Source organism: Alkanindiges illinoisensis DSM 15370, from assembly GCF_000619845.1.
Lineage (GTDB): Bacteria > Pseudomonadota > Gammaproteobacteria > Pseudomonadales > Moraxellaceae > Alkanindiges > Alkanindiges illinoisensis.
In genome coordinates this window covers 1-57,671 of record NZ_JHUX01000007.1, presented here as the reverse complement: position 1 = coordinate 57,671, position 57,671 = coordinate 1, and the positions used below count along the sequence as shown (strand labels likewise).

Here is a 57,671-nt window from a genome sequence, read left to right as displayed (position 1 = left end):
TTCACGCCATCCCACACGTCATCCGCAGCCAGCTTTAAATTACGCGGTAACAGGTTGCGCAGCTCGCAAAATTCGCGTAGTGCATCAGCAATGCCGGAGCGCAAGCCATTGACATGCGTACCACCTTGCGCCGTGGGAATCAGGTTGACATAGCTTTCCTGTACACTATTTTGTAAAGAGCCGCCACCCTCGGCATTCCAGCAAATGGCAAACTCACAATGTGCACGCTCCACGCTAGCCGTGGCCACAAAAGGCTCAGCGGGAATAATTTCCCGGCCATCCAGCTCATCCTTTAAATAGTCCAGCAGGCCATTTTCAAATTGCCAGACCAGGGTTTCACCACTGTCTTCATCATGAAAACTGACTTTTAAGCCAGCCGACAGCACAGCCTTGGCCTTTAACGCATGCTTGAGCGCGCGCAGCGAAAATTTGGGACTATCAAAATATTTGGTTTCCGGCCAGAAACGTACCATCGTTCCCGTCTGGCGCTTGGGCACGGCTTTTTCCTGTACCTTAAGCCCGTCCAGCGGCACACCCTGTGCAAACGCCATGCTATATAAATTGCCTTGCCGTTGCACCTGTACTTCAACCCGGGTGGATAGGGCATTGACCACTGAAATACCCACGCCATGCAAGCCACCGGAAAACTGGTAATTATCGGTAGAAAACTTGCCGCCCGCATGCAGCCGGGTCAAGATAATCTCAATGCCGCTCTGGCCATATTCCGGGTGAATGTCCACCGGCATGCCACGGCCATTGTCCTGCACGGATAGCGAACCATCCTTGTACACCACCACGGTTACTTCATTGGCATGACCCGCCAGCGCTTCATCCACCGCATTATCGATGACTTCCTGCGCCAAATGGTTGGGGCGTGAAGTATCGGTGTACATGCCGGGGCGACGGCGCACCGGATCAAGGCCGGACAATACCTCTAGCGACTGCGCAGTATATTGACTCACGTTATTCACTTCCCATTATAAAGTCATTGATTAACTGTTTTCTTTCATCCAAGGTTTTACGCTGGCTGACCATTAAAATGCTATAGCCACTGTGTGTATATTGCTTATTGACCAATCGACGCAAAGCACAGGATTCATGCAAAAACAAATGACGAAAAAAACTATTAATATCAACTAAAACATACAACATTAAATTAATAACACATCCAAAGCTCAGGCCTGCTCATGAATGCGCAAGCCGTCTTTTGGATAAATATCTGAATGAACATGAGTGCCTGTATAGCAGTTTATGCCTCAAGCAAGCTGGCGCAAATCATGACCCGTGACAAACTCTAGCACGCGGTCATGCTGACGCAGGGCCTGCATACTGCCATAGCCCCAGCTCACTGCACCAAATGCCATATTGGCCTGTGCTGCTGCCTCGGCATCGGTTTCCTGATCGCCAATATAAATGGCATGCTGGGCTGCAATGCCGGTTTTCCTTAAAATCTTTTTCAAATGCGCGGTCTTGCCAAAAATCGACATGCCGCAATGCACCTGACCAAACAGGGCAAACAGTTCAGCCCCTAAAATGACAGCCACGTTTTCCTTTGAGTTGGATGACACAATGGCCAGCCGCACACCTGAGCTGGCCAGAAACTTCAAGCTGTCGCTAATGTGTTCAAACAGTTCAATCTGGTGCGCATTGCGCCGCATACGCCGGATAAAGCCGCGCGATACCAGCGGTAGTTTCCAGGCTGCCATGTTCACATGCTGCATAATCTGGCGTGGTGTGGCATGACGCAAAGTTTCAATCTCGTGCATTTCAATTTTTTTGAAACGATACTGCTCAGCCAGCTCGTTAAACACACTGGCAAAAAATGGAAATGAATTGGCTAGCGTGCCATCAAAATCAAAAATAGCCAGTTGGTACTTTGCGCGTTGCATGCGGTGTGCAGCCTGAGAATGAATCACGCCATTAGCGATCAAACAAGAAATTAATGATGAGCGGAATTTTGCTGTCCATATCATGCATAAAATGGTCACCGCCCGGCTCTACAATCAGCGCACTCTGGGCCTCATCCTGACTGAAATAACTTTCAGCCTCACGGTAATCCAGTACTTCATCCCCCTGCTTGAGCAGCACCAGAATTCTATCTGGGCTAGCAGGTACAGGCTGATACAATGCCTTTAGGTCTTCCAGCTGGTCCGGGGTAACGACCCAGCCAGTTTCAGTATGATGCTCGGTTTCACCCTGCGCAAAGAACCGTTTGAACCGTTCAAATGGTCGCACAGATGGATTAACAAGAACAGCCCGCACCGCATGCTTTGCGACACAAGCTGTCGCATAAAAGCCACCAAGGCTGCTGCCCACCAAACCGGTGTGGGCGTCCTGAGCAATAGCCTCATCCAGCAGTTGCATAACCTGCTGTGGGGGCAGATTCAGATCGGGTCGAACCACCCTGATTTCTGGTCGGTGGGTTTTACACCAGTCTTCCAGCATTTGACCCTTGGCAGATGCCGCATTGCTGTTGAGTCCATGAATGTAAATCAGTTGCATAAAAATGGCCTATCCGGCAAACACATCAAATCGGGCCTAAATTGTACGCGTGTTAAAGTTATGCGCAAGTCTGATACGTTCTGTGTAAAGCGTATAACAAGAGGCGATACTGCCTAAGTTACACTTAAGTTATGTAACAAAATTACTTTTTGACCACTAAGTGCTTTTACTTTCAAACATTTTTTTACGTACTGCTCAACTATTTCAGGATATAGGTAGTAGTAGGCATTTTAGTGTAAAAAATCGGCAATTGGCTAAACTGCTTTGAAAATAAGCCAGAATGAGCATTTTGGCCAATTATTGTACTAAAGTAGATATTGACACCTTTAGTAATCAAGAGTAAACATCATGTAACAGCTTGTAATAGCTATGTCACCCAACTGTGACCCACTGCTTAATCGCACAGGAATAAAGTCGATTTAGCGAATAAACGGAGGATGCCGCATCATGCCTAGCTTAACCCCACTTCATGAAAACTACTGCAAGTTTGACCGTAGTCCTCCGTCACAGGCCGATTTTCTGGAAGGTCTGTCACAGCTGGCCACGTCGAGTGTGAGTGGTGTGGCCGAGCTGGTGCAAGAAATCCATCGTGAAATTTTCCTGCAATATTTTTCCTTAACCACCCGGCAAGCCAATTTTATCTGGGATAACGGCATTACCAAGCGGGTGTATAATCTTAGCCAGCGCGTCATGCAACAATATGGTAAAGGTCTTGCCATCAGCTTGCGCGGCCTGAACCGTTATTTTCCGGTATTGCATGAAAAACCCCTAACACCACTGATGCATTTTATAGCCAATGCGCTGAATGGCGTGCTGGGTGATTACATGCTTCAAAGTCACAACCCGCTGGCATTGCCCATGGTGCTGTATGACCGTTATGGCCAGTTGCAGCGCGGCGAACTTTCCGGACGGGTAATTATTCTAGTACATGGCCTGTGCATGAACCACTTAAGCTGGGCACCGGGTGAAAGCAGCGGACTGGGTGAACATATCCTCTATCACCAGCAACAAGCCAATGTGCTGTACCTGAACTACAACACTGGACGCCGTATTTCGTCCAATGGCCGTTCATTTTCCAATGTGCTGGAAGACCTGATTAAACGTAATCCGCGTATTACCACCATTGACCTGATTGGTCATAGCATGGGTGGGCTGGTGTCACGTAGTGCGCTGTTTTATGGCAAGCAAAGTGCCTATAACTGGATTAACTACGTTGAAAATCTGGTGTGCATTGGTTCACCGCATCAGGGTGCAGTATTGGAACGCCTGGGCTTTATGTTTCAGGAAAAAATCGGTAAGGTGCCGTTTGCCAGTGTACTGGCGCAGCTTGCCAATATGCGCAGTGCCGGGATTATTGACCTGCGTCATGGCAGTGTGCGTGATGACGACTGGGAACATCTGGATGCCAAGATTGGCCAGATGGACGATTGCCGCAAGCCTGCGCCGCTACCTTCCCGCGTAAATACTTATTTGATTGCCGGAACGCTGGAACGTGAATCGTCAAGCTCCAAGACCCTTGAAGCCATTGGTGACTATCTGGTGAGCGTCAAAAGTGCACTGGGAGACCATCCGCATCCGCAGTTCCGTTTAAAAGTGCCTGAAGACCATAAAGCGGTATTTTATGGCCTAAACCATTTTGAGATTCAGCATCATCCCCGTGTACGTGAGCAAATTATTGCCTGGCTGTATCCGAATGCCAGCCAGGTGCGCGATCCAAGCCAGCGCATCGAAACTATTGTGGATTAGGTGCAGACTAGGTACACGCTAGATTTTTGGTAAAAAATCACTAAAAAAGGACGCATCAGGCGTCCTTTTTTATTTCAGGGTTTACGTATTTTAGTCCGGCACCAGCGCCCGTGACTAGCGACGCACCAGTTGCCATAGGTTCAGCAGCAATAATCCGCTAAAAAACACCAGTGCCCAGGTCGGCAGCGATTGCCCCAGAAACGTCCAGTCAATGGCGGCACACTCGCCCGAACCATGCAGTACCTTTTGCACCACATCCCTTAACGGGAAGGTATCCAGCCAGTAATCAAGGCCCGGCCCGCAGGCAGGCACATCTTCCGGTGGCAGGTGCTGCAGCCACACATGCCGCGTTGCCACTGCAAACGACCAGCTAATGGATAGCGTGGCTAACAGTGCATAGCTACGGCGTACCCAGAGTTTTGCCGGATTATGAATAAAGGCAATCAGTGAAACCAGCCCCATGCCCATCAGGCCAACACGCTGGAAAATGCACAGCGGGCAAGGCTCCAGCATTTGATAGTGCTGCAAATACAGGGCAAACGCCATACCAGCCACACTGGCCAGAAACAGGATCAGACTGACCACACGGTAGGTTAACCTCATTAAACATGCTCCTTGGGCGATGTTGCTGATACTGCATGATTCTGGCGATAAGGCGCAAGATAAGTTTTAAAGTCGCCCTGATCCTGCTGTTCCAGTTGCGCCTGTGCCTGCCACGACTGCTCGGCAATCTGGCTAAAATACTGTTGCTGCTCCGGCGGCAATTGCTGCTCACCCTGCTGAGTGGCATAACGGCTGGCCAGTGCATGGCCAAAGCGCCACGATCCCCCAGCTGTGACCGTATCACTAAGCACTTGGGCGGACAGCGTATGTTCAACATGCTCCAGGCGCTTGCTCATCACCTGTAGTGCTGCCTGATAAATAGGCTGCGCCGTTGTTTCATCCAGCATGCGGGCAATGGCCTGCATGTGTTCCAGTTGCTGGCGTGCCCATGGCTTGAACAGGTATTCGCCTTCCGGGGTATTTAAGCTCAGGTTCACATTACGGCCCTGATCCACCACTTTAATCAGGTTGTGATCAATACAGTCCTGCTCGCTGTCATTAATCGCCGGACTCTCCTGCAGTAAAGCATATAACGCCACAACTTCCAGAAAACAGGCACTGGTCAAATCAATCCCAATGTCGCTATACGGGTTAATATCCACGGCGCGCAGTTCAATATAGGCTACGCCACGATTTTTGAGGGCCTGGGCTGGTGTTTCGCCAGACTGGGGAATTTGCTTGGGCCGGATTGGGCTGTAGTATTCATTTTCAATTTGCAGCACATGATCATTGATTTGCAATGGCTCACCGTTTTCATCATCCAGACCTAGCTCACTAAAGGCCTGATACGGCGTATGAATGGCCTGCTCAATGCCACGGATGTAATCCTGCATATTGTTATAGTGAATGCCCAGGCCGCGCTGTGCACTGTTCTGGTAGCCTAGCCGTCCCATGCGCAGGGCGGTGGCTTCCGGCAGGTACATGGTGCCGCTAACCAGTGGTTGCAGATGATGCTGGCGGCCTGACAAAAAGCAGGCACAAACCGAGGGACTGGCACCCAGTAAATATACCACCAGTGGCGCCAACCGCAGGAAATTACGGATCAGGCCAAAATAACGCTCACTGCGATAGTCCTGCAAACTCAGCTGCTGTAATTCAGGTGCGGTACTGCTGTGTTGCTGCCATGCCGTAAAAAGCTGATCGGGGAATGACACGTTATAATGAACCCCGGCAATGGTTTGCATGCGGCGTCCATAACGTATGCCAAGTCCACGGCGGTACAGGGTTTTAAACTGACCCAGATTCGAGGACCCGTATCTGGCCAGTGGAATATTGTTTTCATCCTTGTCCAGCATACAGGGCATGGACAATGGCCACAGGGTTTCCCCTTCCGGCAGATTTTGCTGCACCACCACATGCAGCTGGCGCAAAAAATCCAGCGCCTGTTGCGGATGACTCACAGGTGGCGTAATCAGCTCAATCAGCGCTTCTGAATAGTCGGTGGTGATATGCGGATGGGTTAATGCCGAACCCAGTGCGCGTGGATGATCGGTTTGCGACAAAAAACCATTGGCCTGCATGCGCAGCGATTCTTTTTCAATGCCGCGCTGCATGCCTGACAAGTGATCAGGTGTTAACCACGCTGGTACATTAAACTGGGTTAACAAGTCCGGGTTACGCATTCATTTTACTCACTGGGCCAGCAACATCACTTTGCATATCAATTTATTGTGCAAAGCAAGACATAGCGATTTTGCCTTTTATTGGCTTAAAACGCATGATTTTTGATGTGAAAAAAATAGCTTTTTTTCGGCTTTTTCATCATGGATACGGATTTAAGCTCGTTTTTTGCCATCTTTGTACTTTACAGTAGGGGCTTCATTGAATGAATGGGCATATTCCATGACGCCGCAGCAGGTTTTAAACTTCTGGTTTGAACAGAGCACCCCCGCTCAATGGTTTGAAAAAGATGAGCGATTTGACCAGCAAATTCAGCAGCAATTTGGTAAATGGCATGCCCATGTTGCTGCTGCTGAAGCTTATGCATGGCGCAGCAGTAGCGAAGGCCGTCTGGCTGAAATCATTGTGCTCGACCAGTTTTCCCGTAACCTTTACCGAGATCAGGCGGCTGCCTTTGCCTGTGATCCCATGGCGCTGGTGCTGGCACAGGAAGCCATTGCACAAGGTGCCGACCAGCAGCTAAGTCCGGTGCAGCGTTCATTCCTCTACATGCCTTTCATGCACAGTGAATCGCGACTTATCCATGAAAAAGCACTGGATTTGTTTACCCAACTGGGCATTGAAAACAACCTGAAATTTGAAAAACTGCATAAAGCCATTATTGATCGTTTTGGCCGTTATCCGCACCGGAACGCTGTGCTGGGCAGAACATCCACCCCTGAAGAACTGGAGTTTTTAAAACAGCCTAACAGTTCGTTTTAACTTAATTTTTTCTGACCATGCAACCATGAAGCCATTATGAAGCATTTCCTACACTGCTTATACAGCGTGGTTTTCTCTGCTGCGCTGCGCTGCTTTATAATGTGCTGATGCCAAGCGCATAATCCATTATTGTGCACATTGAGCCTGCGGTAAGACTTGTTCACTGGCTGGGAGCCTACCTATGCGTGCCATCTTCATTAACCTTGCTGTGTCTGGTTTGGCAGCCTTGCTGCTGAGCGGTTGTGTCATGGCACCTTCCCAGCCCCGCAGCTTTGCCAGTCTGGGTCAGTTTGAGCAATATCAGCTAAATACAGCCATTTACCGGGTTCGTTTTACCGGTGACCCAGACATGAGTGCGGCAAGTGCCGAGGAAATTGCCCTGCTCAAGGCTGCCAAAACCACACTGGATGCCGGTTACCGCTACTTTATGGTACTGGATCAAGGTAAGTCAGCTCCTCGTCGCCGTGCTGTGGTTTATCCTGATCCCTTTCCCGGCTGGGGCGGCCCGTTATGGCATGGCCCGCACCGTGCACGCTGGCCTTATTATGGCAATGGCTGGTATGGTCCCGGCTGGAATGATCCATTTTATGAAGGCGTGGTATATAACCTTGATCCAGTGGAAGTGAGCTATACCATCAAGTGCTCCAATACCGCTTCGCAAAAGGGTGAAGAATTTGATGCCCGGCTGATTATGACTTCACTAGGACCGAAATATTATCTGAATGCTGATGGCACGCCGCGCGTTATTGTACAGTCCACCGTTCAAAAGCCTTAACCAGAAGCGCTACCTTTATTATTCTCAGGCACGTTATATGAACCAGTTTAACCTTGATGATCACCCCTATGTGGCCCTGTGTGATTTGTTAAAAATAGAAGGTTGGTGTGACAGCGGCGGCGCAGCAAAAACCGCCATTGAACAATGTCTGGTTAAAGTGGACGGTCAGATAGAAACCCGCAAGCGTTGCAAAATTACTCGCGGGCAAATCGTCAGTTTTGCAGGCCAGCAATTGGTGGTGGTCTAGTCCTGCTATATTTCAAGCCAGTTGCAGTTAACTCAGTAGTGAGCAGATATTGACTCAACCATTAGCAACCCAAATTCATTATTTAATAAATGCCACCTGCTTGCGCTCAAGCAGAGCTTGTAATTTCACCAAAATCTTTTAATTTTCATCAGTAACTTTAACTCCCTGTCTTATGGGTAGCACCCAGTTGTGCCATGATCACGCCACCCAGAATCATCAGTGCACCCATGCTGTGATAGCTGTACCAGTGTTCATTCAGATAAAACACAGCAATGGTCGCCGTTAATAAGGGTGTGAGGTTAATAAAAATACTGGTGCGGCTTGGGCCAATCAGCTGGATAGACTTTACCCAGACCAGCGGAGCTACCAGCGATGGCAAAGTGCCTGCGTACAGCACTAGCCAGATATTTTGCGCAGTAATGGGTGAAAATCCGTCATACAGCACAAACGGAATATGAAACAGCATGCCAAAGCCAATTTGCAGATAAATATTGGTGAGCAAATCCAGCGGTAATTGCCACCAGCGGGTAAATACGCCATAAGCTGCATAACAAAACACTGCCAGCAGCATGAGCAAATCACCCAGATGGAAACTGCTCAAATGCCCACTAATGATGTCTGACAAGTTGCCCTTGGCAATGAGCACCATGATCCCGGTTAGCGAAATAATCCCACCCATAATGGCAAATAGCGTGGGTTTTTCACGCAGCAACACTGCTGCAATGGCAATGGTAAATAGCGGAATCATGGCATTTAAAATGCCAATATTGGTGGCCGAGGTGGTATGCGCAGCCTCATAGGACAAACCCTGATACATCAGCATGCCTAGCAAACCCAGCACAGCCAGTTTAGGCAGATAAGGCCAGATCAGTTGCCGCTGTCGCCACACTTTTGGCAACACAAACGGACTCAGCAGCACAAACGCCAATACCCAACGATAAAAACTGATACTCAGTGCAGAGATTGCTCCCACTGCCAGCTTGGTGACGATCACATTAACTGACCAGATCAGCACCGCCGCCAGCGGCAGCAAATACACATAGGCATGCTGTTGTGGCAATTGACTGGATGTGGAATGTGATGAAGCCATTGTGCTGTTCCTTTGATTAACGCCCATTCATAGTTTAGCGAAGGTCGTATTGTCACCCTAGGCTTTAAAGCAGACATTTATACTGAATTTCGGACAGTTTGCCTTAAAGATGACTTTTAAAAGGGGGTTTTAAATTGCAGTTATCAATCCGGTGTATTGCAACACTTTTTGGAAATTCTTATTGTTGACCACTACTATTTGAACGGCATCTGCCATGAGCTATAACCGCCAGCCGCCCATTCATGTCGATTGTATTATTCATCAATATGCACAAAATGCCGTGATTGAAGCGCATTGTGTGCCGTGGGGTGAGCTGAATTTTGCCCTGCATGGTGTAATCAACCTGCATGCTGAAAATACCGATTACATTTCGCCGCCGCAATATGCCATCTGGCTGCCACCCAACACAGCCCACAGTGCGCATAGTCAGGCCAATACCCGCTATATCACGCTGGTGATTGCGCAGGAATATTGTGCTGTATTGCCAACGGGCATCAAACTTATTGAAATTAGTCCAATACTGCTCAGCATTGTGCATGACTTTATCAGGCGTGATATTCGTCGACCTGAAACCCCGGCTGACCAGCGGCTTGCCCAGGTGCTTATTGACCAGATTCAGCAGGCGCGCTGCTATGACCATTACCTGCCGTGGTCTTATCATGCCAAACTGGAACCTGTGTTACGGCAAATTCAACAACAACCGGGCAGTCTAGTTACCCTACAACAATGTGCTGAACTTGCAGGGCTTTCCGAGCGTCATTTATTGCGTTTAAGCCAGCAGGAACTGGGCATGAGCCTGAACGAATGGCGCAGCCGGGCCAAGCTGCTGGTTGCTATTGACCTGCTGGAAAAACAGCACAGCATAAAAAGCATTGCACACTATCTGGGTTATCAATCATCCTCGGCATTTATTGGCATGTTCCAGCGCATGACTGGAAAAAGCCCCAGCCATTTACGCAGGCATTGCTAATCAAACTGGATTTTTTCATTTTTAACCTCACAGATTAATTTTTAAAATGAAGAAACGTTTTACAAAACAATAAAATTATATTGTGCAAAATTTAATTTTTAGCAATATAATTAATAAAATTTAAAAAGTCTTCCATCATGACTGACTCTATATCGTGTCCTACCGAAGAACTTTCATTATCTACCGAGTTGTCACAGCCTGAGGATATGCTGCTGCTGGATCGCCAGGTTTGTTTTCCGCTATATGCCGCATCAAATTTGTTGAACCGGCTTTATCGTCCGGTGCTGGCACAGTTTAACCTGACCTACCCGCAATATCTGGTGATGCTGGTACTGTGGGAAAGCTCGCCCTGTACAGTGGGTGAACTGGGGCAAAAACTGTTTCTGGACAGCGGCACACTTACGCCCTTGCTTAAACGACTGGCTACTAATGGACTGGTTGACCGCCAGCGTGATCCTCAGGATGAACGCCGGGTATTGATTATACTCACCCAACAAGGTCATGCCCTTAAACAGCAAGCCGCTATTATTCCCGAAACGCTGGCCAGTCAACTTCAACTATCGACTGAACAACTCGATCAGTTACGCAATCAGGTTCAACATATGGTGGCACTCATGTCACATGCCTTGAAGCCTGAACAATCCCAATCTTTACTTTAATGTCCCACCACGCTCTCAAAAGGAACCCTCATGTCCCAATCTATTTATGATATTCCGGTAAAAACCATCGAAGGTGAAAGCATTAACCTGAACCAGTATGCTGGCAAGGTACTGCTGATTGTCAACACAGCATCCAAGTGCGGCTTAACGGCCCAGTATGAAGGACTGGAAAAACTGTATCAGGCCAAAAAAGATGATGGTCTGGAAATTCTGGGTTTTCCCGCCAATAACTTTAAAGGCCAGGAACCGGGCACCGATGAAGAAATCAGCAGCTTTTGCAGCCTGAACTATGATGTGCATTTTCCACTGTTTTCCAAAATTTCAGTGACGGGCGACGACCAGCATCCGCTATATGCCCAGCTCACCAAAGCCCAGCCGCAAACAACTGGTGAAGGCTCTATGCGTGAACGGCTAAAAGGGCTGTCGATTGAAACCACTGAAGCGCCTGAAGTGCTGTGGAATTTTGAGAAGTTTTTAGTCAATAAACAAGGTGAAGTGGTTGCGCGTTTTGCACCGGATATCACTGCTGATGATCCGCGTATTGTTGAGGCCATCAACGCTGAACTAGCGAAATAAATCATCCAATATAGCTATTGTTCAAATACGATTTTAAAAGCATGAGGGCTTTGACAACGCCCTCATGCACTTTTTAGCTACTTATTATAATAGTTGAGCCAACCGCTAGCCTTTAATTAAGGCTGAGGCTTGCTGCATTTACCCATTTGAGCCAAAGAAAGCTTTTGAAGTTCCGCCTTACCAGTTTGTTCATCCACCAGCTTAAGATTAGCACCACCCACAAATGCACCGATTTTAATATATTGCTGAACAAAGTAATTTTTTCCAGCTTCTGTTTTCACGGTTAGCTTGTTGGCAGAAAACTCGGATTCCGTAGCCAGTTCATGATCACGGTTACCCTCTACTTCTTTGTAGAAAAATGTACCCCGCGCTGATTCACCCAGACACTCCCCATCTACCCAAATATCTTTTTTCAGGGCTGCACCTACCGGAGAATTAGTGCGATAAACATAAAGACCCGCTTTACCACCGGTTGGTGCATTTAACTGTTTGGCCTGACTGGACAGCGTGTTATCTGCCATTGGTACAGAAGCACAACCTGTAAATAAAATGGTAGCACCCATGAGTAATAAAAATTTTTTCATCATTTACTGCTGTTGTTAGAAATTGGAACACCATTATAAGTATTATCCATTGTTTTTTATACAAATTTATGAATGTCTCTATAGTTTAATTAAAGAGATTTTTATAAATGATTGGAGAAAAACAGTTATGGAATATAGTTTTCACTTTATGGTTATGACAAGGCAATAAGCCTTCAACATCCATATAGCACCTATATCCCATGCTCTCGGATAGGACGCTATATCCCTGTTTAAATCATATCGTGTTTATAAAAATTCTTATCAGGCTTAATCCAAAATCCGGTTACAGTTCAGTTGATTAGGCTGCGCACTAACCTTAATTAATCGGTCATCCACCTTCATTACCCATCGATAGAATTTAGGGATATTTTTTACATTAAAACTATTATGACTCACAGTATTATATTGCGCCAAATCCTTATCATTAGTACTACTGCCAAACCCATAGCCACTGTCAGCATCACAATAATTGCGGTCACCATTTCTGGAAGCCAGCCAAATTAGGGGCAGTTTGCTGCTCATTGATAGCTCAAACTGGTTCTGGATAATCTGGTTATGATGCGAAGTCTGATGACGTACCGTGCCCCCTTCCCCACAATTCCGATACAAATAAATCGCTCCGTGATGAGGATCTATAAAACGATTATTGCGAATAATATTATGTGCAGAACCATCCACGGCAATCAGTTCGCGGGATTTGGTTTGCACCTTAAATGCATTGTTTTCAATGGTATTGTGGCTACTTTCCGCATCCAGATACAATGCAAGACCAGCTGTTTGCCCTATAAACTGGCTATTTTTTAAAGTGACATGATGCACGCCCGGTGCAAGATACATCATATTATGCTGTCCACCAATCAGGGCAATGTTGTCTAAAATAATATGATGAGGCGCTGCCTGTTGTGCGCGTTCAGTATGTCCTGCCTGATGAGAAGACTGCTTTAACAACTTCCCCTGCCCATTTTCGGCCATACCGTGAATGCGTAATGATCCGGTAATCTGGGCATTTTTAATGGTGATATGATGCGGTACTTGCCAGGTGTCCTGATCTTGTTTTGAAGTAATTAGTACTGAGGGCTTGGCATAAGTCGCACTAACTTCTGCACCATTGCCATCAAATACAATATTGGCTACGCGCCCACCAGCAAAAATAAGCTGCTTGGTAATTTTTGCATTTTTTGGCAGCGTCATTGAGCAATCAATATAAACACTAGGCTGTTCTGTAGTAGCAGGTTGCAAAACTTCCTGTAGCTTTTGCGCCGTGCAAAGCGTGAGGTTGCTATTATCTTTGGCTACGGCTGTCTGTGAAAAACTAGTGAGCATAATGATTACCAGCAATAAAATTTTAAACATGAACACTTGAGCGTTTTAGTCTATACATCGCCTTAAAGTTTAAAAGAAATGTATTTGCTGCAAGTACTCAATTTGAACGTCTTGTGATAACCAAGTGTGAATATAATTATTTTAAGAATACTTAGAATGCATTGTAGCTGGCATAAAAAAACCGCCTGATTAAAGGCGGTTCTTTGCTTTAAACCTTGCTATCAAGCACGGTTTTTCAGCTTACGCAGGGTTTCCAGCTGGGCGGCGGTTTCAGCCAGTGCAGCCATTGCCGCACCGGTATCCAGCTCACCACGCTGGTTTTCCAGCAGAGTTTCAGCCTGTTTACGCGCTTCCAGAATGGCCGCTTCGTCAAGGTCACCGGCACGCACTGCGGTATCCGCCAAGACGGTTACCACATGCGGTTGTACCTCAAGCACACCACCCGATACATAGATCACTTCTTCTGTACCGTTTTCCAGTTGCACACGAATTGGGCCTGGTTGAAGCAAGGTTACCAGTGGCGCATGGCCAGGCAAAATACCCAGCTCACCGCCTGCACCTTTTGCAATAAGCATGGACACCGCACCTGAATAGATGGATTCCTTAACGCTTACTACATCACATTGCATTACTGCCATGAGATAATCTCCCTGAACCTAAACGTATCGTTAGAGTTTCTCGGCTTTGGCAATTGCTTCTTCAATACCACCAACCATGTAGAACGCTTGTTCTGGCAAGTGATCGTATTCGCCAGCCAGAATACCTTTAAAGCCACTAATGGTGTCTTTCAATGGTACAATTTTGCCTTTCTGGCCAGTAAATACTTCAGCCACGTTAAATGGCTGTGACAGGAAGCGTTGAATCTTACGCGCACGGTATACAACCAGCTTGTCTTCTTCAGCCAGCTCGTCCATACCCAGAATCGCGATGATGTCTTTTAGCTCTTTATAGCGTTGCAGTACGGTTTGTACACCACGGGCAACAGTATAGTGCTCTTCACCAACCACGTTTGGATCCAGCTGACGTGAAGTTGAATCGAGTGGATCTACCGCAGGGTAAATACCTAAAGACGCAATATCACGGCTCAGTACCACAGTTGCATCCAAGTGAGCAAAGGTGGTGGCTGGTGACGGATCGGTCAAGTCATCCGCAGGAACATAAACGGCTTGTACTGAGGTGATCGAACCGGTTTTGGTCGAAGTAATACGCTCTTGCAGAACGCCCATTTCTTCGGCCAGTGTTGGCTGGTAACCTACCGCAGATGGCATACGACCCAGCAGTGCAGATACTTCGGTCCCTGCCAGGGTATAACGGTAAATGTTGTCTACGAACAACAGTACGTCACGACCCTTGCCATTTTCGTCTTTTTCATCACGGAAATATTCCGCCATGGTCAGGCCAGTCAGCGCAACACGCAGACGGTTGCCCGGTGGCTCATTCATCTGGCCGTAAACCATTGCAACTTTGTCTACCACATTAGAGTCTTTCATCTCGTGATAGAAGTCGTTACCTTCACGGGTACGCTCACCAACACCAGCGAATACAGAGTAACCACTGTATACTTTAGCGATGTTGTTGATCAGTTCCATCATGTTTACGGTTTTACCAACACCCGCACCACCGAACAGACCAACTTTACCACCTTTAGCAAATGGGCAAAGCAAGTCAATTACCTTGATACCAGTCGCCAATAGTTCAGTAGAACCTGCTTGCTCAGCATAGCTTGGCGCTTCACGGTGAATCGCCCAAGTGGTTTGGGTTTCAACCGGACCAGCTTCATCAATGGGACGGCCTAAAACGTCCATGATGCGACCCAGTGTACCTGTACCCACTGGAACAGAAATCGGGCCATTGGTGCTGGTTACTGGCAGACCGCGCTTTAGGCCTTCAGTAGAACCCATGGCGATGGTACGAACAATCCCGTCACCCAGCTGCTGCTGAACTTCCAGCGTTGTTTCAGTATTGTCAACATGCAAAGCGTCATAGATCTTCGGAACGCTGTTGCGCTCGAACTCGACGTCGATTACCGCGCCGATGATCTGAACGATACGACCGCTACTCATTGCTGTCTCCTCAATTCAAATTAAAAATGTTAAACGGCAGCGGCACCGCCAACGATCTCGGAAATTTCCCGGGTAATCGCGGCTTGACGCAGCTTGTTATAAATAAGTTGCAAGCTCTTGATCAGCTCGCCCGCATTATCAGTTGCTGCCTTCATGGCAATCATACGGGCAGCCTGCTCGGAAGCAATGTTTTCTACCACGCCCTGATACACCATGGACTCAATGTAACGCACCAATAAGCCATTGAGTAATACATTGGCTTCTGGCTCATACAGATAGTCCCAGCCATAGCTGCGATTAAGCTGTTCGCCTTCGCTGCTTGCCGCCAACGGCACCAACTGATCAATCTGGGGCTTTTGGGTCATGGCATTGATGAACTTGTTGGACACCAGATAAACACGGTCAATCTCGCCGCGATCAAAGGCATCCAGCATCACTTGCACAGACCCGGTCAACTGTTCCATGCCTGGCGCATCGCCCACTTGCGTGGTTGCACCCAGCACCTTGCCGCCATAATTCTTGAAAAACGTAACCGCTTTTTGACCAATTAATGCAAATTGAACATCAATCGATTGTTCCTGCTGGGTCTTTACGTGCTGAATCACACGCTTGAACAGGTTGATATTCAAACCACCTGCCAGACCACGATCTGAAGAAACAATAATATAGCCAACGCGTTTTACCGGACGCTCAACCATATAACGATGCTTGTATTCAGGATTTGCTTGCACTAAATGGGCAATCACACGGCGCATATTTTCGGCATAAGGACGGCCCTGCGACATACGCTCCTGCGCACGACGCATTTTACTGGCAGCCACCAGTTGCATGGCACGCGTAATTTTTTGCGTGCTTTTAATACTGGCTACCTTGGCGCGAATTTCTTTTAAACTTGCCATACGCTTAACCTGTTATTTGGAAGATTCAGGCAAACCCTAAACCTTCCAAATGTGATCCGTGAATCAGGTATTAACCTTCAGGATAAACCTTGAAGATTAATAAGCCTGAGTTGCTTTGAAGCTTTCAATACCTTGCTTCAAGCCTGCTTCAATATCGCCATTAAAGTTGGCTGTACGATCAATCTCGTCCATTAATGCACTGTGTTGAGAGCGCATATAAGCCAGCAGGGCTTCTTCAAAGTCACCAATCTTGTTGACAGGAACATCAGCCAGATAGCCTTCGTTAGAGGCATAAATGGAAACGGCCTGATCAGCAATGGAGAACGGCGCATACTGCTTTTGCTTCATCAGCTCGGTGACGCGCTGACCATGCTCTAGCTGCTTACGGGTTGCTTCATCAAGATCTGATGCAAACTGGGCAAATGCTGCCAGTTCACGGTACTGTGCCAGTGCAGTACGGATACCACCAGACAGTTTTTTGATAATCTTGGTTTGTGCAGCACCACCCACACGCGATACCGAAATACCCGCGTTTACTGCAGGACGTACGCCCGCGTTAAACAGTGAGGATTCCAGGAAGATCTGACCGTCAGTAATCGAAATGACGTTGGTTGGTACGAATGCAGAGACGTCACCAGCCTGGGTTTCAATGATTGGCAATGCAGTCAGGGAACCAGTCTGGCCAGTTACGGCGCCGTTGGTGAATTTCTCAACATAGGCGGCAGAAACACGGGATGCACGCTCCAGTAGACGGGAGTGCAGATAGAATACGTCACCTGGGTATGCTTCACGGCCTGGTGGACGACGCAGCAGCAGGGAAATCTGGCGATACGCCACAGCCTGCTTGGACAGATCATCATACACAATCAGTGCATCTTCACCACGGTCACGGAAGTACTCACCCATGGTACAACCAGAGTAAGGCGCCAGGAACTGCATGGCAGCAGGTTCAGAGGCAGAGGCCGCAACCACAGTGGTGTAAGCCAGCGCACCAGATTCTTCCAGTTTGCGTACCACGTTAGCAATGGTTGATTGCTTTTGACCAATTGCCACATAGACACATTTAATGCCAGAATCTTTCTGGGCAATAATCGCGTCAATCGCCATGGCAGTTTTACCAGTCTGGCGGTCACCAATGATCAGCTCGCGCTGGCCACGACCTACCGGAATCATGGTATCTACTGACTTATAACCAGTTTGTACAGGTTGATCAACGCTTTGACGCCAGATTACACCAGGTGCAACCTTTTCAACAGCATCATTAACCTGGGCATTGATTGGGCCTTTGCCGTCAATCGGGTTACCCAGTGCATCGACAACGCGACCCAATAATTCAGGGCCTACTGGAACTTCAAGTACACGACCGGTACAGCGAACTTTCTGGCCTTCTTGCAGGCTTAAGTAGTTGCCTAATACGACAGCACCGACTGAATCTTGTTCCAAGTTCAGTGCCATACCGTATAAGCCGCCGTCAAATTCGATCATCTCACCGTACATGGCATCAGCCAGACCGTGAATACGCACGATACCATCAGATACCATGACGATGGTACCTTCATTCTTGGCGGTCGCGCTGGTGTCCAGATCGCTGATACGCTGTTTAATGAGCGCACTGATCTCGGATGGATTCAGTTGTTGCATTTGCGCTATACCTCAATATTTTTTAAGTTCTGCCTAACCGTTGGTATTACACCATTACGCGGTTAAACGAGTTCGCATTTTTTCCAGCTTAGCCTGGGCAGAATCATCAATCACCTGATCACCGGCACGAATCACAACCCCTGCAATCAAAGCAGAGTTTACAGTTACAGTGGCATCAATGCTGCTGTTAAAGCGTTTTGACAAACGGTCAACCAGCAGTTGCTTTTGCTCATCCGTTAACGGAAAGGCAGATTCGATGGTGACATCAGTCTGATTCTGGTTTTGTGCCTTTAGCTGCTCAAACTCAAGAGCAATTTCTGGCAACAGGTTTAAACGATCATTTTGTGCCAACAAAGTAATAAAGTTGGACACTGATTGATCCTGTAGCGCCGTATTGGTGTCTACAATGATCTTCACCTGTTGTTCAGGGGTCAGCTCAGGACGATTCAAATAAGCGGAAAATGCTTCATCTTGAACCATTGCACTTAGCAGTTGCAGCACGGTAGACCAGTTGTCTGCCATACCCTGTTCAGATGCATAGCCAAAAGCCGCTTTGGCATAAGGCCGTGCTAACGTCAAGAGTTCAGCCATGAGTCTTCTCGCTTATAGTTCTGCAGCCAGTTGATTTAACATGGCAGCATGGGCTTGTTCATCAACCTGGGCTTTAAGAATCTTCTCGGCACCAGCCACTGCCAAGGCAGCAACCTGCCCGCGAAGCTGTTCACGCGCCTGATTGATTTCCTGATCGACTGCTTCACGTGACTGCTGACGAATACGCTCACCTTCGGCTGCTGCCTGGGTACGCGCTTCTTCAACCAGTTGGGCAGCACGACGGTTAGCCTGCTCAATGAGTTGAGCTGCCTGTGCTTTTGCGGCGTCCAGTTCCTGCTTGACCTGCGCCTGTGCATTGGCAAGATCAGCTTTGGCACGCTCAGCCGCATTTAACCCATCAGCAATCTTGCGCTGACGGTCACTAATCGCTGCGATTAGTGGTGGCCAGACAAACTTCATGCAGAATGCGACAAACATCGCAAATGCAATGGCTTGGCCAATTAATGTGAGGTTGATATTCATTGCAATTCCTCAATGATGAATTTGGGAATTAAGAATTAACCACCAACCGCAGTTCTCAGTTGATCGATGAACGGATTAGCAAAAATCAGGAACAGACCAATACCCACACCAATCATTGGTACCGCATCAAGCAGACCAGCAATCAGGAACATGCGAGTTTGTAATTGTGGAGCCAGTTCTGGTTGACGAGCAACAGATTCCAGGAAACGGCCGCCCAGCAGACCAAAGCCAATAGCAGTACCTAAAGCACCAAAAGCGATCAGAAGAGCTGCTGCAATAGCGGTTAGACCAACTACGAGTTCCATGTGTAATACCTCAAAGGTTAGGTTTATAACAAAAACAGGTGATTCATTAAACAATATAAACAGCACCCAGCCTGATTAAAGCCGGGTGCTGAACATTAATGCTTTTCGCTTGCCATGCTTAAATAAACAATGGTCAGCATCATAAAAATAAAGGCTTGCAGGGTAATAACCAGAATGTGGAAAATTGCCCAGGGCACAGACAGCGCCCACTGAATCCAGAATGGCAGCAGGGCGATCAGAATAAAGATCAGCTCGCCAGCATACATGTTACCGAACAGTCGCAGTGCCAGTGATATTGGACGCGCCAGAAAGGTCACCAGTTCCAGAATCAGGTTGATTGGAATAAAGATAATCTTTAATACCGGGTTTTTAGGATTGAACGGGTTTAATGCCAGTTCACCTACAAAGCCACCAATGCCTTTTTCGCGCAGGCTATAGAAAATGATCAGCGCAAAGACAGATAGTGACATGCCCAGTGTAATGTTCGGGTCAGTGGTTGGCACCACTTTGAAATAAACATGATGCGGATCCATGCCAAATACATTGGAACCTACCATAGCAGCCAGTTGCGGAATGAAGTCCACTGGAATCAAGTCCATGGTGTTCATCAGCAAAATCCAGACGAATATGGTCAGTGCCAATGGCGCAATCAGACGGGATTTACCATGAAAGGTTTCCCGCACGCTGGTATCCACAAATTCGATGACCATTTCAATGGCAGACTGGAACTTGCCTGGTACACTAGTATTGGCACGGCGTGCAGCCAGCCAGAACATCAGGCAAAAAATAATTCCAAGCGTGACAGACCACAGCATGGAATCCAGATGGATGGCATTAAAGCCCATTTGCTGTGCTTCAGTACCATTTTCAGCCACTTTCCATGTACCGTCCGGCATTTTGCCATAGGTCCAGTTAGTCAAGTGATGCTTGATGTACTCTGTCGAAGTCAAGGCGTGTTCTTCAGCCATAAATCGCACCCAATTATTAAAAACGAACCAATATCTAAAAACTACTAATAGCAAAACTGGGTCAAGGTAGTTAACGGATGACGCGTGCTGCTTTTCATCCCGTTACCCCACCAAAGAATCTCTCATTACACTCAAACCACAACCAGTCCAGATGACTGAACAGGATTACCGAATCAGTATCCGGCTAATTGTTTGGCCGCTGCCGTGCAGTCCACAAGGGATACAGCCATGCCATAACCTGCACCATAACAAAACCACCAAACAGGGCGGGAATTGACAATGGCGAAACACTGCGAAAAACGATAATAAAACCAACAATAACAATAACAAACTTGCCTATCATTCCTTTATACATTGCGCCTAGTATCTGCTTGGAGGCATGAGCGCCACCCTGACGGAAAGCCTGCCAGGCAAAATAGGCACTGCCTAGCCAGCAGAGCAAGGCACCCAGCCCTGCACTTCGGGCCGCAACCCAGCCTGCAATAAAATAGGCCAGCAATGATGAAATGGGTATTACAACCGCCTGTGCGATGGTCAGGCCTCGCGCTAGACGTCGATCAACCAGCATACTATGCATATTGGATAGGCGCTTGGGCTGATGCATAATGAATCTTCTGGCTACGGTTGAATACGCAATGGCCTGTGCTGCCTTTTAAAATTGCAGCAGAACCTGTCAAAATTTGACCACAATACTTTTAAGCGCGAGCATTATAGTGGTGCAAACCCAAACATGCAATCAGTTCCATTCCAGCAAGCATTGTATTTTAGTATGAATCCGATAGGCGAAAAGACCAGCTTTTATTTCCCGATTTAAGATTATCTTAAGGTTTGGTACAGGCCACTATATCTTGTGCCAATTTTTGCCAGCCAGCCACAAAATCTTGTTCTCCACTCATAATCTCATCAATAGTTTGTACCTTAACTGGTTGCAGCCGCTTGAGTGTGGCTGGGTCTGCATGACCTTCTGCCAGCAGGCACATGGGATAAATTGCGCCATTTTTTGACTTTGGACGCTGTTGTTGCAGCCAGACCAGCTGGCGAATAGTCGGAGGCAAATCATGTTCAACCGTCAGGCTACCCTTGAAATTCAGGTTCAGGCTGCGTTCCAGATACTGGTAGGCATCGTGATAAGCCCAGTATGGCTTGGCGCCTGATGACTGATACTGGCTGGCCTGAGCCATGAGGCGCTGGCTAAATATCTGGGCATTGTGCTGGTAGCGGCTGGCATATTGCGGGAATTGCCGGGCACGTACTGTAGCAATGGCATGGGCAATTCCAACGGCGTTAGCAGGATCTAGCCACAGGTGCGGGTCCAGTGAACTGGCAAAGGCTTTACCCTGTGGATCACGAAGTGGCAGGCGCTTAAAGGCTTTTAGGTCAAATAGCGCAATGGCGTTAGGCTGATCTTTTAGCACTGCTGCCAACGGGGTTTCGTACTGTGCGCCAAACCACAGCACAAAATTGGCCTGCTTTAAGCGCTGGCGATCAGCTGGCCGTAACTGCACATCATGGCCGGACTGGTTGGGTGGCAAGAGCAATACCGGTTTTTCAATGCCCTGGGTAACTGCCGTTGCAATCAGATATAACGGATGGGTACTGACTACCATGCCAGAGACAACAGCGGCATGACCCTGCCCTGAAGGTGGCCGGCTTGCCGCTTCGGTATGATTTAAGCCTAGGATGGTTATTCCTAAAAACAGTACCCCTAAAGCCAGTGCGGCAATAACAAAAAAGCGCATATCTTCCCCAAAGCGGCCTGCTGACTTTGCATCAGGTATAAGGTCGTGAAATCATAGTGAATTAAAGGGTAGCATGTTATACTATTACGTTTACTAAAAAAGCAACTGCCGTTTGATCGTGTGAAATCTTTTTACAGAGGCTTCACGCTTGCAAACGGTTTCAAGCGCATACACTTTATCCTCATGACTGGCTTTGATCTGCCGCGCTGCCCTTAAGGAGGCACCCATGACCAGCTGTTCCCATCCGCATGATAATGCACTGCATGGCGTTCATCAGACCGCCCATAGCCAGCAGGCTGTTGCGCAACGATTGCTGGAAGCAGAACAGGCCTGTGTAAGTTCAGGTTCCCGCCTGACCCCGTTACGGCGTGAGGTGCTGGAACTGATCCTGCTGGCCAGTGCCCCCATTGGTGCTTATGACCTTTTGGCCAAAATGAAGCGTGATAATGAGCGTCCGGCAGCGCCGCCTACGGTTTACCGTACACTGGAATTTTTGCTGGAACAGGGCTTTATTCATCGGCTGGCATCCATTAATGCCTATATTCCCTGTTGTCACCCGCGTGCCGGACATCAGGCTGCCTTCCTGATTTGCCAGAACTGCCATCAGGTGCAGGAAACCTCTGCCAGCCCTTTAATGGACAGTCTGGCTCAGGTAGCAGCCAGTGGTGGTTTTACCGCTCAGCACAGCATGATTGAAATTGCCGGACTATGCCAGAATTGCCAGTCATGACTACCCCATTCCTCATCCAGCTTAGCCATATTTCGGTGCAGTTTGAGCAGCGTTCAGTGCTTAAACAAGTGGACCTTACTATTGCGCCACAGGAAATTGTGAGCCTGATTGGGCCCAATGGTGCAGGCAAGTCGACGCTGGTGAAGGTGATTTTGGGCATTCAACGCATTAATGCAGGCCAGCTTCAGCGCAAGCCCGGACTTAAAATTGGCTATGTGCCGCAGCGTTTTAATCCCTCTGCTAGCCTGCCATTGCGGGTGATGGATTTGCTGGAAGTTTCCCATTGCCAGCCAGCTTTTTTACAGCAGATTATTAGTGAAACCGGGATTGCCCATTTACTTAAACGTCAGGTGCAACAGTTGTCCGGCGGTGAGCGGCAACGGGTGTTGCTGGCGCGTGCACTGCTGCAAAGCCCACAGCTACTGGTGCTGGATGAACCCATGCAAGGTCTGGATATTCAGTCGGAAAGCGAGCTATATGCCTATGTGCGCACCCTGCCTGAGCGCTATGGCTGTGCGGTACTGATGGTGTCGCATGATTTGCAGTGGGTAATGCAGGGCACCCAGCGCGTGGTGTGCCTGAATCACCATATTTGCTGCAGTGGAACGCCCAGTGATATTCAGCAGCATCCGGCCTATCAGGAACTGTTTGGCAGCCAGCGCATGATTTACCAGCATCATCACGACCATTGCGTGCATGGGGAAGTTACTCATAACCAGTGTGGCAATACACCGCATATCCACCCGGAACCCGAGCTATAAAATGGACAGACGTTAAATGGATTGGCTGATTTTACTGGCACCAGCGTGGGTGATGGGTAGCTTGCTAGCATTTTTAACGGCGCCGCTGGGCTGTCTGATGCTCTGGCGCCGCATGGCATTTTTTGCCGATACCATGGCACATGGAACCCTGCTGGGTATTGCCATGGCTGCCTTGCTGGGTTTGCCGCTATGGTTTGGGGTAGGTTGCCTGTCTCTTGTACTGGTAGCCATTTTGTGGGTGCTGCATGATTCGCGTCTGCCCAGTGATGCCCTGCTGGCACTGTGTTCCTCGGCGCTGCTGTGTGGTGGCCTGCTGCTTATTCAGTACCTGCCTACACTGCGGCCAGAATTGCTCAGCTATTTATTTGGCGACTTGCTGTCACTGGACTGGCCAGACATTCCGGCACTAACAGCGGCAGTGGTGGCTGGGGTAATCGTGCTGCTGTATAACTGGCGCGTGCAATTGCGGCTAGTCACCGATGCTGATATTGCCACCAGTGAAGGTGCCAGGGCTGGCCTGCAACGCTTGATTTTTATGCTGTTACTGGCACTGTTTACTGTTTTGGCGCTGCGTGCTGTTGGTTCCCTGCTGATGGGCGCCTTGTTGATTATTCCGGCATTGACTGCCCGCCTGCTGGCGCATTCACCCAGGCAAATGGTGCTGTGGGCCTTTGTCTGGGCACAAGTCGGCATTGCGGGTGGCTTATGGGGTAGTGTCTGGCTCAATAGCTCAACTGGCCTTGCGATTGTTTTGTGTATGGCCGCCTGCTTTGCCCTGATTTTTCTGGGACAAAAAACCCGGCGTTACTTGAAACTGGTTTAAGCCAAAAGCCGGACTATTTTTATGCTCTTTTGGACAGCAGGTTTTTATTAAGTACAGGCTGCTACAGAGCTTTTATTATCTTCTTTAGCTTAATAGACTAATAACCACAACAGACCAAAGCAACGATAGCTGGTTTCACACTGGGTTGCTTAGAACCTGTTATTTTAAAACCTTTATCTTTCAATCTTTTATCTCTAAAATCAGGAGCCCTGCCTGCCATGCCAGCACAATCGGTAATTTTGCCCTTACCTTCGGTTCATGCCCGTTTTCTGGTAATTAAAACCAAGCAGCTGGATGTGGCACGTATTAAGGCACAACTCCAGCATTTTATCGATACCCGTGATCGCCTGCTGACCCAGCACACCCATCAGAATATCAAGACAGCCATTGCCTTCGGCCCTGAACTATGGGCACGACTGTATGACAAAATGCCACCCAACTTTAGCCAGTTGCAGGACATTAGCGGCGCTGCCTTTGACATGCCGGTTGTTCCTGCAGATATTTTTATTCATATTGCCAGCGAGCGCGCTGACATTTGCTTTATTCTGGCGCAGGCTGCCTTGCAAGGCATTCGTAACGATGTTGAAGTGGTGGATGAAATCACCAGTTTCCGCTATATCGACAACCGCGACTTAACCGGTTTTATTGATGGTACAGAAAATCCGCAAATGGCTGATGACCGTGCCGAGGTGGCGCTGCTGCCTGAGGAAAATGGTGAATTTTATGAGGGCAGTTTTATTTTCGCCCAGCGCTTTGTGCATGATCTGGATAAATGGAACCAGCTACGCACCACCGCACAGGAAGATGTGTTTGGCCGTACCAAGCTGGATAGTGTGGAACTGCCAGACGACATCAAGCCCAAGAATGCGCATATTTCACGGGTCGTCATTGAAGAAAATGGTGAAGAACTGGAAATCGTGCGCCATAGCCTGCCTTATGGCAATGCCAGTGGCGATATGGGCCTGTTTTTTGTGGGTTACACCAATGATTTAAGTATTATTAACCGCATGCTGGCGCGGATGCATGGCAAAACCGAAGATGGCCTGCATGACCGTTTGCTGCATTTTACCAAACCAGTCAATGGCGCCTACTTTTTTGCACCTTCGCAGGAATTGCTGGAGCAGCTATTAGGAGATTAACGGGCTAACCACTATAAGGATTAGGACAAAAAGGACAGCAAATATTGTCCTTTTTGAGATTGAATTTTTAAGCTGGCTCCTGGCTTAAGGTTGCGGCGCCTGCACAAACAGTAAGGCAAAGCGCCGCGCAATCGGCAGTACAATAAGCACCGTGGGAAATGCCACAATCCATGAAATCAGCCAGGTACCCAACCAGATTCCTGGCAGATCAGGTTGTAGCCCTAGGCTTTTTAGGGTGCTGATGAGCGACACCACGGCACTCATCATGCCGGATAGAATCAGTGGCATGACAACAGCCATATAACGCGCAGGTAATTTTTTAAATTTTGATGAAGAATTTAGCATCACTGGTTTTTTTGGGTTTGACATCATTTTAATGCTCCTTAACCGCTTTAATCATTAATACGTTGATTCACGTAAACGTTTACGGCAATTGAGAGATTGCTTGGGCACTATAGCATTATTTTTCTAAAAAGATATATCTATTTTATTACTAATATAAGATGAGTTTTATAGGCCTGTCGGACGAGGCTGCCCTTTTTTACTGCAAATTTGCTATATTGTGCAGCTTTCCGTTTTTGCATTTTAATCACTTATGAACACTGCGATCCAATCCGCACTTGATACTGCCATCGATAGCCTGAAACAGCAGGGCGTTTTGCCACAGGACTTTCAAAACAATAGCAGCTTGAGCCGAACCCGTGATCGTAGTCATGGTGATTTTGCCTCCAATGTGGCCATGATTGCCGCCAAGGTTGCAGGTTTAAAACCGCGTGATCTGGCCGAAAAAATACTGACTGCCCTGCCGCAGGTGGATGTAATCAGCAAGGCTGAAATTGCAGGCCCCGGTTTTATTAATTTCTTTTTAAATGATGACCAGCGTTTTGCCGTGCTGGATCAAATTATTGCGCAAACCAGCCAGTTTGGCCGCAGCCAGCAGTTTAATGGCAAAAAAGCACAGGTTGAATTTGTGTCCGCCAACCCGACCAGCAGCCTGCATGTGGGACATGGCCGGGGTGCTGCTTATGGCATGACGGTGGCTAACCTGCTTGAAGCAATTGGCTGGACGGTACAGCGCGAATATTATGTCAATGATGCCGGTCGCCAGATGGATATTCTGGCCACCAGTACCTTTTTACGCTATCTGGAATTGTGCGGCCAAAGCCTGACGTTTCCTTCCAATGGCTATCGTGGCGCGTATGTGACCGAAGATATTGCCCAGAAAATTTTTGATCAGTATGGCAACCAGTTTAACCGCCCGGTAGATGCGCTGTTTGCCAATGTGCCCAGTGACGCCGAGTATGCTGCGGAACTGGACAAAGATGGCAACAAGGTGCTGCTGTCCGGCGACAAGGAAAAACATATTGATGGCCTGATCCATAACGCACAGCAATTGCTGGGTGCAGAGGATTATCGGCTGTTTCACCAGACTGCATTGCAGGTGATTCTGGATGACATCAAGGACGACCTGGCTGATTTTGGCGTAACCTTTGACCAGTGGTTTAGTGAAGCCACCTTAAAGGACAAAATCACCGAAGCCTTGGAAGTACTGGATCAAAATGGCTTTTTGTATGAGAAAGATGGCAATATCTGGTTTAAGTCCACTAATTTTGGCGATGAAAAAGACCGTGTGGTCAAGCGTGCCAATGGCCAGACCACTTATTTTGCTGCTGACATTGCCTATCACTTGAATAAGTTCCAGCGTGGCTTTGATGAAGTGATTAACATCTGGGGTTCTGACCACCACGGTTATATTAGCCGGGTTAAAGCGGCCATTGATGCACTGGGTTTTGATTCCAAAAAGCTCACCGTGCTGCTGGTACAGTTTGTCAGCCTGTGGCGTGGCAGTGAAATGGTGCAAATGTCATCGCGTTCTGGCCAGTTTGTCAGCTTGCGTGAATTGCGTGAAGAAGTGGGCAACGATGCAGCACGTTTTTATTATGTAATGCGCAAGAGCGAGCAGCATATTGACTTTGACCTTGATCTTGCCGTGTCGCAAAGCAAGGACAATGCGGTGTACTACATTCAGTATGCGCACGCGCGGATTTGCAGGCTGTTCAATAATTTTAGCAGCCAGCTCGGCGAAATTCAGTTTGATGAATTAAATGCACATAAAGCCCAGCTTACCAGTGAGGCAGAAAGTGAACTGATTACTAAGCTGGCGGCTTATCCTGATGTACTGGCCCGGGCTGCCCAGCAGTATGAACCACATCAACTGGGCAATTACTTAAAAGAGCTGGCCGGACAGTTACATGGCTGGTATGACACCCACCCGATTATCAAGATTTTTGCAGAACAGCCTGAACTGGCTAAAGCTCGTCTGTTATTAGCATATTGCGTACAACAAGTGCTTAAAAATGGGTTATCTTTATTGGGCGTCTCCGCACCTGAAGCGATGTAGGCGAAACATTGTTTCGTATCGCTGCAAGATCGAAGGCTATGCCTGAGATGGCCATGTAATGAGAATGGATTAGCAAAACCACTTCGTCTTGCGGCATACATGCCTCATCTGCCCATTCACAAGGCATAGAGCATGGTCGCAAGACTGAAGGCTATGCCTGAGATAGCGATGTAAAACGGCAAGAATAATGAAGCCCTGCTTCACCTTGCCGCAAGACCAGAAATCCCGATTTTGGGTTAGAAAAATAGTTGTTCATTGAGGAATAGACTGTGTTTGGCAAAGCTCCACGGGGCGCGACCCAGCGTCCACCGGTTAAAGAACCCAGCAACCAGAAATTGATCCCCGGATGGTTATGGATGATTTTTGGCATGCTGTTGGGGCTGTTTATTATGGTGCTGCTGTATTTATGGCAACCCTGGCGTCCTGCCAATCGGCCCATTGACGCGACCCGGACAACATCGACCGAATCCAGTGCGGATGAAACCAACAAGGACTACCAGTTCTACGATTTGCTGCCCAAGCAACAAGTCACGCCTGTGCCGGATGAAGCCGTACCTGCCAATCCCAACAACGCGGCGGACAATATCATTGTTGCAACGCCCAGTACCCCTGCTGTTGAGCCCACTGTCCCAGATGATATTAATGCGGATCACAGTGACCCGGTAGAAATCACCACGGCCACCCTGCCACAGTATATTCTGCAAGTGAACAGCTACCAGAATCCGGATGATGCCGACGCACGACGCGCTGAAATCCTGCTGGTAGGCTTGCCTGCCGATGTGCGTCAAAGCACGCTGGCCGATGGTTCAACCTGGTTCCGGGTAGTTTCCGGGCCATTTGCCAACCGCGCCGAAGCCTTGAATGCCCAAAGCCTGCTGCAAAACAGCGGGATTGATTCACTGGTGGTGGAACAACGCAAGTAAATCAAACCACGTAATACCCTATTTAAAAAGCTGGCTGTGTTTTAGTCAGCTTTTTTATTTTTCCAGATAGCCTGTAATCATCTCGGTCAGCTCCTGCTTGATGTCCTGTTCACTATATTTATTGATGCCCTGCGAGCAATAGCTCATGATGGTTTGGATTGTGCTGTTGACCACAATAAATACCTTAAGCTCCAGACGTTCCGGATGTTGTCCGGTATAAAACTTGCCTAGAATGTACATGCATAGTTCTGAAAAATGCGTTTGCAGAATTTGTATGGATTTTTGGCCATTTAAGCTGTGCCAGTGACGCAGAATTTCAAGGTAATAGCCATTGTTGGCCTGGAGCTGTTCGAAGCCAAAATCAATACTGGCCGTAATCATGCTTTTTAAATCCGGAAAACTGTGACACAGCACAAACTGCTTAAAATCCTGTCCAAGCTCGTGGCTTTTATATTCCAGCAGGCTTTCAATAATTTCCTGCTTATTGCTGAAATACTGGTAAATAGACCCAACGCTAATACCAGAATGTTCAGAAATCTTGGGAGTCGTTAAGTCTTCAAGACCATGCAAGCCAATATAGTTTTCAGTGGCTTTTAAAATCCGGTTGACCAGTTCTCTGGCCCGTTTTTGCTGTGGCTGCTTGCGCATAACAATAACCCTCCCTAGTTATTTAAATCAGTAGTGCTTTAAGTCACCACTGATTTGAATGACTCGCTATTTGATTAACTGGCTTGATTGACAGATATGCAAGCATCTACTTTTATCATCGACACTTGTCATAATGTTTAACGCCTCAACCCACCTAATTTTCAAGCATTTGAAATCAGATCAGTTTAATTGATCTTTTCCCCTTTGTTACTTGAAGAAGTATATCAAGCAAAAAGCGAATATATATTCAACTTATAAATCACCTATGACAATAGTTTAAATGCTCAATTGCTTAATTTTTTACTTTAATTTAATTTTTTTTGAACTGTTTGAGTAAAACTTAACAGTTATGAGCAGTTTTTATCCTAATGCCTGTTAAAAATATGATTTTAACCACAACACTGTCTGCTCAACATTGGCATTTGGTCTTAGAAGACTGGCTTAACAGGGCTTCTATGGCTGTCACCGCGCATGAATGTTAATGTAAAAAGGCAGCATACTAAGCTATGCTGCCTTTTTTTATTTACACTGGTTTAGCCCTGCTTCAACCGGTGTTAGCTGTATTTCAAAGCTGATTCAAATTTTGCTGATTCAAGCCTTACTTGGCACCACGCTGTTGCAGCTTAGTCCCAAATGCCACCACCTTTTGATAGCCAGCTGGCATGATACGCTGGATCAGTTCCAGTACTTTGGCATCATTACCAATCAGCAGGCGTCGGTCATTATTGCGAACTGCTTCCAGAATCTGGCGCGCGGCTTCTTCAGGTGGCGTACGCAGCAGCTTGTTAAACTGCTTACCAGCTTTTTCCGGGTTCATGCCCAGGCTACGAATACTGTCGTTCATGCGTGCTGCATTGGCAATGTTGGTACGGATACCGCCCGGATGCACACAGGTAGCACTCACGCCATTGTTTTGAATGTCCAGCTCCTGACGCAAGGCTTCGGTAAAGCCACGTACGGCAAATTTACTGGCATTGTAAGCACTTTGGGTTGGCTGGGCAGTCAGGCCAAACAGGCTGGAAATATTAATGATGTGGCCGTCACCGCTGGCTTTCAGATGGGGTAAAAATTCTTTGGTGCCATATACCACACCCCAGAAGTTAATGCCCATCAGCCATTCCAGTTCTTCATAGCTCATGCCTTCAACAGTACTGCCTAGCGCAACGCCAGCATTGTTGAAAATCAGGTTTACCTTGCCATGATCCTGTACAGTTTGTTCAGCCCAGGCCTTGATCCCGTCACGGCTGGATACGTCCAGCTTGGTCGTGGTGACTTTAACCGGGTAGCTGCTGACCAGCTCAACGGTTTTAGCCAGTCCCTGCTCGTTGATATCGCTCAAGGACAGGTGTGCGCCCTGTTTGGCCAGTAATATGGCAAGCTGCTGACCAATCCCTGAACCTGCGCCAGTAATGGCCGCCACTTTATTGTTAAAATCTTTCATACTGAACTTTCCTGGTTAAACCGTACACGGTGTCGAAGAAAACCTGCTACATGGTTAAGCACTATAATTTTGACAATACCTATTGTCAATAAATATTATGCGCCAATGATCTGCAAGGGTAATAGATTACTGCGGGCTGTCGATGGCAGAAATTTTCAAAACCAGTCATGCCGCCATCAGTTTTAGCAGTCAGCCCTGCATGGACAAGGCTTGCTATAAAGCAGGCTGGTTTTTAGACTGTTTTTCAGGCAATTTAGACTGCTCAGGTATTGCGGCTAATGGTCAGAACCACGGCTGCAATTCGTTCCGCACCCGGATAATCCTGTTCATTGAGTTCGTCAGCAAAAATATCGGGATCAATGAGCTGATAATTAAAGGAAAATTTCGAGCCAAACCCTGCCAGATGCTGCTGCACAGCCTGTTGCAACAAATCCTTGCCATGCGCAATCACTACCCCAGTGTAAAGCAGCAAGGTGCCATGCAAGCTAAGCCGTGGCAGAGATTGCTTCACAATATTTAGCGCCAGTTCAGCACCCAGCAACTCACCGCCATGCCGGTACAAACGCTGGTGCCGATCTACCAGATAAGGCGGATTGGCGGTAATCAGGTCAAACTGTCCCTCTACCTGCTGCAACAAATTGCTATGCACGGCCTGTACCTGTTCGGCGCCGTTCAAACTGCTGTTAATCGCGCCATAGGTCAGCGCCAGCGGGTTAATATCAGCCGCAAAAATCTCGGCTTTGGGGGCATAATGGGCCAGACTGATGGTGGCAGGTGCTGCTCCGCTACATAGCTCAATAGCCCGTGTAATGGCAGGCCGATGCTGGTTGAGGTGATGTTGCAGGGCATAAATAAAACGATAGGTGTCTGGCCCAAAAAACACCGCATTTTCCTCTGCCGTGGGATAGGCGGAATGCACCAGCAAATGACTATTCAGGCTGGACACCCGAATCTGGCTGCACCATAAATTTTGCTTTTGGGTAAGCAATTGGTTATTGAGCAATAATCTAAAAATAAAATCTGGCAGCAGGCTGGATTTAAATGGCAACGACCAGCCAAAAACATCAGTTAAATTGGCTGCCTGAGTTTTGCCACTGCGTTTAAGATAGGCAGTATGACTGGTGGGGCTAATGGTGGTGAACTGATAATCCTGGCTTTGTAGCCAGTGTAAAAATTGCCTTACATCCTGTTGTAGTCCCGTGACACTATGTTGTAAGGCCTGCATCTGGTTCATCTGCTTTTTTCCTGTTAAGGCATGATTTTTAAAAGGGAAACCGTTAAGCACGATCAAACTGCCGGGTATTAAACGTAACAGCAACACTGATATTGCTGAGTCTGTACCACAAAACTTTACACCCTATTTTTAAAAATAAAGCTGTAATCATGTTCAGGAATTGTAGTAGGAACAACAAGATGCTAGCTTTGCAAAAGAATATTTTGAATCATTTCTTTTTGGGGAAGTTGCCCGGCAACGTGCCACAGGCAGATGCAGCACAACCTCAAACCTATCGTCAGTTTTATCAGAATTTTTTACAGGCTTATCCCGGGGCGTCCACCATTCGTCAGGCCAAGGCCTTTTTGCAGCAGCAACTGGGCTGGGTGGCCAAACAGCATTGTGACCTGCCGGAAAACCCGGAAGATTTACCACAATGGATGCAGCAGCATACCGAGCGTACCGGCTATGCCTACCAGCAATATTTAAAATCCCGCAAGCAGGGCGCGCCACGTCGCTATTTTGCCAACAAGAGCGAAGCCTTACTGTTTTTACAGCATGTTGAACCCACTAAGCGCGTGGATGGTTCATGGCTATACGGCACCTTGCAATCCTGGCATGACATCAATTGCCACCAGTTAATTCGCACCTATCTGGATGAGCTGGGCAATGGCCTATCCGCCCAGAACCATGTATTGCTCTATCAGCAACTGATGTCAAAAGAAGGTATTCCACTGGCTACAAATTTGCCGGATGAATATTATCATCAGGGCTGCATTCAGCTGGCGCTGGGTTTGCTGGGTCAGGATTTTATGCCGGAAGTGATTGGCTTTAATCTGGGTTATGAACAAATGCCACTGCATTTGCTGATTACCACTTATGAGCTGGATGAACTGGGCATTGACCCTTATTATTTTAGCCTGCATGTGACTGTAGATAATGCGCACAATGGCCATGCCCAGCAGGCGGTTGAAGCCGTGTATGCCATGCTGCCGTTATTTAAGGAACGCGACGAGTTTTATCAGCGCATCCGACGCGGTTATATGCTTAATAATCTGGGCATGGGCACTGAACAAATCATTCAGAGAATTGATCTTAAAGAAGCCATTACCGATGTATTCAAACATAAGGCAGTAGTTGGCCAGTTTGCCCATGGTAATTATTGCCGTCTGGCAGGCCATTCGATTAATGAATGGCTGTCCAACAGCGATGACATGGGCCGCTTTATTGACGTACTGGAAGAAGCAGGCTGGATCAAGCGCCATGAAAATCCGGAAAACAGCCGCTTCTGGCACCTGATTCATGGTGAAAAAGCAGTCATGTTTGGTGTATTTAGCAATGCCGAACAACAAATTATCTATGACTGGATTGCTGGTGACTGGCTTAACAGCCCTGAGGCGCCACGCATTCGCCGTTATCGGGCAGTGCATCGCCATGTCGAGATTGCGCCATCACAAACCCTGACTATTCAGCAGGCGCTCAACAGTAAAAATGCTGATCTGGCCGATCTCGCGCAAAAACTGGTAGAACGCGATAACTCTGAACAGGCGTTTTACCTGTTAATCCCATACCTTGCGCCATCATTACACACCAGTGTGGTGGGCTTATGGGCCACCCGGCAGTTTGTTGGTCTGCTTAATCAGGAAGCCAATTTGCCGGTTCAATCCTGACTGGTTTTAGCCTGAATAGTTTAAGCCTGACAGGGTCAATGACTTGGTCGCAATTCCCACCTGATCTTCGGGTATTTCAAGGGAATTGCGGCTTTTGCATATGGATGCATGGCTAAAGACGTTTAACTGTAGCGTTATATGTGCATAGCTGTCTTAATTTTTCTGCTAAAAGTATTTTCTTAATGCTTTTTAAGCGGCGTACTTTCACACAAAATCTGGCATTTATTGAGAAAGATGACAGTCCGGGCAGAATATGGCATGCTGAATTGCCTATTCAACCTCGTGTTGCCAGAGACCAGCACCAAGACAATGACTGATGATCAATCCAAACCGCAAGGCACTTCACCTGTTGTGCCTGTTACGGAAAACACCCTGCCTCCCATGCCACTAGCCCAATCCGATACAACGGATCAGCCAGACACTGTGCCCGATGATCAAGATAAAGGCACGCCAGCAAAGCCGGCCAGCAAAAAACCCGGCAGCCGCAGTGTGAGCAAGCGCCGCAGTTTTAAGGGCCTGAGTCTGGAGCAGCGCCAGAATGAGCGGCGTGAAAAGCTGATTGAAGCAGGCTTGCAGGTGTATGGTACACAAGGCTTTTTTTCGGTGACCGTGCGTGATGTCTGCAATGAGGCCAAGCTGACCGAACGCTACTTTTATGAGTCATTCAAGCGCAGTGAAGAGTTATTTAAGACCATTTATTTGCGCCTGATTGAACAGCTGCAGCAAAATATTCTGGCAGCGGTGATGCAAAGCAAGGCTGAAGCACGCCTGATGATTGAGGCAGGCTTAACCGCCATGTTCAAGTCTCTGCAGGATGATCCACGCATGGCCCGTATCCTGTTTATTGATGCGATTTTAGTGCATGAAATGCATGGCAACACCATTAGTGAAGCTGTATCCCGCTTTGATCGCATGATTCAGGCTTTTATGATGCTGATGTTTCCCAAGAAACCAGTGCCCAAGGCTGACCTGTCGCTATTGTCTACTGGCTTAAATGGTTTTGTCACCCACATTGCCATGCGCTGGGTGATTGGTGGCTTTCGTGAGCCACTGCCGCAGGTACTGGCAGCCTGTCAAGTGGCCTATTTGTCCATATTGCAGTGGATGGAAAAGGAACCGCAGGAGTAATTCGAGCCATATTGCCCTGCGGGATTGGCGTATACCTGTGCTTTATTTTGCTAAAAAATGGCTTATTTCAGGCAAATGGGGATTTTTGCAATAAAACTGTCATCTTTTGCCTTTGTAATAGGACTGTCATATCACAAGCCTAAACCCTGAACCCATCAGGTGGCTTTATTAATCGCTGCATGATCCATAGCAAAATTAGCATAGCGGAATCGAACACAGGTGGTTCCAATAAGGGCATAACAATGAAAGATGATTATATTTTAATCGTGGATGATGAATCACCAATCCGCGAGATGATTCACACCGCACTGGAAATGTCTGACTTTAGCTGTCAGCAGGCCGGTGATGCCAAACAGGCACACCAGATGATTGTAGACCAGCGTCCCTGCATTATCCTGCTGGACTGGATGCTGCCCGGCGGCACCAGTGGCGTGGATTTGTGCCGCCGCCTTAAGCGCGATGAAACACTGGCCGAAATTCCAGTGATCATGCTGACTGCACGGGGCGAGGAAGACCACAAGGTGCAGGGTCTGGATGCCGGTGCCGATGATTACATGACCAAGCCGTTTTCCACCCGCGAGCTGGTATCACGCATCAAGGCCGTATTGCGCCGCAGCAATGCACTGAACAATGAAAAATTGATTGAAGCCGAAGATTTACTGCTGGACCCGGTCAGTCAGCGTGTAAGCTATCAGGACAAAATCATTGATATTGGCCCTACCGAATACCGGCTGCTGGCATTTTTTATGACCCATCCGGAACGGGCCTATACCCGTGCGCAACTCTTGGATCAGGTGTGGGGCGGCAATGTGTATATTGAAGACCGTACCATTGATGTGCATATCCGTCGCCTGCGCAAGATTCTGGAACCGTATGGCGTAGAGCGTTTTGTGCAAACCGTGCGCGGTACAGGCTACCGTTTTTCCACCCGTACCGATCAATACACCTGATAGGCTATAGATCTTTATAATACCTTGCATAAGCAAGCGAATACCCTAGGGCCAGAACACATCCTGCATGAATCTTAAAAGCCTTAACTTCAAGCGTTTTAACCTGAAAAACCTGCCACCGCAACGTCTTCCCCTTAACACCCTGCCCATCTGGCGTGATCTGGTGAAAGACCTGCGGCTGTGTCTGGTTCTGCTTATTATTGCTGCCGTGATTGGCTTGCTGAGCCATGCGCTGTGGCCCTGTCTGGTGATTGCACTGGTGCTGTTTATTGGTTTGCAGTTTCGCGCGTTTTACCAGATTTATTACTGGATCCGTTTTCAGCCCGAGCAAAACCCGCCCGAGCTGTCTGGTGTGCTGGGCGAAATCCTGTATTTGCTGTATCGCTACCAGCGTCAGGAAAAGCAGGCCAAGACCGAGCTGATCAATACCATTGCCCGCGCACAAACCTCGATCTCTGCATTACAGGATGCTGTGGTACTGATTGACAGCAAGCAGCATCTGGAATGGTGGAATCCGGCTGCCGAACAAGTATTGGGCTTAAAAGCCGTGGATGTGCAGCGTCCGGTACTCAATATTATCCGGGACCCGGAATTTGCCCATTATTTTGAAAACCTGCATGACTATCCGAATGGAATCAAGCTGGATTCCTGGGTAAAACCGCAGCATTTTATCCAGTGTGAAGTGACCCCATTCGGTGACCATGAATTCTTGCTGCTGGCCTATGACATTACCCATTTGCACCGGCTGGAACAAATGCGCAAGGACTTTGTGGCCAATGTGTCGCATGAGCTGCGCACGCCATTAACGGTGATTAGTGGCTATCTGGAAATGCTCGGTGAGCAGCAGGATGTCAGTGCACGCTGGCAACGCGCCTTCAAGCAAATGCAGCAGCAAACCCGGCGCATGAATGCCTTGGTTAATGACTTGCTACTGCTGTCACGTCTGGAAAATGAGGAACTGACCAACAAGGATCAGGTAATCCACATGGCATCCCTGCTCAATGAATTGTTTGATGATGCGCAAGCCTATAACAGCGACTATGGCCATACCCTGAATCTGCATATTGAAAGCCATTGCAACCTGCTGGGATCAAAGCTGGAAATTGCCAGTGCCTTTAGCAACCTGATTACCAATGCTATTAAATACACCCCCAAGGGCGGCGTCATTCATATTGGCTGGTCGTCAGATCAGGAACATGGCTATTTTTATGTAGAAGACAACGGCATTGGTATTGAGGCCTATCATATTCCACGCCTCACCGAACGCTTTTACCGGGTGGATAGTGCGCGCAGCCGTGATTCTGGTGGCACAGGACTGGGGCTGGCAATTGTCAAGCACGTACTGGCGCAACATGAAGGCTATCTGGATATCCAGTCTAAAATCGGTCAGGGCACCATCTTTAAAGCAGTATTTGCCCAGTCCCGGCTGGTGGAATAAAACTGATCATTAACAACGTAAATCTTGTATAGGCAAGTGATTTAATCCTGTCTATAATTTTTGATATTAAAATAATGAGCACAATCATGCAGACACTTAAAAATACCCGGAATCAATGGATTGAAGCGTATTATTCAGGCAACCATGCATTGCTTGAGATGCTGGAAACTGATGAGTTTTTTGTTCAGGAAAACAATCACATGACTAACAACGATCTGCGTTATCAGCAGATTAAAAATTTAGTTAAACAGAGCAAATGGCAACCAGAACGCTTACTGGAAAAAGACCTGCAATTTTATCAACTCAGTGCTACAGAATACCATGTGACAGGAATAGTTTATTCAATGTCCATTCAAATCAGCATTGAAGAAAAATGGCAGCTTGAAAATGGCCAGTGGCGTGCGGCCTCTCTAATAATGACTGCTTGATCCTGCCTATAAGCGTTATTATCTGACCAATTATTCTAAAAAGAATTTGCATATTGCCAAGGAAACTATGTTCCTCTATAACTAAAATCAACACTCCAGAATTTTTGCGGTGAAGCCTTGCCATGACCGAAACCAGCCATGCCGTTCCCCAGCTTGCCCGCAGCCGTGCACTGGCCCAGATGGCCCTGATCATTGCTGCAAGCTGCTGGATTATTTTGCTGATTCTGGTGAAGTTTTTGCCGGACTATGCCTGGCTGCTGCATATTCTCATGCTGGCTGCTGAAGCTGGTGTGGTGGGTGGGCTTGCCGATTGGTATGCCATTACCGTGCTGTTCCGCAATCCGTTTGGCAAGATGCCGCTGCCGCGCCTGCTGCGTGAACACACCGAGATCATTCCGCGCAACAAGGCCCGCATTGCTGAATCCATGGGCCGTTTTGTGCAGGAAAACTTTTTGTCGCCGGACATTGTGCGTCAGTCGCTGCAACGTACCGATGTCACTTTAATGGCGGGTAACTGGCTTGCCCAGTCGGCCAATGCCCAGCAAATCACCGATTTGTTCCAGCAAACTGCCCCGCGCATTCTGGATTTCTTTGGGCAGGACACCATTAGCGAGTTCATGCAAAAAAATATCGTGCAATGGGCCAAAAATACCGACATGCATCACCTTAGTAGCGAGCTGATCCGTGCAGTACTGGAAAATGACTTCCATGAGGATGTGCTGCAACGCGGGCTGGATACGGCCCATGTCTGGGTAAAAAACAATCCGGAAAAAGCCCGGGCACTGGCCAGCCGCATGTTTAACGAGCTGGGTGTGGGCACACTGGCATGGGGTGCTGGCCTGATAGGCATTGACGTACAGCGCCGCATCATTAATGCCTTTATGCAAAAGGTAGAGCAAATTCTGGAAAACCCGGAACATCCGTTGCGCGTTGGGCTGGAACAGCAATCACAACAGCTGATGCTGGCCTTGCGTGACCCGGAATCACCCGCTGCGCAACAGCTCAACAGCACCAAGAATGCCCTGCTGGACAGCCCGGCGGTGGTGAACTTTTTAACCGGGGCAATTGTCATCTTACGCGATGCCATTAAGGGCGACTTGCAAAGTGAGCAGTCCGCCATTGCGCATAACCTGAAAACTGCCATTATCCGGCTGGGCAAAAACATTACAACCAGTCAGGACGTGCGTCAGGTGCTTAACCGCGAAATTGAAAAACTGGCAGTAACCTTTAGTACCGATTATGCCGACAAGGTCATCCGCTATATTAGCCAGCGCATCCATGAATGGGATTCACGCGAAATGATTGCCAAGATTGAAAGCGAAGTGGGTGGCGATTTGCACATGATCCGGGTGAATGGCGTGGTGGTGGGCGCATTCATTGGCCTGATTCTGGGAATAATCCGGGCGCTGGTTGAAAATATTCCGATGTAGAACCGTCATATTTAGCGTTAAAATGTGACAGTGTTCATCAAAATGATGATAATGCCTGCGCACGCATGGGCAATAATGCGTTCAGGTCAAAGCGGGCCAGCTGTTTTTATATTGTTTTTGATAAAAATTCGCTCATTTTCACAGCAACAATAATCAGGATTCACCTGCATGTTCCAGTCAATCATTGCTGATTTCCAGCAGCATTTGTGGCTTTACCTGTCCATTCCGTTTATCAGTGGCTTTATTGGTTATGTGACCAAGGTTATTGCCATTCAAATGATGTTTGCGCCGCTGGAATTCAAGGGAATCCGGCTGTTTGGCCTGCCGATTGGCTGGCAGGGCATTGTGCCGCGCAAGGCTGAAAAAATGGCCACTGTGGCGGTGGAGCTGATGACCAGCAAGCTGATCCGCCCTGAGGAGATTTTTGCACGGCTGGACCCCAAGCGCATTGCCAAGGAAATTGAACTGCCCATGATGGCGGCAGCAGCGGAAATTACCCGTGAAGTGGCACAGGAATACCAGCCGGGTCTGTGGGAAGGCATGCCGGAATTTGCCCGCAAGCGCCTGATCCGCCGGGTGCAGGCCAAGGCACCGGAAATTGTGGAACACATCATGACCGAAGTACAAAAAGATGTGGTGCATTATTTTGACATCAAGCACATGGTGATCAGCAATCTGCTCAAAGACAAACGCTTGCTCAATGATATTTTTAAAAAAGTGGGCAAGCAGGAATTTAAGTTTTTTAGCAATGCCGGGTTTTTCTTTGGTTTTGGCATTGGCGTGGTTCAAATGGTGTGCTGGGTGCTGTTCAAGCAACCGTGGATGCTGCCGGCCTTTGGTGGTTTTGTCGGTTTTTTTAGTGACTGGATTGCGCTGCAAATGATGTTTAGGCCGTTGCGCCCGAAAAAAATCATGGGCTTTACCATTCAGGGTTTGTTTATCAAGCGACAAAATGAAGTGGCTGCCGATTATGCTGCCCTCATTTCCAAGCAACTGCTGACCTCGCGCAACATGATGGAAGAGCTGTTTTCCGGTACGCACTCAGCGCGGGTGATTGAACTGGTGAGCCGCCATGTGAAACAGGAAATTGACTTACAGGCCGGCATTGTACGTCCGTTGGTGGTATATGCCATGGGCGGTGAAAAATACCAGCGCCTCAAGGAACAGGTGGCCACCCGCATTATGGCGCAATTGCCGGAAACCATGAAGCATGTGGAATCCTATGCCGAAGATGCCATGGATGTGCGCAACACGCTGGTGACCCGCATGCAGCAACTGACGCCGGAAGAGTTTGAAGGCATGTTGCGCCCGGCGTTCAAGGAAGATGAATGGTCACTGATTATTGTGGGCGCGGTACTGGGTTTTTTGATAGGCGAAATGCAGATTCATTTGATGCTGTAATGCTGTACCAAAATTGATCAGAGCTTTTTGATTTTGTAGTGCTGTGTTAAGCCAGCCTGATAGTTGGTTATAAAATAGTGATTTAGTAATGACTTAGGTTGGGTCAGCCTGTTATAACAGTTTTCATGATTCCTTAAACTGATCTTAGGCGTAATTATTCCGTGCCCAGCCGTCCCTTATCCATCCAGCACTTATCCTCGGTATCCACGCTCTGGAAACCATTTTTATTATTTCTGGTGCCGCTGCTGATCACCAATATCTTGCAGTCACTGTCTGGCACCATTAACACCATTTTTGTGGGACAGTTGCTGGGTGTCAATGCGGTGGCTGCGGTAGCCGTGTTTTTTCCCATCCTGTTTTTCCTGCTGTCTTTTGTGATTGGTCTCGCAGCAGGCGCCAGTGTGCTGATTGGTCAGGCGTGGGGCGCGCATGACGTCGAGAAAGTCAAGCAAATTACCGGCAATACACTGGCACTGGTGATGTCTCTGGGCATCGTGATTGCCATTGTTGGGGTCAGCTTTACCCATCAGGCGCTCAACCTGCTGGGCGTACCAGCGGAAATTATACCACTGGCGGCTGACTATTCACGCCTGATGCTGCTGGGTAGCCCGCTACTGTTTGTTTTTATCGTCTATACCTCACTGATGCGCGGCGTAGGTGATTCCATCACACCGATGATTACCATGGTACTGTCCATTATTGTCGGACTTGTTACCACGCCGGCCTTGATCAAGGGCTGGGTGGGCCTGCCGCAAATGGGCATTCAGGCGCCTGCCATTGCCACCATTGTGGGCTTTTTGGTCGTGCTGACGTATCTGTTTTTTTATATGCGCCATAAGCAGCATCCGCTGGCACCCGATGCGCAGCTGATTGCACATATTCGCTTTGACTGGCCAATTACCAAGCTGATCCTGCGCCTTGGCCTGCCCACCGCCCTGCAAATGGTCACCAGCTCTATTTCCGGCATTGTGATTATTGGACTGGTCAATCACTATGGCGCACAGGCTACAGCAGCCTACGGGGCCATCAATCAGGTCTTGAGCTATGTGCAGTTTCCAGCCATGTCCATTGCCATTGCTGGTTCTATTTTTGCGGCGCAAGCCATTGGTGCCGGCAAGGATGAAGCCCTGAATTGTGTGACCCGTACCGCACTCATCATGAATCTGGCCTTTACTGGCGTGCTGATTGTACTGGCTTATGTGTTTTCACGGCATCTGATGGCTTTGTTTATTACCGATCCCAGTGTGATTGAACTGGGCCAGCAACTGCTGCACATTGTGCTATGGAGCATTTTACTATTTGGTGCCGGTTCGATTTTTGCAGGCATCATGCGCGCCAGTGGTACTGTCTTGCTACCCATGCTGATTAGCGTGGGTTGTATTGTACTGGTTGAATTGCCTTGCGCGGTGCTGTTTAGCCACTGGTATGGCTTGCAGGGTATCTGGTTTGCCTATGCGCTGGCGTTTACCCTGATGTGCATCCTGCAAACCGGGTTTTATCGGTTGGTGTGGAAGAAAAAAACCGTGCAGCGCTTGATTTAAAGCCTGGATTTCCCCATTTATTTTTAAACAAATGCATTGTTTTGGGATTTTTGCGCTTTGCCATGCTGAAAATTTCAACAAAGCAGGACGAAATGCGCATTTTCTGGCAAACTAGGCGACTTTATTGCGACCGCTTATTTGTGATATGAAGTTGCTTCATTTGCATGCCTTGCCTGCCGATATGCAGTTGCCGCCCACGGCAATTACCATTGGCAACTTTGATGGTGTCCATCTGGGACATCAGGCAATGCTGCACACGCTAAAACAGCGCGCGCAGGCGGATGGCCTCAAGACACTGGTGATGCTGTTTGAACCGCAGCCGCTGGAATTTTTCAAGGGCAGCGATGCCCCGCCCCGCATTACCTCCTCGCGTGAAAAAATTGAACTGCTGCGTGCTCAGGGCATTGATTATGTGCTGATTGCCCGCTTTGATCAGGCCTTTCGTTCGCTCACTGCGCGCCAGTTTGCCGACCTGCTGAAATTCCAGCTTAATGGCATGGCACTGGTTTTGGGTGATGATTTCCGCTTTGGTTGTGACCGTGCTGGCGACAGTGATTTTTTGCGTGCTTATGGTTTTCCCATTGATAATCTGGAAACGGTGCTGGTGCATGGCGAACGGGTGAGTTCTACCCGGATTCGCAATTGCCTGTTACAGGGTGATTTCAAGGCTGCAGCACAACTGCTGGGCCGGCCGTATAGCATTACCGGGCGGATTCAGTATGGTGACCAGATTGGCCGTACCATTGATTTTCCCACGATTAATGTAGCCTTGAAACGGCTGACACCTTGCCTGCATGGCATTTATGTGGCCGAGGTACAAACCATTTATGAGCCGTCGTTACCAGAACGGGTGGCGCAGCAACACCATGGCCAGCCATCGGGTTTAAATGGCATTGCCGGCTACCAGCCCAACAGTATTCTGGGTGCGGCGCATGTGGGAACGCGGCCTGCCATTGCACAGGAAAAACCGGAATGGCGGCTGGAAGTGCACTTCCCGGATTTAAGCGCCAACCTGTATGGCCTGCTGGTGCGAGTGACTTTTTTGCATTATTTGCATGGTGAAAAAAATTATTCCTCACTGGAAGCGCTCAAGGCTGGAATTTTGCAGGACGTCAATGACGTGCGTGCCTTTCGCCAGCAATATTCTGACAGTGATGCTTCCGACAGTGACGCTTTAAGTTTTCTGATGATTTAACCTGTTTTCATTGCCAGTGGGTCGTCCTGCTGGCCTAAAGGATGATGTGACTGATGAGCAACCCGACTAAAGACAGCAGCCAGACTACCGAAGGGGTCGATTATAAAAGTACCCTGAATCTGCCGGACACTGCCTTTGCCATGAAGGCCAATCTGGCCACCCGTGAAGCCCAGTGGCTGGATGAATGGCAGGCTGATGGCCTGTATCAGCAAATTCGTGCTGCGCGTGCCGGTCAAACCAAATACATCCTGCATGATGGCCCGCCGTATGCCAATGGTTCCATTCATCTGGGTCATGCCGTGAATAAGGTGCTCAAGGACATTATTGTCAAAAGTCGCACTTTGTCCGGTTTTGATGCGCCGTATGTACCGGGCTGGGATTGTCATGGTTTGCCGATTGAACTTAAAGTTGAAGAAAAAGTGGGCAAGGTTGGTGACAAAGTCGATGCCAGAACCTTTCGCAAATTATGCCGCGACTATGCCGCCAGTCAGGTGGCTATCCAGCGCAAGGACTTTGAACGCCTAGGCGTGCTGGGCGACTGGGATAATCCCTACCTGACCATGAACTTTAAGCAGGAAGCCGATATTGTCCGCGCCCTGGGCAAGATTGTGGCGGCAGGCCATGTACAGGCCGGTTTAAAACCCGTCAACTGGTGTCTGGACTGTGGCTCTGCACTGGCTGAAGCTGAAGTAGAATACGAAAATAAAAAATCCGATGCCATTGATGTCGGCTTTGGCGTGGTTGACCTTGCCGATTTAAGCCAGCGCGTGGGTGTTACGGTTGATGTACCGACTGATATCGTCATCTGGACGACAACACCATGGACACTGCCTGCCAATCAGGCGGTTGCCCTGCATCCAGACATTGACTACCAACTGGTTAAAGTCAGCAACGATACGGGTGAACAGGCTCTGATTCTGGCCAAGGATTTAGTGCCATCGGCCTGCGAGCGCTACCAACTTTCAAGCCCAAAAATAATGGCTGAATTTAAAGGTGCCGTACTGGAAAAACTGGTGTTGCAACATCCATTAATTGCCGAGCGTCAGGTGCCGGTCATTTTGGGTGAGCATGTCACCGCTGCCAGTGGTACTGGTGCCGTGCATACTGCGCCGGGGCATGGCGTGGACGACTACAAGGTTGGCCTGCAATACAATCTGGCGGTGGACAACCCGGTTGGCAGCAACGGGGTGTATTTACCCACTGCACCGATTTTTGCCGGGCAGCATATTTATAAAGCCAATCCGCAAATCATTGATAACCTGAAAACCATTGGAAAGCTGATGGCGCATCAGCCCATCCAGCACAGCTATCCGCATTGCTGGCGGCATAAAACGCCAATTATTTTCCGGGCTACACCACAATGGTTTATCAGCATGGAGCAGCGCGGCCTGCGTGAGCAAGCCATGGCAGCCATTCAGGATGTGCAATGGATTCCGGACTGGGGCAAAAACCGGATTGAAGCCATGGTAGATGGCCGTCCGGACTGGTGTATTTCCCGTCAGCGCACCTGGGGTGTGCCGATTCCGTTTTTTGTGCATAAAGACAGCAATGAACTTCATCCGCGTACCAGTGAACTGATTGAACAGGTTGCCCAGCTCATTGAGCAGGAGGGCGTTGAAGCCTGGTTTTCACTGGATAAAACCAGCCTGCTGGGTAGTGACAGCGATCAATACAATGCCATCAAGGATACGCTGGATGTGTGGTTTGATTCTGGCACTACGCATTATGCCGTGCTGGAACAGCGGGACGATTTACAGTCACCTGCCGACCTGTATCTGGAAGGCTCCGACCAGCATCGCGGCTGGTTTCAGTCGTCCCTGCTGACCTCCATTGCCATTAACCAGCGCGCGCCATTTAAAAATGTGCTCACGCATGGTTTTACCGTGGATGAAAACGGCCGCAAGCTGTCCAAATCGCTGGGTAACTACATTCCGCTGGAAGACATCATCAAGCAGCTGGGCGCTGATGGCCTGCGCCTGTATGTGGCATCCAGTGATTACCGCTACGAGATTGCCGCCAGTAAGGAAATCTTTAGCCGGGTGAGTGACAGCTATCGCCGCATTCGCAATACCCTGCGCTTTTTGCTGGCCAACCTGAACGGCTTTAAACCCAGTACCGATCTGGTGCCGGTGGATCAGCTCATTGCACTGGATCAATATATTATCCAGCGCGCCAGCGATGTGCAAAACAGCATTATTGCCGCCTATAACGATATGAACTTCCATGTGGTGTGCAGCCAGCTCACTGGTTTTTGTATTAATGATCTAGGCGGTTTTTATCTGGATATTATCAAGGATCGCCAGTACACCACCAAAACCGATTCCCATGCACGCCGCTCGGCGCAAACTGCGCTGTATCATCTGGTACAGGCCTTTGTACGCTGGATGAGTCCAATCCTGAGCTTTACTTCGCAGGAAGCGTGGCCACTGATTCCAGAGCAATCGGAAAAATATGTGTTTACTGCCGAATGGTATGACTTGCCACAAGCCACTGGTACGAATCTGATTAGTTCCGAAAACTGGCAGGCCCTGCTGAGTGTGAAATCAGCGGTCAACAAGCAAATTGAAGCAGCACGTAACGCCAAGCTGGTGGGCAGTAATTTATCGGCTCAGGTTGACCTGTGGGCAAATGACACGCTGTACCCCATCCTAAACCAGCTGGGTAATGAACTGCGCTTTGTACTGATTACCAGTCAGGTGAACCTGCATTCATTCGATAAAAATCAGGGCGAAGCCACCGAGGTCGAAGGCTTACACGTTAAAATTTCTCCAGCAGCAGGCACCAAGTGCGCGCGCTGCTGGCATGTGTTACCGGATGTTGGCAGTCACGCCGAGCATTCAACCATTTGCGGACGCTGCATTATCAATGTGGTCGGTCAGGGTGAGGAGCGCCAATATGCCTAATCACCAGTCTACCGCTCATCCATTCCGCTTGCACAACCTGTGGTGGCTACTGCTGGCGCTGGTTTCCATTGTGCTGGACCAGTACACCAAGCATCTGGCCAGTACCCAGCTCACTTTTGCCGAGCCAGTGCCTGTTTTGCCTTTTTTAAACTGGACACTGCTGCATAACTATGGCGCAGCATTTAGTTTCCTGTCAGATGCCGGCGGCTGGCAGCGTTATTTCTTCACTGGGCTGGCCGCACTGGTGTCCATTGCATTTACCATCTGGCTCATGCGCATGCCAACCCGGCTAAAAGTGCTGCCGCTAGCAATTGCCCTGATTCTGGGCGGCGCACTAGGCAACCTGATTGACCGGGTTACGCTGGGCTATGTGGTGGATTTTATTCATGTGTATTACCAAAACCATCATTTCCCGGCGTTTAACATTGCCGACAGTTCCATCACACTGGGCACCATCCTGCTGATTATTGATACGTTTTTTCTGGAAAAGTACCGGATTCAACAGGCAACAGCACAGGCCGCCTCCAATGGCGCTGATACCTCTAAGGCTCAGGAGTAACGCATGACTGATTCAAACCATCCTGCTGGCACATCGCAGTTTGTTAATCCCAATGAAGATACCCGTATTGGTGAAGGCAGCAAGGTTGAATTGCATTTTTCAGTGGCGCTGGAAAATGGCATTGAACTGGACAACACCCGCATCCGGCCAGAACCTGTGAGCCTGACCATTGGCGATGGCAATTTGCTGCCCGGTTTTGAAAACGCGCTGCTGGGCCTGCGTGCGGGTGACCGCCGTACCGTGCACCTGCCGCCGGAAGATGCCTTTGGGCCGTGGAACCCGGACAATGTGCAAACCTTTGATACCGTCAAGTTTGCCGAGCGTCCGCAAGTCGATCAAATGATTGAATTTGAGGACAAAAGCAAGTCTACACTGCCCGGCGTGGTGAAATCAGTTAATGATGACATCACTGAAATTGACTTTAACCATCCGCTGGCGGGTCGCAATGTGGTGTTTGAAGTGGAAATCATCCGGGTCACACCAGCAGGACAATCCGGCTTATCCATTTTGTCCAGCAATGCCAGTAAACCATCCTAAAGCAATGCAGGCAATCTAGGGCAAAAAAGCATCTTTTGCCCTGATGAAAAAACACCCCGGCAATCATAGCGGGGTGTTTTTTTGTGGCGAGGATTTATTCGCCTTAAAAATAATAACCAATCGAAATATACAGCAGCTTTTTCCAGTCGGCATCGGCGCTGCCCTGCGCATAGCTGTTGGCATCACCACCCACCATGGCGTCATTCTTGGCAATCATATATTCAGCAAAAATACCCATTGGCCCATAATTAAATCCAATCCCGGAAATCAGCCGCTGTGACGTGGCAAAACCTTTTGGCTGCTTGTCCATCACGCTATAGTTTAAATAGGGCTTGATATTGCTAAACTTACCATACGGCCTGGCAAAGCTATAGGACAGCTCGGCACTGTAATAATCATAATCATTGGCCAGATTGTAGCTATAGTCAAAGGCACCAAATGTACTGATGTCCGGTATTTGCATGTCCTGATTGTCCAGACGATGCTGCCCGGCTACCAGGGTGGTATTCCACTGTTTCCAGTTGCTACTGCTAAACACATTCCAGGCATTACGGTCACCGGACTGGCCATTTTGCTGATTTTCCAGTATTGAATGCCAGTACGATGCACCTACAGTATGATTAAGTTGCGCATTTTGCTTAAACTGATGGCTAACCCGGCCAATCAGCATGTTTTTTTCTTCAATATTGGTGCCGTTGGCAAGGTCATCAGCCTGGGCCAAATTAGCGCTAAAGCGGCTGGCATCATTGCTTTGACCAATATAATTACCGCCATCCTGCGGGTAAAAACCCAGTGACAACTCGTTGCCAGAGGTCTTGTACTGGTACTTGATACCCGGATTATGCGTGTCTTCCAGCCCCAGATTATAAGCCGTGCCTTCGTAATAGGTACTGCCCCAATACTGACCCGGGCCAAAAGGAACTGGCATCATGCCAATACTTAATTGCTGCTGTGGATCAAGCTGGTAACCCACCCATGCATCCACCAGCATGCTCAAATCACAGAGTTCTTCCGTACGGTAGCAGCGATAATCGGCATAAGCCAGCCAGGTGGGCGAGCTATAATTAATCACCAGCTTGCTGTCTGCAAACTCCAGCTTGCTCTTGTCAGTCTGGGCAAAATCCTGATACTGGTATTTGGCACGAATTGCCCCGCCAATCTCCAGCTTGCCCGGCCCATCCATCGCCACCTCAACCGCATGCCCAGCCTGACTGGCCAGCCATAGCGGTAAACAGACCAACAGCGAAATTACACTTTGCTTTTGCTTCACCACACACCTATCGCGTTAATCGCCGCAGCAAGTCAGATCATGACTCTTATGCAGCATCAGAATTGGCAATAAAAAAGGCTTAGAATTTTGTTCCAAGCCTTATTTCAAAGCGCGCAATCATACGCAAAGTGCAGTAGGCAGCCTAGCCGAATTAATTAGACTTTAGTCTAAGCCGCCCTGACCTGTCAGTCATTCTGGCAAGATATTCAGGCAGGCAGACTGTCCAGAAACACGCGGAAATCCTGTGCCACCCGGATGGTGGTTTGCTTGGCCGAAGGATTCAAATAGGTCAGGTTAATAAAGCCATGACCATGACTTTCTACCCGGTCCAGAATCACCCGGTTGCCCAGTTCACGCATGCGATGTGCATAGGCTTCGCCTTCGTCACACAGCACATCATAGGCAGCACTCACCACCAGTGCTGGCGGCAGATTGGTCATATCGCCCAGCATTGGTGTCACCAGTGGGTCCTGTAGCGTCAAGTCACTCAGTCCCACATAAGCATAATTGGCTTCTTCAATATCCAGATCGCTTAAGAACAAGCCCTGGGTAAAGGCTTTACGTGACTGGTACTCATTCACCAGATCAACCACCGGATAAAACAATAGCTGCGCGGCAGGTGCGTCAGGCGTTCCTTTGGTTTGCTGGCTCACTACCGCAGACAGGTTACCGCCAGCACTATCACCGCCCACACAAATGCGAGCCGGATCAGCGCCCAGTTCAGCTGCATGGGCTTTGGCCCATTTCAATGCTGCAATACAATCATCCACTGCCGCTGGCGCTGGATATTCCGGTGCCAGACGGTAATCAATGCTCAGCACCTGCATGCGGCCATGGTGGCACAGCAAGCGACAGGCTTCATCATGAGTATCCAGATCACCGACCACAAAACCACCGCCATGATAAAACACCAGCAATGGCGCGCCCTGATGCTGTTCAGGAAGATAATGGCGTACATTTAACTTGCCAGCAGGCCCATCAATCTGGAAATTCTTAACCTGGGCCACTTCTGTGGGCTTTCCAGCAATCGACAGCATTTCACGGCGAAAATGGCGACGGCTTTTCACTGCATCGCGTGTAACCAGACTGCCACCACCTTCCAGCTGGCGGAATGCCAGCAACAGGCGAATGTGGGGATCAAGGCCTGCGTATTCATACTGATAGCCCATTAAGCGGGCCAGACGCAACTGCATAGGCGCTGGCAGATGTGCCAATAAGCGTGCTGCATCTCCGCGTGCCTTGCCACCTGCATTAGAAACCTGGCGACGAATTGTTTTTACGACAGACATTATTGCTTCCTGAAACGTCAACTGCCGTTATATTGAACTGCCCAGTTCATTTTGACAAGATTTAGACAATAAATATTGTCAGTTTTTCCCATAAAAAAACCGCAATTCCAGTCAGAACCACGGTTTTTTAGCACCTGAATAAATCAGGTCATTTTCATCGCCAAGCCAATAGGCCTAGTCAATAGACTCAATCAATATCGCTTAAATTCACACCCAGACGTAGGGAAACTTCTTCATACGCCTCCACCACACTGCCAAGCCCCTGACGGAAACGGTCTTTATCCAGTTTTTTCTTGGTGTCCTTGTCCCACAGGCGGCAACCATCCGGTGAAAATTCATCACCCAGAATCACGCGGTCATGGAATACGCCAAACTCCAGCTTAAAATCCACCAGCAGCATATTGCCGGCATCAAACAGCTTGCTTAGCACCTCATTCACCTGATAAGTGAGTGCCTTCATCTGCTTTAACTGGTCTTCAGTGGCCCAGCCCATGGTCACTGACAGTGACTCATTCACCATCGGATCACCCAGCGCATCATCCTTATAGAACAGCTCAAAGGTAGGCGGGGTCAGTGCTGTCCCTTCTTCAATACCCAGACGACGGCACAGGCTACCGGCTGCATAATTGCGGATGACACATTCAACCGGAATCATTTTTAAACGCTTGACCAGCACTTCATTGCTGGATAGCAGTTTTTCAAAGTGGGTTTCAATTCCGGCTTCCTGCAACTTTTGCATGATAAATGCATTGAAGCGGTTGTTGACCTTACCCTTGCGTGCCAGTTGTTCAACTTTTTTACCGTCAAAGGCAGAGGTATCGTCACGAAACACCAGAATTAAATGATCAGCATCTTCGGTTTCATAAACTGATTTTGCTTTACCCGTATAAAGTAAGGATTGCTTTTCCATTACAGGACCTTTTAAAAAGAGATTACCGCGTTAGGCCGGCCAATTTTGGTTAAGTTGAACAAGCACATCAGACGCCAGATTTTTGTCAATCAGCGCATTTTTTTCATCCTGCACGGTAATCGTGGTGATGGTACCGGCACGGTTCAGACGTAGATAAACAGTTTGGTTATTGGTTTTAATAGAAACCCAGCCTGCACTCTGGTTACGGTCAACCACTGTGATATTGACCACACTTAAAGTTGCTGCCAGCAGATCCCATATCCGGTTGGCATCACCTTCAATCTTTAATAGCGGATAACCATTGCCATCGGTCACCAGTGCAGGACGCGATGGCGCACCAATGCCCACACTGGCATTATCTGCATTCACGACGCCGCTGTTTTGTGGACGGGGCATTTCAAACCGGTTGCCTTTCTTGTTGGCAAAGTCTGGTGCAGATTGCATGGCAGCAGGGCTAATGGCAGGAGCCGGATAGATAGCAGTCATTGGACGGGTTTCACCAGCAGGCAACTGCAAGGGCGGCAATACGGTTGCCTCTTTATAGGCCAGCGAATGATTGTCAACGCTAAAGCGGCTACAGCCCGGGGTAACAGCCAGGGTTAGCAGTGATAAACCCAATACAAGCCCAACGCGATACAGCATGGTTAATCCTCAAATAAGGGCGTGTTAGCGCACAATAACACCACTGTCCAACAATGCCTGATGAACCTGTGGCTGATAAGACTCTGCCAGAACAGTGAGTGGCAGACGAATTCCGGTGCCAATCAGGCCCATATCACTTAACGCCCATTTTACCGGAATTGGATTCGATTCACAGAATAATATCTGATGCAACACGGCAATGCTGTTATTAAGTTGTTCAGCTTGTTCAGCTTGTTCACGATTTCCTACTTTTGCAGCTTCGCAAACCTGACTCATCACACCTGGCGCCACATTTGCAGTTACCGAAATATTGCCCTGTGCCCCCAGCAATATCAGGCGATAGGCTGTGGCATCATCACCGGAATACACGGCAATTTTCTGGTCTAGGCGATTAATCAGATCATGGCCACGATTCAGGTCACCAGTGGCATCCTTAATCCCGACAATGCGGTCTACATCAGCCAAGCGGATTACGGTGTCATTATGCATGTCCACACCAGTACGGCCAGGAACATTATATAAAATCTGCGGCAGGTCTACTGCTTCGGCAACCGCCTTATAATGCTGGTACAGGCCTTCCTGCGTGGGTTTATTATAATAGGGTGTAACCAGCAGGGCTGCATCAGCACCCAGTTTCCGGGCAGTTTCGGTCAGCTCAATGGCTTCACGGGTTGAATTGGCGCCAGTGCCTGCAATGATTGGAATACGGCCTGCTGCTGCCTTAATGACAGCCTCAATCACTTGGGCATGTTCTTCAACATCCAGCGTGGCGGATTCACCCGTGGTTCCTACCGCGACAATACTGTGTGTTCCCTGCTCAATGTGCCACTCGACGAGCTTCTTCAACGCGTCCCAGTCCACGCTACCATCGTTATGCATTGGCGTGACCAATGCGACAATTGAGCCATGAATGGAGGTTGCCTGTTGCGTCATTTTTTTATATATCCTGTATCGCCATCAAGCACTAACACGATAAAAATAGTGAATGGATGGGGTGATTAAACATGAGTGATCAAACATGCAAATGGTAAAAAACCCACGGGCTAAACACAAGTTAAATTCACTTTAGTTTAGAACAATAACCATCAGCATAAAGTGCAAAAAACAATACAAAAAGGCCAGAACATCGTCTGGCCTTTAGCTGTGGAATTTTGGCACCACATAAAATCTGGAGCGGGAAACGAGACTCGAACTCGCGACCCCAACCTTGGCAAGGTTGTGCTCTACCAACTGAGCTATTCCCGCGTAGGCCGCTATCTTAACCTGTAATGAAGCTGAGTCAAGCATTTTCAGATTTTTTCACTGCAAATGGCGTTTTTATAGTCAAACCTATCAATAATTCATCTATTTTAAAGAGAATTTGTGATTTACCTACAAAAACCCTATGGAATCCCCTGCTGATTTGGTTTTATGTTAACCCCAAGATTTAAAACAGCAATCTGGTCAGTATCCTGGCTAAAAACAGATCCAATTATCATGCGTTTTGCCAGCCGCCTGCCAGCTCACACTAAAAATAGCCCATTGTAGAGGATTCTTCCGTGCGTATTTTAACTTTACTTAGCTTATCGGCTGCCATTGCCCTGTCTGGTTGTGCCAGCTCCACCATGAATAGTGCCACAGGCGTTGACCGTCGCCAGCTGTTGCTAGTGTCCAGTGATGAAATTAACCAGACTGCTGCACAGGGCTATCAGCAAGTACTGACCGAAGCACGGCAAAAAGGGGTATTAAATCCTAATCCTGCCCAGCTACAGCGAGTACAGCGCATTGCCAATCGTTTGATCCCACAGGTCAATGTCTACCGGCCAGATGCACGCACCTGGAACTGGCAGGTTAATACCATCAAGAGCAATGAGCTGAATGCCTATTGTGCACCCGGTGGCAAGATCATGTTCTATACTGGCATCATTGACCGTCTAAAATTAACCGATGATGAAATTGCAGCAATTATGGGTCATGAAATGGCGCATGCCTTGCGTGAACATGGACGTGAGCGTGCTTCGCGTAGCAGTGCCACCCAGCTTGGCTTGAGTGTGCTGGCTTCAGCAGTGGGCCTGACTGAAGGACAAACCCAGCTTGCGGGTATGGCCACCCAACTTGGTCTTGACCTGCCTTTTAGCCGCAGTCAGGAAAGCGAAGCCGACTCACTGGGGCTCGAACTCATGGCACGGGCAGGCTATAATCCTCAGGCTGCGGTTACCCTGTGGAACAAGATGTCAGCCGCCAGTCAGGGTGAGCCGCCCCAATTTTTGAGTACTCACCCCGGGTCGCAAACCCGTATTCGTACCATTCAAACGCTATTGCCCAAAGTCATGCCGCTTTATCAGCAGGCACGACGCTAGTGATAGCATTGCGGCAATAGTCAGCATACTTAAGGTGAAACCATGAGTTTCACCTTATTTTTTCTGCCAGCCTATCCTTAAAACGTATTTATCAGCTATTAAGACTTTAAGGATGCAGTGGCTGCATATGATTGCCGACGCGTTTAGGATTTGCGCCATAGCGATTGGGTGCAGGCGTGCTATCTACACACATCATCACAATTAAGGCCACGACTCCAACCACTGGAATCAATGCCAGCAGCATCCACCAGCCACTACGGCCAGTGTCATGTAGGCGCCGTACAGCTACGGCAATACCCGGAATAAGTACAACCAGCATATATAAGCTGCTTAGCATGAAATTACCCGGGCCGAATACCACTGCATCCATAATGCTCAGTAGCACTGCAATCATTAAATTAATAAAGGCAAACATCCAGTATTCATGCCGTCTGGCTCTGCCCTTGAAGTTGGCGTAATTATCCTTAACCACTTTGAGATACCAGTTCATCACCCACCTCTCGTGTTTCTTTGTCAGTATTTCACTGTTGTTATCGTCATTATTCTTTTGATAGCGGTTACAGTGAAACGCTTGTGCTCAAAAAACCTTCACCTGGCCAGCTTATTTATTTAAAACTGGTTAAAAAATATATAGCGCACTTTAAGGTATTCAACAATGAGTTTTTATGCCATGGGTTGCTTGATAAATCAGAATATATTTATCACTCAGTGATAAAAACAGAAAAGCATGAATTATATTTTCAAAGGTTATTGAATCTTAAAATTTTTTTAATAATTTTCCCGTCAAAAAACTGGCTTGAAGGCCTGATCTTGTTATCATATTGGCGATATGATAACCTAAAAACAACAAAAATTGCCGGTACGGCAGATAACAGATTGAGTCTTCGCCATGACATTTTTAGCGTCAGCACCTGCGTTTGCCAATCGTCCACTGGGTTCAGGAGAACTGTTATGGTGGCGAATGAGTCAGGCTGCATCCAATACCGGGGTGGTTATCGCCCAGATTGATGGATCAATTGATCCGTTCAGACTACAACAGGCCATTCGGCATGTTAGCTATATTTTCCCTATGCTGCGCGCCCAGATTATTGAGCAGTCACCGCCCAGTTTTCATTTTCCACAGGTAGTGGACATTCCCCTTATTCGTATTAAGCGCGAGTCAGATCAGCACTGGCACAGTGTAGCAGAACAACAGGTGAATCAGCCTATTAACCAGCCTGCCAAGCCTTTATGCCATTTTGTACTAGTGCATGGTCACAATACCTCAGAGCTACTATTTTCGTTTAATCATGCGCTGATGGATGGCTTGTCGGTAGACACCATGATTAGTGAGATTCTGCATTGCTATTCAGGCTCTCCCACTTATCTGCAACCGCGTGCACCATTGCCACCCTATGATGAGTTATTGGAAGACGGCAGTTTATGGCATTCCATCCGCCATAACCTGAAGACCATTGGCAAACTGTTACGTCCGCAGGCTGTGGCACAATTTTCTGTTCCGACCCTAGCCCCATTCCAAAAAACTCAAACCTGTTTTCAGGAACACTGGCTGGACGCAGCGCTCACCCAAAGACTGGTTCATGCCTGCAAGACCAAACAAAGCAGCATGCATGGCTTGCTAAGCAGTGCCCTATTGTTAACGGCTGCCGAGTTTATTAATGACTCTGACAGCAAGCCCATTTTGCTGAGTACGGCCATTAGTGTATTACCCAAGCTTAAACAACCGTGCCATCAGGAAGTGGGTTATTTTGCCTCTGCCATTGACGGGATGTTTCAGGTAACGCCCGCGGCTGATATCTGGCAAATTAGCCAACTGGTTAATCAGGACTTTAAGCAGAAGCTGTCACGTGAACACATTGCTTTTGGCTTGTGGCTTCGCCGCCTAATCATGTCCCTTAAAAAACAGCCTCAGCAACTGCTTGAGATTATTAACAAGAATTCGCGCAATAGTGTTCACTTTACCAATATGGGCCGGGTGAATTATCAGCAGCAGTATGGTGAACTTACCCTACAGCGCTTTATCAACCTACCTAGCTTGAATTATCTGGATAAGCCGTTGATTTGCCTGGCAACCACTACATTTGCAGGACGGGTACAACTTACCTTTTCATACAATGTGCCAGCCTTGCAACCCGCCCTGATTAAAACATTTATCCAGCGCTACTTAGCCAACCTGAATACTGCCTTGCCTGAACAGGCAACCATTACTTTAAAGCTTGATGAGATATCAACATGACCGCTGCTTTTAATCCAACACTAGATCAGCTTGACAGTATCGACAGCCACGATTTTATTACGGTTTTTAGTCCTAAAACGTCCTGTAGTACAGCCACACTAATTCATATCTTGCAGGCTAACCGGCATTATTTTATTGAAAAAATCGCCCAGCGCGGTGTGCTGTTATTTCGTGGATTTACGCCGTGCAGCACCGAAGAATTTCATCAGCTGGTTACACAGGGATTAGGCTTAGAACCGTGGAACTCATTTAACAATAATAATATGCCTGCTTTTATTGCCAGCTGGCTGCGTAAATATAGTGAAGGCTTATTGGGCGCTGGCGACTATCGCCGCTATCTGGACAAAAATACCGTGCAACTTGGCCCGGTTGAGTCATCAATCCAAGGACCCCATGTAGAAGGTGGGGTACGTTCTGAACGCTCGCGCTATTTGGCACTCTGCTGTTTTGAGCCTGCGCCATACCTAGCGGAAACAGGCATGGTCGATTTGGGTCAGGTTTATCGGGAACTGCCCAGTAAGATACAGGAAAAATACTATAAGGCATGGAACCGTTTTTATTATATCTCACAACGCAAGGTCGGGTTAGTAGACAAAATCCTGCTGAAACGCAGCCCATTTACCATGCTGGTCCGCCCGGATGGCAAAGCACACTTGGCTTTGACACCTTGTCCAGCAGTTTGCCGCGTTCCTGAAACTGGCGAGCTTTGTATTCAGCCTTGGGCTTTTGCTAAAAATACCAATGAAATTTCGCATGCAGCAGCAGTTCAAGCTTTTCCAAATCGAGGAAAAATCAATAAAGATTCAACCGCTGATGGGATGAATCTAACCTGGGAATTATGTGATGCCAAAGGCCATAGCCTAGACTGGAGTACAACTGAACAGCGCCAGCTTTTCGATAATATTTTCAACAAGGCTTATTTAATGAACTGGCAAAAAGGCGATATTGCTTTAGTGGATAATATCAAGATTGGCCACTGGCGCATGAATGGTGAACAGGGCAATCGTAAGCTGGTACAGATTCAGGCCAATGCATTTGATGCCAGTCAGTTTCGGGCTTAAGCGTTATTTATATTTTTCCAGTCTGATGCACAGCCTGCTCTTTGTAAAGCGGGCTTTTTAATGACGATTTATAGCTCGTTGAAAGCACAGCCAGATTACCTCTAAAGGCGAGGCTTGCTGAGAGTATATTTTTAGGCATAAAGAAACCCCCATCAGTTTAACTGATGGGGGTTGAATAATGAGCTGTGAGTGGCAGTGCCACGCAAGTCCTGTAGGTCACGACCCCTAAATAAAAAAGGGGATCAGTCTTGAACTGATCCCCTTAGGAATAATGAGCTGGCGATGCCCTACTCTCACATGGCGAATGCCACACTACCATTGGCGCAACGTGGTTTCACTTCTGAGTTCGGGAAGGGATCAGGTGGTTCACACGTGCTATGGTCGCCAGCACAACTGGTTGGTCTTTGATCTTATGGTCAAAGTACCCAATGCTGTACTTAAAGACTAGCTTTAAGATTTAGTCATGAATCAATGGAGTCTGATATTTGTCACTAGTATCTTGAATCAAGCATAAGGTTT

Annotated in this window: 55 protein-coding genes, 1 tRNA gene, 1 rRNA gene and 1 pseudogene (1 of these 58 running past the window's edge); 28 read left to right on the top strand and 30 right to left on the bottom strand. The window is 48.2% G+C overall.

The genetic code is table 11. The features are described 5' to 3' along the window. The 3 genes from parE to Q337_RS0111335 all read right to left on the bottom strand — a co-directional run. Positions 1–962, bottom strand: the 5' portion of a protein-coding gene (gene parE, locus Q337_RS0111350) for a DNA topoisomerase IV subunit B (RefSeq protein ID WP_026471686.1). It extends 937 nt beyond the left edge of the window; only the first 962 of its 1,899 coding nucleotides appear in the window; the start codon lies at positions 960–962; the stop codon falls past the left edge of the window. 294 nt (positions 963–1,256) lie between these two features. Further along, positions 1,257–1,889: an HAD hydrolase-like protein gene (locus Q337_RS17585; protein ID WP_034280164.1), complete on the bottom strand. Its 633-nt coding sequence runs from the start codon at positions 1,887–1,889 to the stop codon at positions 1,257–1,259. Between the two features lie 31 nt (positions 1,890–1,920). Beyond that, positions 1,921–2,502, bottom strand: a complete 582-nt coding sequence (locus Q337_RS0111335; RefSeq protein WP_026471684.1) for a YqiA/YcfP family alpha/beta fold hydrolase — start codon at positions 2,500–2,502, stop codon at positions 1,921–1,923. Positions 2,503–2,949: 447 nt separating this feature from the next. Here Q337_RS0111335 and Q337_RS0111330 point away from each other — a divergent pair. Continuing rightward, positions 2,950–4,203 (top strand): annotated as a pseudogene (locus Q337_RS0111330) (alpha/beta fold hydrolase); the annotation flags it as partial. Between the two features lie 159 nt (positions 4,204–4,362). Here the strand turns inward: Q337_RS0111330 and Q337_RS0111325 are convergent. Together Q337_RS0111325 and gshA are read right to left on the bottom strand one after the other, a co-directional pair. After that, on the bottom strand, positions 4,363–4,851 hold the full coding sequence (locus Q337_RS0111325) for a disulfide bond formation protein B (RefSeq protein ID WP_026471682.1): 489 nt from the start codon (positions 4,849–4,851) through the stop codon (positions 4,363–4,365). After that, positions 4,851–6,473 (bottom strand): glutamate--cysteine ligase, encoded by a 1,623-nt coding sequence (gshA, locus tag Q337_RS17580; RefSeq protein ID WP_051526827.1) that lies wholly within the window; start codon positions 6,471–6,473, stop codon positions 4,851–4,853. Before gshA ends, Q337_RS0111325 begins: the two co-directional genes overlap by 1 nt. A 220-nt stretch (positions 6,474–6,693) precedes the next feature. Between gshA and Q337_RS0111315 the strand changes: the two genes are divergently transcribed. From Q337_RS0111315 to ybcJ, 3 genes are all read left to right on the top strand, one after another. Further along, on the top strand, positions 6,694–7,233 hold the full coding sequence (locus Q337_RS0111315) for a DUF924 family protein (RefSeq protein ID WP_026471681.1): 540 nt from the start codon (positions 6,694–6,696) through the stop codon (positions 7,231–7,233). A 181-nt stretch (positions 7,234–7,414) separates the two neighbouring features. Next, entirely contained in the window at positions 7,415–8,008 is a 594-nt protein-coding gene (locus Q337_RS17575) for a CC0125/CC1285 family lipoprotein (protein WP_051526826.1), read from the top strand. Positions 8,009–8,045: 37 nt separating this feature from the next. Then, positions 8,046–8,255 (top strand): ribosome-associated protein YbcJ, encoded by a 210-nt coding sequence (gene ybcJ, locus Q337_RS0111305; RefSeq protein ID WP_026471680.1) that lies wholly within the window; start codon positions 8,046–8,048, stop codon positions 8,253–8,255. 157 nt (positions 8,256–8,412) lie between these two features. Here ybcJ and Q337_RS0111300 read toward each other — a convergent pair whose 3' ends face one another. Next, positions 8,413–9,345, bottom strand: coding sequence for a DMT family transporter (locus Q337_RS0111300; protein WP_034280159.1), 933 nt, complete (start codon positions 9,343–9,345; stop codon positions 8,413–8,415). A 214-nt stretch (positions 9,346–9,559) separates the two neighbouring features. Between Q337_RS0111300 and Q337_RS0111295 the strand changes: the two genes are divergently transcribed. The 3 genes from Q337_RS0111295 (at position 9,560) to Q337_RS0111285 (ending at position 11,550) form a co-directional block, all read left to right on the top strand. Beyond that, entirely contained in the window at positions 9,560–10,315 is a 756-nt protein-coding gene (locus Q337_RS0111295; RefSeq protein WP_026471678.1) for an AraC family transcriptional regulator, read from the top strand. 206 nt (positions 10,316–10,521) lie between these two features. Beyond that, entirely contained in the window at positions 10,522–10,974 is a 453-nt protein-coding gene (locus Q337_RS0111290) for a MarR family winged helix-turn-helix transcriptional regulator (protein WP_034280156.1), read from the top strand. Between the two features lie 30 nt (positions 10,975–11,004). Further along, positions 11,005–11,550: a glutathione peroxidase gene (locus Q337_RS0111285; RefSeq protein WP_026471676.1), complete on the top strand. Its 546-nt coding sequence runs from the start codon at positions 11,005–11,007 to the stop codon at positions 11,548–11,550. 116 nt (positions 11,551–11,666) lie between these two features. Here the strand turns inward: Q337_RS0111285 and Q337_RS0111280 are convergent, their stop codons facing one another. From Q337_RS0111280 to Q337_RS0111225, 12 genes are all read right to left on the bottom strand, one after another. After that, the gene (locus Q337_RS0111280; RefSeq protein ID WP_026471675.1) at positions 11,667–12,137 is read right to left on the bottom strand and encodes a DUF2846 domain-containing protein; all 471 of its coding nucleotides are present in this window, start codon (positions 12,135–12,137) and stop codon (positions 11,667–11,669) included. A gap of 264 nt (positions 12,138–12,401) precedes the next feature. Further along, the gene (locus Q337_RS17570) at positions 12,402–13,457 is read right to left on the bottom strand and encodes a right-handed parallel beta-helix repeat-containing protein (RefSeq protein WP_169733760.1); all 1,056 of its coding nucleotides are present in this window, start codon (positions 13,455–13,457) and stop codon (positions 12,402–12,404) included. A 221-nt stretch (positions 13,458–13,678) separates the two neighbouring features. Next, the gene (locus Q337_RS0111270; RefSeq protein WP_026471674.1) at positions 13,679–14,095 is read right to left on the bottom strand and encodes a F0F1 ATP synthase subunit epsilon; all 417 of its coding nucleotides are present in this window, start codon (positions 14,093–14,095) and stop codon (positions 13,679–13,681) included. A gap of 30 nt (positions 14,096–14,125) precedes the next feature. After that, positions 14,126–15,520 carry a F0F1 ATP synthase subunit beta gene (gene atpD, locus Q337_RS0111265; protein ID WP_026471673.1) on the bottom strand — a complete coding sequence of 465 codons (1,395 nt, stop codon included), beginning with the start codon at positions 15,518–15,520 and terminating at the stop codon, positions 14,126–14,128. Positions 15,521–15,549: 29 nt separating this feature from the next. Further along, entirely contained in the window at positions 15,550–16,419 is an 870-nt protein-coding gene (atpG, locus tag Q337_RS0111260; protein WP_026471672.1) for a F0F1 ATP synthase subunit gamma, read from the bottom strand. A gap of 96 nt (positions 16,420–16,515) precedes the next feature. Continuing rightward, positions 16,516–18,060 (bottom strand): F0F1 ATP synthase subunit alpha, encoded by a 1,545-nt coding sequence (gene atpA / locus Q337_RS0111255; protein ID WP_026471671.1) that lies wholly within the window; start codon positions 18,058–18,060, stop codon positions 16,516–16,518. Between the two features lie 54 nt (positions 18,061–18,114). After that, positions 18,115–18,651 carry a F0F1 ATP synthase subunit delta gene (locus Q337_RS0111250; protein WP_026471670.1) on the bottom strand — a complete coding sequence of 179 codons (537 nt, stop codon included), beginning with the start codon at positions 18,649–18,651 and terminating at the stop codon, positions 18,115–18,117. A 12-nt stretch (positions 18,652–18,663) separates the two neighbouring features. Beyond that, positions 18,664–19,134 (bottom strand): F0F1 ATP synthase subunit B, encoded by a 471-nt coding sequence (locus tag Q337_RS0111245; protein WP_026471669.1) that lies wholly within the window; start codon positions 19,132–19,134, stop codon positions 18,664–18,666. Positions 19,135–19,169: 35 nt separating this feature from the next. Then, on the bottom strand, positions 19,170–19,439 hold the full coding sequence (gene atpE / locus Q337_RS0111240) for a F0F1 ATP synthase subunit C (RefSeq protein WP_026471668.1): 270 nt from the start codon (positions 19,437–19,439) through the stop codon (positions 19,170–19,172). A 95-nt stretch (positions 19,440–19,534) separates the two neighbouring features. Continuing rightward, positions 19,535–20,407: a F0F1 ATP synthase subunit A gene (gene atpB / locus Q337_RS0111235; RefSeq protein ID WP_026471667.1), complete on the bottom strand. Its 873-nt coding sequence runs from the start codon at positions 20,405–20,407 to the stop codon at positions 19,535–19,537. A gap of 184 nt (positions 20,408–20,591) precedes the next feature. Further along, positions 20,592–21,011, bottom strand: a complete 420-nt coding sequence (locus Q337_RS0111230) for an ATP synthase subunit I (RefSeq protein ID WP_228133125.1) — start codon at positions 21,009–21,011, stop codon at positions 20,592–20,594. A 217-nt stretch (positions 21,012–21,228) separates the two neighbouring features. Continuing rightward, complete coding sequence (locus Q337_RS0111225) at positions 21,229–22,146, bottom strand: metal ABC transporter solute-binding protein, Zn/Mn family (protein WP_051526824.1); 918 nt, start codon at positions 22,144–22,146, stop codon at positions 21,229–21,231. A 226-nt stretch (positions 22,147–22,372) separates the two neighbouring features. Between Q337_RS0111225 and Q337_RS0111215 the strand changes: the two genes are divergently transcribed. The 4 genes from Q337_RS0111215 to Q337_RS0111200 all read left to right on the top strand — a co-directional run bounded on the left by Q337_RS0111215 (position 22,373) and on the right by Q337_RS0111200 (position 25,599). After that, the gene (locus Q337_RS0111215) at positions 22,373–22,876 is read left to right on the top strand and encodes a transcriptional repressor (protein WP_026471664.1); all 504 of its coding nucleotides are present in this window, start codon (positions 22,373–22,375) and stop codon (positions 22,874–22,876) included. Next, positions 22,855–23,637, top strand: coding sequence for a metal ABC transporter ATP-binding protein (locus tag Q337_RS0111210; protein WP_026471663.1), 783 nt, complete (start codon positions 22,855–22,857; stop codon positions 23,635–23,637). The genes Q337_RS0111215 and Q337_RS0111210 overlap by 22 nt, the downstream gene beginning before the upstream one ends. Positions 23,638–23,653: 16 nt before the next feature. Further along, positions 23,654–24,460: a metal ABC transporter permease gene (locus tag Q337_RS0111205; RefSeq protein WP_026471662.1), complete on the top strand. Its 807-nt coding sequence runs from the start codon at positions 23,654–23,656 to the stop codon at positions 24,458–24,460. A gap of 218 nt (positions 24,461–24,678) precedes the next feature. Continuing rightward, positions 24,679–25,599 carry a Dyp-type peroxidase gene (locus Q337_RS0111200; protein ID WP_026471661.1) on the top strand — a complete coding sequence of 307 codons (921 nt, stop codon included), beginning with the start codon at positions 24,679–24,681 and terminating at the stop codon, positions 25,597–25,599. A gap of 84 nt (positions 25,600–25,683) precedes the next feature. On the opposite strand, the gene Q337_RS0111195 is transcribed toward Q337_RS0111200, so the two are convergent. Then, positions 25,684–25,971, bottom strand: a complete 288-nt coding sequence (locus tag Q337_RS0111195; RefSeq protein ID WP_407636774.1) for a DUF2798 domain-containing protein — start codon at positions 25,969–25,971, stop codon at positions 25,684–25,686. A 223-nt stretch (positions 25,972–26,194) separates the two neighbouring features. Here Q337_RS0111195 and argS point away from each other — a divergent pair, with 223 nt between their 5' ends. Further along, the gene (argS, locus tag Q337_RS0111190) at positions 26,195–28,000 is read left to right on the top strand and encodes an arginine--tRNA ligase (RefSeq protein ID WP_026471659.1); all 1,806 of its coding nucleotides are present in this window, start codon (positions 26,195–26,197) and stop codon (positions 27,998–28,000) included. A gap of 269 nt (positions 28,001–28,269) precedes the next feature. Continuing rightward, positions 28,270–28,923, top strand: coding sequence for an SPOR domain-containing protein (locus tag Q337_RS0111185; protein WP_026471658.1), 654 nt, complete (start codon positions 28,270–28,272; stop codon positions 28,921–28,923). A 54-nt stretch (positions 28,924–28,977) separates the two neighbouring features. On the opposite strand, the gene Q337_RS0111180 is transcribed toward Q337_RS0111185, so the two are convergent. The 3 genes from Q337_RS0111180 to Q337_RS0111170 all read right to left on the bottom strand — a co-directional run bounded on the left by Q337_RS0111180 (position 28,978) and on the right by Q337_RS0111170 (position 32,246). Beyond that, the gene (locus tag Q337_RS0111180; RefSeq protein ID WP_026471657.1) at positions 28,978–29,571 is read right to left on the bottom strand and encodes a TetR/AcrR family transcriptional regulator; all 594 of its coding nucleotides are present in this window, start codon (positions 29,569–29,571) and stop codon (positions 28,978–28,980) included. A 598-nt stretch (positions 29,572–30,169) separates the two neighbouring features. Beyond that, on the bottom strand, positions 30,170–31,012 hold the full coding sequence (locus Q337_RS0111175; protein WP_026471656.1) for an SDR family NAD(P)-dependent oxidoreductase: 843 nt from the start codon (positions 31,010–31,012) through the stop codon (positions 30,170–30,172). Between the two features lie 262 nt (positions 31,013–31,274). Further along, positions 31,275–32,246: a methyltransferase gene (locus Q337_RS0111170; RefSeq protein ID WP_026471655.1), complete on the bottom strand. Its 972-nt coding sequence runs from the start codon at positions 32,244–32,246 to the stop codon at positions 31,275–31,277. 179 nt (positions 32,247–32,425) lie between these two features. Here Q337_RS0111170 and Q337_RS17565 point away from each other — a divergent pair, with 179 nt between their 5' ends. The 12 genes from Q337_RS17565 to Q337_RS0111110 all read left to right on the top strand — a co-directional run bounded on the left by Q337_RS17565 (position 32,426) and on the right by Q337_RS0111110 (position 47,405). After that, entirely contained in the window at positions 32,426–33,895 is a 1,470-nt protein-coding gene (locus Q337_RS17565) for an iron-containing redox enzyme family protein (protein ID WP_051526822.1), read from the top strand. A 381-nt stretch (positions 33,896–34,276) separates the two neighbouring features. Continuing rightward, positions 34,277–35,023: a TetR/AcrR family transcriptional regulator gene (locus tag Q337_RS0111160; protein WP_084494821.1), complete on the top strand. Its 747-nt coding sequence runs from the start codon at positions 34,277–34,279 to the stop codon at positions 35,021–35,023. 242 nt (positions 35,024–35,265) lie between these two features. After that, a complete protein-coding gene (phoB, locus tag Q337_RS0111155; RefSeq protein WP_026471653.1) occupies positions 35,266–35,973 on the top strand; it encodes a phosphate regulon transcriptional regulator PhoB in 708 nt (235 codons plus the stop codon). A gap of 67 nt (positions 35,974–36,040) precedes the next feature. After that, the gene (gene phoR, locus Q337_RS17560) at positions 36,041–37,411 is read left to right on the top strand and encodes a phosphate regulon sensor histidine kinase PhoR (protein ID WP_051526821.1); all 1,371 of its coding nucleotides are present in this window, start codon (positions 36,041–36,043) and stop codon (positions 37,409–37,411) included. Between the two features lie 86 nt (positions 37,412–37,497). After that, entirely contained in the window at positions 37,498–37,839 is a 342-nt protein-coding gene (locus Q337_RS0111145) for a hypothetical protein (protein ID WP_026471652.1), read from the top strand. A gap of 122 nt (positions 37,840–37,961) precedes the next feature. Continuing rightward, positions 37,962–39,269 (top strand): DUF445 domain-containing protein, encoded by a 1,308-nt coding sequence (locus tag Q337_RS0111140; RefSeq protein WP_026471651.1) that lies wholly within the window; start codon positions 37,962–37,964, stop codon positions 39,267–39,269. Positions 39,270–39,449: 180 nt separating this feature from the next. Continuing rightward, entirely contained in the window at positions 39,450–40,670 is a 1,221-nt protein-coding gene (locus Q337_RS0111135) for a DUF445 domain-containing protein (protein ID WP_211253613.1), read from the top strand. A 161-nt stretch (positions 40,671–40,831) separates the two neighbouring features. Continuing rightward, positions 40,832–42,211: an MATE family efflux transporter gene (locus Q337_RS0111130; RefSeq protein ID WP_051526820.1), complete on the top strand. Its 1,380-nt coding sequence runs from the start codon at positions 40,832–40,834 to the stop codon at positions 42,209–42,211. Between the two features lie 145 nt (positions 42,212–42,356). Further along, a complete protein-coding gene (gene ribF, locus Q337_RS17555) occupies positions 42,357–43,406 on the top strand; it encodes a bifunctional riboflavin kinase/FMN adenylyltransferase (RefSeq protein ID WP_051526819.1) in 1,050 nt (349 codons plus the stop codon). 53 nt (positions 43,407–43,459) lie between these two features. After that, entirely contained in the window at positions 43,460–46,309 is a 2,850-nt protein-coding gene (gene ileS / locus Q337_RS0111120; protein WP_034280149.1) for an isoleucine--tRNA ligase, read from the top strand. Then, positions 46,302–46,868 carry a signal peptidase II gene (gene lspA, locus Q337_RS17550; RefSeq protein ID WP_051526818.1) on the top strand — a complete coding sequence of 189 codons (567 nt, stop codon included), beginning with the start codon at positions 46,302–46,304 and terminating at the stop codon, positions 46,866–46,868. Before ileS ends, lspA begins: the two co-directional genes overlap by 8 nt. A gap of 3 nt (positions 46,869–46,871) precedes the next feature. Next, entirely contained in the window at positions 46,872–47,405 is a 534-nt protein-coding gene (locus Q337_RS0111110; RefSeq protein ID WP_026471647.1) for an FKBP-type peptidyl-prolyl cis-trans isomerase, read from the top strand. Between the two features lie 103 nt (positions 47,406–47,508). Here Q337_RS0111110 and Q337_RS0111105 read toward each other — a convergent pair whose 3' ends face one another. The 6 genes from Q337_RS0111105 to Q337_RS0111080 form a co-directional block, all read right to left on the bottom strand. Continuing rightward, positions 47,509–48,675, bottom strand: a complete 1,167-nt coding sequence (locus Q337_RS0111105) for a hypothetical protein (RefSeq protein WP_034280146.1) — start codon at positions 48,673–48,675, stop codon at positions 47,509–47,511. Positions 48,676–48,881: 206 nt separating this feature from the next. After that, entirely contained in the window at positions 48,882–49,964 is a 1,083-nt protein-coding gene (locus Q337_RS0111100; protein ID WP_034280144.1) for an alpha/beta hydrolase, read from the bottom strand. 187 nt (positions 49,965–50,151) lie between these two features. Next, on the bottom strand, positions 50,152–50,874 hold the full coding sequence (gene purC, locus Q337_RS0111095; RefSeq protein ID WP_026471644.1) for a phosphoribosylaminoimidazolesuccinocarboxamide synthase: 723 nt from the start codon (positions 50,872–50,874) through the stop codon (positions 50,152–50,154). A 30-nt stretch (positions 50,875–50,904) separates the two neighbouring features. Then, entirely contained in the window at positions 50,905–51,516 is a 612-nt protein-coding gene (bamC, locus tag Q337_RS0111090) for an outer membrane protein assembly factor BamC (protein WP_026471643.1), read from the bottom strand. A gap of 24 nt (positions 51,517–51,540) precedes the next feature. Beyond that, positions 51,541–52,449: a 4-hydroxy-tetrahydrodipicolinate synthase gene (gene dapA, locus Q337_RS0111085; RefSeq protein WP_026471642.1), complete on the bottom strand. Its 909-nt coding sequence runs from the start codon at positions 52,447–52,449 to the stop codon at positions 51,541–51,543. Between the two features lie 236 nt (positions 52,450–52,685). After that, positions 52,686–52,761 (bottom strand) — tRNA-Gly (locus Q337_RS0111080). 293 nt (positions 52,762–53,054) lie between these two features. Here Q337_RS0111080 and Q337_RS0111075 point away from each other — a divergent pair. Further along, positions 53,055–53,855, top strand: coding sequence for a M48 family metallopeptidase (locus tag Q337_RS0111075; RefSeq protein WP_026471641.1), 801 nt, complete (start codon positions 53,055–53,057; stop codon positions 53,853–53,855). Between the two features lie 106 nt (positions 53,856–53,961). Here Q337_RS0111075 and Q337_RS17545 read toward each other — a convergent pair whose 3' ends face one another. Next, a complete protein-coding gene (locus Q337_RS17545) occupies positions 53,962–54,345 on the bottom strand; it encodes a DUF805 domain-containing protein (RefSeq protein ID WP_034280136.1) in 384 nt (127 codons plus the stop codon). Positions 54,346–54,744: 399 nt separating this feature from the next. Here Q337_RS17545 and Q337_RS0111060 point away from each other — a divergent pair, with 399 nt between their 5' ends. Both Q337_RS0111060 and Q337_RS0111055 read left to right on the top strand, forming a co-directional pair. Then, positions 54,745–56,091 carry a condensation domain-containing protein gene (locus Q337_RS0111060; RefSeq protein ID WP_084494812.1) on the top strand — a complete coding sequence of 449 codons (1,347 nt, stop codon included), beginning with the start codon at positions 54,745–54,747 and terminating at the stop codon, positions 56,089–56,091. Beyond that, on the top strand, positions 56,088–57,152 hold the full coding sequence (locus Q337_RS0111055) for a TauD/TfdA family dioxygenase (RefSeq protein ID WP_051526817.1): 1,065 nt from the start codon (positions 56,088–56,090) through the stop codon (positions 57,150–57,152). Before Q337_RS0111060 ends, Q337_RS0111055 begins: the two co-directional genes overlap by 4 nt. Positions 57,153–57,426: 274 nt before the next feature. Here Q337_RS0111055 and rrf read toward each other — a convergent pair. Then, positions 57,427–57,541: ribosomal RNA gene (rrf, locus tag Q337_RS0111050) — 5S ribosomal RNA — on the bottom strand. Positions 57,542–57,671 lie beyond the last annotated feature (130 nt).

Bases quoted from the DNA above. Each gene is read 5' to 3' on its own strand.
- Q337_RS0111300 (WP_034280159.1), bottom strand. From the start codon at position 9,345: ATGGCTTCATCACATTCCACATCCAGTCAATTGCCACAACAGCATGCC.
- Q337_RS0111215 (WP_026471664.1), top strand. From the start codon at position 22,373: ATGACCAGCTGTTCCCATCCGCATGATAATGCACTGCATGGCGTTCAT.
- Q337_RS0111160 (WP_084494821.1), top strand. From the start codon at position 34,277: ATGCCACTAGCCCAATCCGATACAACGGATCAGCCAGACACTGTGCCC.
- Q337_RS17570 (WP_169733760.1), bottom strand. From the start codon at position 13,457: ATGCTCACTAGTTTTTCACAGACAGCCGTAGCCAAAGATAATAGCAAC.
- argS (WP_026471659.1), top strand. From the start codon at position 26,195: ATGAACACTGCGATCCAATCCGCACTTGATACTGCCATCGATAGCCTG.
- Q337_RS0111285 (WP_026471676.1), top strand. From the start codon at position 11,005: ATGTCCCAATCTATTTATGATATTCCGGTAAAAACCATCGAAGGTGAA.
- Q337_RS0111145 (WP_026471652.1), top strand. From the start codon at position 37,498: ATGCAGACACTTAAAAATACCCGGAATCAATGGATTGAAGCGTATTAT.
- Q337_RS0111335 (WP_026471684.1), bottom strand. From the start codon at position 2,502: ATGCAACTGATTTACATTCATGGACTCAACAGCAATGCGGCATCTGCC.
- Q337_RS0111325 (WP_026471682.1), bottom strand. From the start codon at position 4,851: ATGAGGTTAACCTACCGTGTGGTCAGTCTGATCCTGTTTCTGGCCAGT.
- Q337_RS0111200 (WP_026471661.1), top strand. From the start codon at position 24,679: ATGCCAGCACAATCGGTAATTTTGCCCTTACCTTCGGTTCATGCCCGT.
- gshA (WP_051526827.1), bottom strand. From the start codon at position 6,473: ATGCGTAACCCGGACTTGTTAACCCAGTTTAATGTACCAGCGTGGTTA.
- Q337_RS0111140 (WP_026471651.1), top strand. From the start codon at position 37,962: ATGACCGAAACCAGCCATGCCGTTCCCCAGCTTGCCCGCAGCCGTGCA.
- Q337_RS17585 (WP_034280164.1), bottom strand. From the start codon at position 1,889: ATGCAACGCGCAAAGTACCAACTGGCTATTTTTGATTTTGATGGCACG.
- phoB (WP_026471653.1), top strand. From the start codon at position 35,266: ATGAAAGATGATTATATTTTAATCGTGGATGATGAATCACCAATCCGC.
- Q337_RS0111170 (WP_026471655.1), bottom strand. From the start codon at position 32,246: ATGAACCAGATGCAGGCCTTACAACATAGTGTCACGGGACTACAACAG.
- Q337_RS0111110 (WP_026471647.1), top strand. From the start codon at position 46,872: ATGACTGATTCAAACCATCCTGCTGGCACATCGCAGTTTGTTAATCCC.
- Q337_RS0111245 (WP_026471669.1), bottom strand. From the start codon at position 19,134: ATGAATATCAACCTCACATTAATTGGCCAAGCCATTGCATTTGCGATG.
- phoR (WP_051526821.1), top strand. From the start codon at position 36,041: ATGAATCTTAAAAGCCTTAACTTCAAGCGTTTTAACCTGAAAAACCTG.
- Q337_RS0111250 (WP_026471670.1), bottom strand. From the start codon at position 18,651: ATGGCTGAACTCTTGACGTTAGCACGGCCTTATGCCAAAGCGGCTTTT.
- atpA (WP_026471671.1), bottom strand. From the start codon at position 18,060: ATGCAACAACTGAATCCATCCGAGATCAGTGCGCTCATTAAACAGCGT.
- bamC (WP_026471643.1), bottom strand. From the start codon at position 51,516: ATGCTGTATCGCGTTGGGCTTGTATTGGGTTTATCACTGCTAACCCTG.
- Q337_RS0111225 (WP_051526824.1), bottom strand. From the start codon at position 22,146: ATGCGCTTTTTTGTTATTGCCGCACTGGCTTTAGGGGTACTGTTTTTA.
- Q337_RS0111205 (WP_026471662.1), top strand. From the start codon at position 23,654: ATGGATTGGCTGATTTTACTGGCACCAGCGTGGGTGATGGGTAGCTTG.
- Q337_RS17575 (WP_051526826.1), top strand. From the start codon at position 7,415: ATGCGTGCCATCTTCATTAACCTTGCTGTGTCTGGTTTGGCAGCCTTG.
- Q337_RS0111060 (WP_084494812.1), top strand. From the start codon at position 54,745: ATGACATTTTTAGCGTCAGCACCTGCGTTTGCCAATCGTCCACTGGGT.
- Q337_RS0111295 (WP_026471678.1), top strand. From the start codon at position 9,560: ATGAGCTATAACCGCCAGCCGCCCATTCATGTCGATTGTATTATTCAT.
- Q337_RS0111100 (WP_034280144.1), bottom strand. From the start codon at position 49,964: ATGTCTGTCGTAAAAACAATTCGTCGCCAGGTTTCTAATGCAGGTGGC.
- Q337_RS0111175 (WP_026471656.1), bottom strand. From the start codon at position 31,012: ATGAAAGATTTTAACAATAAAGTGGCGGCCATTACTGGCGCAGGTTCA.
- Q337_RS0111230 (WP_228133125.1), bottom strand. From the start codon at position 21,011: ATGCATCAGCCCAAGCGCCTATCCAATATGCATAGTATGCTGGTTGAT.
- atpD (WP_026471673.1), bottom strand. From the start codon at position 15,520: ATGAGTAGCGGTCGTATCGTTCAGATCATCGGCGCGGTAATCGACGTC.
- atpB (WP_026471667.1), bottom strand. From the start codon at position 20,407: ATGGCTGAAGAACACGCCTTGACTTCGACAGAGTACATCAAGCATCAC.
- Q337_RS17565 (WP_051526822.1), top strand. From the start codon at position 32,426: ATGCTAGCTTTGCAAAAGAATATTTTGAATCATTTCTTTTTGGGGAAG.
- Q337_RS0111195 (WP_407636774.1), bottom strand. From the start codon at position 25,971: ATGATGTCAAACCCAAAAAAACCAGTGATGCTAAATTCTTCATCAAAA.
- Q337_RS0111280 (WP_026471675.1), bottom strand. From the start codon at position 12,137: ATGATGAAAAAATTTTTATTACTCATGGGTGCTACCATTTTATTTACA.
- Q337_RS0111290 (WP_034280156.1), top strand. From the start codon at position 10,522: ATGCTGCTGCTGGATCGCCAGGTTTGTTTTCCGCTATATGCCGCATCA.
- atpE (WP_026471668.1), bottom strand. From the start codon at position 19,439: ATGGAACTCGTAGTTGGTCTAACCGCTATTGCAGCAGCTCTTCTGATC.
- Q337_RS0111180 (WP_026471657.1), bottom strand. From the start codon at position 29,571: ATGCGCAAGCAGCCACAGCAAAAACGGGCCAGAGAACTGGTCAACCGG.
- ribF (WP_051526819.1), top strand. From the start codon at position 42,357: ATGAAGTTGCTTCATTTGCATGCCTTGCCTGCCGATATGCAGTTGCCG.
- atpG (WP_026471672.1), bottom strand. From the start codon at position 16,419: ATGGCAAGTTTAAAAGAAATTCGCGCCAAGGTAGCCAGTATTAAAAGC.
- ybcJ (WP_026471680.1), top strand. From the start codon at position 8,046: ATGAACCAGTTTAACCTTGATGATCACCCCTATGTGGCCCTGTGTGAT.
- ileS (WP_034280149.1), top strand. From the start codon at position 43,460: ATGAGCAACCCGACTAAAGACAGCAGCCAGACTACCGAAGGGGTCGAT.
- purC (WP_026471644.1), bottom strand. From the start codon at position 50,874: ATGGAAAAGCAATCCTTACTTTATACGGGTAAAGCAAAATCAGTTTAT.
- Q337_RS0111055 (WP_051526817.1), top strand. From the start codon at position 56,088: ATGACCGCTGCTTTTAATCCAACACTAGATCAGCTTGACAGTATCGAC.
- Q337_RS0111210 (WP_026471663.1), top strand. From the start codon at position 22,855: ATGCCAGAATTGCCAGTCATGACTACCCCATTCCTCATCCAGCTTAGC.
- lspA (WP_051526818.1), top strand. From the start codon at position 46,302: ATGCCTAATCACCAGTCTACCGCTCATCCATTCCGCTTGCACAACCTG.
- dapA (WP_026471642.1), bottom strand. From the start codon at position 52,449: ATGACGCAACAGGCAACCTCCATTCATGGCTCAATTGTCGCATTGGTC.
- Q337_RS0111315 (WP_026471681.1), top strand. From the start codon at position 6,694: ATGACGCCGCAGCAGGTTTTAAACTTCTGGTTTGAACAGAGCACCCCC.
- Q337_RS0111270 (WP_026471674.1), bottom strand. From the start codon at position 14,095: ATGGCAGTAATGCAATGTGATGTAGTAAGCGTTAAGGAATCCATCTAT.
- Q337_RS17545 (WP_034280136.1), bottom strand. From the start codon at position 54,345: ATGAACTGGTATCTCAAAGTGGTTAAGGATAATTACGCCAACTTCAAG.